Raw genomic sequence first — 57041 nt, forward strand, 5'->3', positions numbered from 1 at the left:
GCCCGGGCTTCCGCTTCCGAAGCCCGGGCCCCGCACCACCGTGCCGCCGCCCGCCGCGGCGGGCGGCGGACGCGTCCTCAGCGCACGCTCACTCCTCGAAGGAGAACGCCTCCGCGTTCTCCGAGGCCGCCGCCTCGCGGTGCACCTTCAGCCCGCCCTTGGTCTTCTCGTCGGGCTTGAGGATGAAGCTCTCCCGCGTCGAGGGCAGCTTCGGGTCGGAGAAGTCGTGCCGGATGCCGAAGCCCCCGTCGTGGTCCTCCATGGACCTCAGCGCCCCGGCCACGCCCTCCCGGGTCAGGTCCTTGTCGTCGCAGGCCTGCTTCAGCGCCGCGCCGAAGGCGGAGGCGGCGCTCCAGCCCGCGGCCACGCCGTTGTCCAGGATGTCGTCGGGGTAGGCCGCGGTGTACTCCCGGGCGAGCCTGGCCGGCTCCGGCTCCTCGGAGCCGATGGGCAGGGTCGAGGCGGCCACGTAGTAGTCCTTCTGCAGGACCGGGCCGGCCTGGGTCTTCAGCAGCTGCGGGGCGAACGCCGAGTTGTTGCCGATGATCGGCACGTTCAGGCCGCCGGCCGCCGCCACGCCGACCAGGGAGGCCGCCTGCCGCGGCCCGGCGCTGATCACGATGGCCTTCACACCGGCCTTCTTGAAGGCCGCGACCTGGGCGGACATGTCCTCGTCGGTCGGCTTGATCTTCTGCTCGACGAGGGTCAGCCCGGCCTTCCCGGCCGCGTACTGCGAGCCCTCCAGGGCGTTCTCGCCGTAGTCGCCCTCGAAGTAGACGTGGCCGAGCTTGTCGCCCTCGGCGATCTTCCCCTCCTTCAGCAGGAAGTCGATCGCGTTGACCGTCTCCACGTCGTACGTGGCGCCGATGACGCGGATGTACTCGCTGCCCAGCAGGTCGGCGGACCATGCCTGCGGCAGCACCAGCACCTTGTGCTGGCCGTCGATCCGCTCCTTGACCGCGCTGACGAACGGCGAGCCGAGGAACTGCACGAAGCCCACCACCTTGGGCTGCAGCTCGGTGTAGGCGGGGATGGCCTTGCCCGCGTCGTAGCCGTGGTCGCGGACGGTCAGCTCCAGCTTCCGCCCGCAGATCCCGCCGTCCTCGTTGATCCGGTCGACGTAGAGCTGCTGCGCCTGGGTGACGCTCTTGCCGAGGGAGGCGTAGACGCCGGTCATGTCGGTGAGGGCGCCGATCCGGATGGTCTTGTCGGTCACGCCCTTGTCGGTCCGCACGCCCTTGGCGTCCGTGCCGCCGGAGTCCTCGCCGCCCGCCTTGGAGCTGCATCCCGTGGCGATGAGGGCCAGGGCGGCGGCGGCGACCACCGCGGCGGTCCGTGTCGTGCGCATCTTCATGTTCTTCATGCCTCGTCTTTCTGGAGAGGGCCGCGGCGGGCGGCGAGCCGCACCAGGCCGCCCGGCAGGAACAGCACGATCGCCACGATCGCGGCGCCGTACAGGTAGCGGGACATCTCGCCCGGCGCGACCCCGCCCGTGCCGGGGGCGGAGACCAGGGGCAGGGCCTCGCTGTAGCGGGTGAGGATCTGGGGCAGCAGGGTGACGAACACGGCCCCGACGACGGCTCCGGAGACCGAGCCGAGACCGCCGATGACGATCATGGCCAGGTACTCCAGGGCCAGGACGATGCCGAAGTACTCGGGCACGGTCTGCTGGAAGACCAGCGCCAGCAGCACCCCGGCCAGGCCCGCGTACATCGAGGACAGGACGAAGACCCCCGCCCGGTAGCGGGCCACCGGCACGCCCATCACCCCGGCCGCGATCCGGTGGTCGCGGATGGCGTTCATCGCCCGGCCGGGGCGGTCGCGCAGCACGCCGTGCGCGAAGAGGGCGCAGACCGCCAGCAGGACCAGTCCGGCGTACCAGAGCTTCTCCATCGACTGGAACGGCACGGCGGCGACCACGGTCTCGGTGTCGTCGAAGGTCACGCCGAACAGCGACAGCGGCGGTACGGGACGGCCGTTGTAACCGCCCGTCAGGTCGTGGGCGTTGAGCAGCACGTGCTGGCCGATGAAGACCAGCGCCAGGGTGGCGATGCCGAGGTACGCGCCCCGCAGCCGCCCGGCGATCGGGCTGAACAGCCCGCCCGCCGCGCCCGCCAGCGCCACCGCGCCCACCACCGCCAGCCAGCCGGGCAGGCCCAGGCCGGTCAGCTCCCCGTCGCGCTCGCCGGCCAGCACGCAGTAGCCGTACGCGCCGACGGCGAGGAAGAAGGAGTGGCCGAGGGAGAGCTGGCCGGTGGCGCCGGTCAGCAGGTTCAGGCCGATCGCGCCGACGGCGGCGGCCATGGCCAGCAGCCCGGCCTGGAGCCAGAAGCGGTCGAGGTAGAAGGGCAGGGCGAGCAGCAGCAGGCCCGCTGCCGCCGCGTACACGGCGGGGCGGCGCGGCGGCCGTACGCGGGCGCGGCGGCGGACGTGCCCGGCCGGAGCGGGACGGGCGTCCCGGGCGGCGGCCCCGGGGGCCGCGGTCTCGGAGACGGTGGGCTCAGACACGGGACAGCTCCCTCGTTCCGAACAGGCCCGCCGGGCGCACCAGCAGGACCAGGAGCATCACCAGGTAGGGCGCCAGGTCGCCGATGCCCCGGCCCAGGAAGGTCAGGTCGCTCTGGTAGCCGGCGGCCATGGACTGGGTGACGCCGATGACCAGCCCGCCGACCAGGGCGCCGGTGGTGGAGTCCAGCCCGCCCAGGATCGCGGCGGGAAAGGCCTTGAGCGCCACCAGCGAGGTGCCGCGCTCCAGGCCGGGGGTGGGGAAGACGGTCAGGAACAGGGCGGCGACCGTGGCCAGTCCGCCCGCCACCGCCCAGGCCGAGGACGACACCCGGCCCAGCCGGATGCCCATCAGCGCCGCGGTCTCGGGGTGCTCGGCCACCGCGCGCATCGCCACGCCCCAGGAGGTGAAGCGGAAGGCGAGCAGGAAGGCGCCGATGATCAGGGCCGCGGTGACGAACGCGGCCACCCGGGTCTGCGGGATGCTGACCGACCCCAGGGTGAGCACCTCGTCGCCCCACGGGTCCCCCATGGGGTAGACGCGGGCGCCGATCTGCCGGGTCAGCTCGGTGACCAGCACGATGTCGACGCCGATGGTGACGATGGCCAGCACGCTGTGGTCGTGGCCGCGGTAGCGGCGGATCACCAGGAACTCGACCAGCGCGCCCACCGCCGCCGCGCCCGCGACGCCCACCAGGAGGGCCGCCCAGAAGCCGATGTCGTCCCTGAGGACGGCGGTCAGGTAGCCGCCGGCCAGCAGCAGGGAGGCGTGGGCGAAGTTCACCACCTCGGTGGCCTTGAAGATGATCACGAAGCCGAGGGCGATCAGCGCGTAGACCGAGCCGATGGACAGCCCGCTCAGCAGCAGTTCGAGGAAGGTCGTCATGCGCTCGCCGCCTCCTGTCCCAGGTAGGCGCGGACGACCGCCGGGTCGCGCTGGACCTCGTCCGGTGTCCCGTCGGCGATCCTGCGGCCGAAGTCGAGCACGGTCACCGCGTCGGCGAGCCGCATCACCATTCCCATGTCGTGCTCCACCAGGACGATCGAGATGCCGAGCCCCTCGCGCACGCCCGCGATGAGCGACGCGGTGCGGCGGCGTTCGTCGGCGGTCATGCCGGCCACGGGCTCGTCGAGCAGCAGCAGCCGGGGCTCCATGCACAGCGCGCGGCCCAGTTCCACGAGCTTCTGCAGCCCGTAGGGGAGCGAGCCGGCCGGCTGCGCCAGGTACTTCTCCAGCCCTGTGAACTCGGCGATCTCCCGCACCCGTTCGCGGTGCCGGGCCGCCTCGCGCGCGGCGCGCGGCAGCCGGAGGCCGGCGGCCGGGAAGCCGGTGCGGGTCAGCCGGTGGCGGCCGAGCATCAGGCTGTCGGCGACCGTGGTGTACGGGGAGAGCGCGATGTTCTGGAAGGTGCGGGCCACGCCGAGGGAGGCGATCGCGTGCGGCGGCAGCCCGGTCAGCTCGTCGTCGCCGAAGCGGACGCTGCCGGAGGTCGCGCGGTAGACGCCGGAGAGCACGTTGAAGGTGGTGGACTTCCCCGCGCCGTTGGGGCCGATGACCGCGTGGACGCTGCCCGGCTCGACGGTGAAGGAGACGCCGTCCAGCGCGGTGAGTCCGGCGAAGCGCACGGTGAGGTCGCGCACCCGCAGCGCGGGCACGTCCGGGGCCGCGGGGGCGGGCGCGTTCCGGGCCGTCACGCCGACCACCTGCGCAGGGTCGCGGCGGGGCGCACGGCCTCGCCGGCCGGGCCGCCGACGCCGGCGCCCTCCGGGGCGCCGGGGTGGTCGGGGTCGTCGGTGATGCCCAGGTAGCGGCGGCGCACCTCGTCGGAGGCGGCGAGTTCGTCCGCGTCCCCGGCCAGGACCACCTCGCCGACCTCCAGGACGACCGCCGCGGAGGCCAGCCGCAGCGCGATGGCCGCGTTCTGCTCGACCAGCAGCACCGAGGTGCCCTGGGCGTTGATCTCCCGCACGGTCTCGGCGATCCGGTCGGCCATCAGGGGGGCCAGGCCGAGCGAGGGCTCGTCCAGGAGCAGCAGCTTCGGACGTGCCATCAGCGCGCGGCCCATGGCGAGCATCTGCTGCTCGCCGCCGGAGAGCAGTCCGGCCCGCTGGTGCGCCCGCTGCGCCAGCACCGGGAACAGCTCGTGGACCCGCGCCTGGGCCCCGGCGGCCGCGCGGCGGCCCCCGGGCGAGCCCAGGGCGCCGGCGCGGAGGTTGTCGGCCACGGTCATCCGGGCGAACACCTGCCGCCCCTCGGGCACCTGCACCACTCCCGCGGCCACCACCTGGGCGGGGGTGAGGCCGTCCAGCCGCCGCCCGGCGAAGGAGATCGTGCCGGAGCCGATCGTCCCGCCGTGGAAGCGCAGGGTACGCGAGACGGCCCGCAGCAGGGTGGTCTTGCCGGCGCCGTTGCCGCCGAGGACGGCGACCACCGCGCCCTCGGGTACATCAACGGAGACCGAGTTCAGGGCCCGTACCGGGCCGTAGCCCACGGACACCCCCCGGACCTCCAGCGAAGCGGCCGTCATCGGCCCTCCTCTTCTTCCGTCCTGCCCCCCGGTGGGCTCCACCGGGATCACGGCGCTCACCCCAGCACCGGCCGTGGCGGCCGTCCACGGCCGCCGGCCGAATCGCTGCCCGTGACCAGAGGTGCGGGGGCCGGGCTGTGCACGGGCACAGCGGATCCGCCGCCTCCGGCCGGGGCCGGTAACGGGGGTGTTACGGGAGGGTTCGGGAGGGTCGTCCCGCCGGGTACGCCGGAGGCCCGGACCGCGCCGTGCGGTCCGGGCCTCCGGGGCCGGTCAGAGGTGTTCGGCCGCCAGCCGCTCGGCCGCCCGCTCCAGCAGCGGCCCGGCCTGCGCCATGCAGACGGCCGGGTCCGGTTCGAGGTCGGTGAGCGCGTACGCCGCCTCGATCCCCGCGGCCCGCAGCTCGTCCTCGCCGATGGCCAGGCGCCCGCACACCGCGACCACGGGCCGGCCCGCCCGGCGGGCGGCGGCGGCCACCCCGGCGGGGGCCTTGCCGCGCAGGGTCTGGGCGTCCAGCGAGCCCTCTCCGGTGATCACCAGGCCGGCGCGCTCCAGGGCGCCGGCGAAGCCCAGCACCTCCAGCAGCACCTCGATGCCGGGCCGGAAGGAGGCGTCCAGCGCGGCCAGGGCTGCGTAGCCGACGCCGCCGGCCGCGCCCGCGCCGGGCCGCTCGGCCAGGAGCGCGGCGCGCGGGCCGAGGGCCGGCTCCAGGGCGCGGACGTAGTGGGCCAGGGCGGCGTCCAGGGCGGCGACGTCCGCCGCGTCGGCGCCCTTCTGGGGCCCGTAGACGGCCGCGGCGCCCTGGGGGCCGGTGAGCGGGTTGTCGACGTCGCTCGCCAGGACGATCCCGACGTCCCCCAGCCGCGGGTCCAGCCCCGACAGGTCCGCCGTCGCCAGGTCGCGCAGCGGGCCGCCGCCCGGCTGGAGGGGCCTGCCGCCCGCGTCGAGGAAGCGGGCGCCGAGCGCGGTGAGCATGCCCGCGCCGCCGTCGGTGGTGGCCGAGCCGCCGACGCCGAGGACGATGGTGCGCGCGCCCGCGTCCAGCGCCGCGAGCAGCAGCTCGCCGGTGCCGTAGGTGGTGGCCGACAGCGGGGCGAGGACGCCCTCCGGCATCTTCTGCAGGCCGGACGCCTGGGCCATCTCCAGCACGGCGGTGTCGCCGCGCAGTGCGTAGGAGGCGGTGACCGCCTTGCCCAGCGGCCCGGTGACCGCCGTCTGGCGGAGGGCGAAGCCGGCGGCGACCGCCGCGTCGACGGTGCCGTCGCCGCCGTCCGCCACGGGCAGCGCCTCGACCGCGACGCCGGGGCGGGCCCGGCGGATCCCGGCCGCGACGTGCTCGGCGACCCGGGCCGCGGTGAGCGAGCCCTTGAACTTGTCCGCGGCGATCAGCACGCGGCCTGTCTCGATGTGTGTGTGGTCCACGAGGTCTCTCTTGTGTCTCGAACAGGCTGTCGCGCCGTCTAGACCCTACCGATGACGGGCAGGTGGGACCACGGCGCGCGGTCGGACGCCCCCGTCCGTACGGCGCGCCCCTGTAACGAACCATGAAGAACCATTCCATAGTTGGGCGATATGAGCACCGATGTGAGTAAGCCGTCCCAGCCGTCCGAGCCGGAGGCGGTCCGCAGGGATCCCCCTCCGGACACCACGATGATCGTCATCGGGGTGGTGGCGGTGCTGGCCGTGGTCGCGTGGGCGGCCATCGGCACGGACCACTTCTCCTCCGTCTCCTCCACCGCGCTGGACTGGGTGCTGAGCAACTTCGGCTGGCTGTTCACGCTGGCCGCCGACCTCTTCCTGGTGCTGTGCGCGGTCATCGCGGTCAGCCGCTTCGGCCGGATCAGGCTCGGGAGGGACACCGACGAGCCGGAGTTCAACAACCTGGCGTGGATCGCGATGATGTTCAGCGCCGGCATGGGCATCGGCCTGATGTTCTACGGCGTGGGCGAGCCGCTGACGTACTACGTGGACCCGCCGCCCTTCGGTGACGTCCAGGGCGGCAGCGGCACGGCCGAGCGCGTCGCGCTGGAGTACTCCTTCTTCCACTGGACGCTGCACCCCTGGGCGATCTACGGCGTGGCCGGCCTCGCCCTGGCGTACGTCACCTTCCGCAAGGGCCGCGGCAACCGCATCAGCTCCGTCTTCGTCCCGCTCCTCGGCGAGCGCCGCGTGAACGGCTGGCCGGGCCGGGTCATCGACCTGCTGGCCGTCTTCGCCACGGTGTTCGGCACGGCCACCAGCCTGGGGCTGGGCGCCCTCCAGGTGGCCAAGGGCCTGAACCTGACGGCCGGGTGGGAGGCCACCCGGGAGCTGGAGCTGCTCATCATCCTGGTGCTGTCGGCCGCGTTCGTGATCTCCGCCTTCACCGGGCTGCACCGGGGCATCAAATGGCTCAGCAGCATGAACGTGGTGCTCGCCGCGCTGCTGATGCTCTTCGTCTTCCTGCTCGGCCCGACCGTGTTCATCCTCGACGCCATCCCGGCCGGGGTCGGCGCCTACCTCCAGGACCTCGTGGTGCTCTCCTCCCGGACCGGCGCGTTCGGCAGCAAGGAGTGGCTGGGCACCTGGACGATCTTCTACTGGGCGTGGTGGCTGTCGTGGGCGCCGTTCGTGGGCACCTTCATCGCCCGCATCTCCCGCGGCCGCACCATCCGCGAGTTCCTGACCGGCGTCCTGCTGGTGCCCAGCGGGGCGACGGTCGTCTGGTTCTGCGTGATGGGCGGCAGCGCCATGCGGCTGGACGCCACCGGCGGTGCGGACCTGGCCGGAAGGCTGGAGGAGGGCGTGGAGGCGTCGCTGTTCGGCCTGCTGGAAGCCCTGCCGCTGGGCACCGTCACCTCGGTGATCGCGATGGTCCTGGTGATGACCTACTTCGTCACCAGCGCCGACTCCGCCTCCCTGGTGATGGGCTCGCTGACCTCCGGCGGCTCGCTCCACCCGCGCGAGTGGCTGGTGGTCACCTGGGGCGTGCTGATGGCGTCGGTGGCCGCCGTCCTGCTGCTGGCGGGCGGCCTGGAAGGCCTCAAGACGGGGACGATCCTGGTGGCGCTGCCCTTCGTCCTGGTGATGCTGACGCTGTGCTGGTCGCTGGTGAAGGAGCTGCGCGAGGACCCGGGCGCCGGCCCGCCCCGCCACCAGCCGCTGCACGGGGCGCGCGACGCCATCCGGGCGATGGTCGGCGAGGCGATCAGCGAGCAGCAGGGCACCCGCCGCCACCCGCGGCTGCGGCGGGCGGCGGAGTCGGCCTCGCGGGACGCGGGGGGCTCGGAGGGCTCGGGAGGCTCGGGAACCTCCTGAACGTCTCCGCGCGGAGGCCGGACGGCGGCTCCGCACCCGGGACTCCGGTCCGGGGTGCGGAGCCGCCGCCGTTCAGCCCTCCTCGATCCTGGGCTTGCCGTCGATCTCCCGCAGCCGGGTGTCCACTCCCCCCGTGCGCGTCTCCGTGCGGTGACCGCGTGCGACGTAGTCGCGCACGACCGCCTCGATCGCGTCGCGGGGGTTGCCGATCCCGCTCAACACCATGACCTCGACGACCAGTTCGGTGTCGAGTGCGATCTCCGTCTTCGCCATGACCGCACCCTACCCCCCACTGCGTCAACTGTGGTTGACATCTCCTCCGCGTCATCCTAGGTTGACAGACATGGCCGGATCGGAGACAGGAGAAGCGGTCGACACCGCGCGGGCCGCCATGGACCGCGACCCCCGGGTGGGGCTGCGGGCGGTGGCCGCGCTGCGGCGGCTGGTGGAGCGCCTGGAGGCACTGCAGGTGGACAGCGCGCGCAGGCAGGGCTGGTCCTGGGAGGAGATCGGGGCCGCCCTCGGCGTGAGCAGGCAGGCCGTGCACAAGAAGCACTCGAGGAGGTAGACGGGGATGTTCGAGAGGTTCACCCGGCAGGCCCGCGCCACGGTGGTGGGGGCGCAGGAGGAGGCCCGCGCGCTCGGGCACGGCTGGATCGGCACCGAGCACCTGCTGATCGCCGTGCTGAGGCGGCCGGACGAACCGGGCGCGGCGACGCTGGTGCGGCTGGGCGCCGACGCGGAGTCGGCGCGCGCGGCCGTGGAGCGGGCGGCCGGACGGGGCGGTGACGGGGTCGGCGAGGAGGACGCGGAGGCGCTGCGGGCGCTGGGCATCGACCTGGAGGAGGTGCGGCGCCGGGCGGAGGACGCCTTCGGGCCCGGCGCGCTGGACCGGGCCCCGCGGCCGCCGGACGAGCGGCGGGGGACGTGGGCGGTCCTGCCGTTCCGGCGGCGCGGCGCGGACCGCGGCCGGCGCGACCGGGGCCACATCCCGTTCACACCGCGCGCCAGGAAGGCGCTGGAGCTGTCGCTGCGCGAGTCGCTCGCGCTGAAGGACCGCCACATCGGCTGCGAGCACCTGGTGCTGGGCCTGCTGCGCTCCGACGACCGGCTCACCGGCGACCTGTTCGCACGGCTGGGCCTGGAGCCGGAGACCGTACGGGCCCGGGTCGTCGCCGACCTGCGCGGCGCGGCGTAGGACCGTGGGACCCCGCCTGCGGGCGCAGCGCGCCGCCCGCGCGCTACGCCCGCAGGCGGCGCCAGACCGCCTTCGCCGCGTTGTGGCCGGGCATGCCGTGGACGCCCGGCCCCGGCCAGGTCGCCGACGAGCACAGGAAGACGGCCGGATGGGCGGTGGCGTACGGGACGCGGGCGAGCTTGGGGCGCAGCAGGGTCTGGAGCCCGGTGAAGGCGCCGCAGGCGATGTCGCCGCCGACGTAGTTGGCGTTGCGGGTGGCCAGCTCCGGCGGGCCCGCCGTGGCGCGGGCCAGCACCCGGTCGCGGAAACCGGGCGCGAAGCGCTCGATCTGCCGCTCGACCGCCTCGGTGGCGTCCCCGCTCCAGCCGCGCGGCACGTGGCCGTACGCCCAGAACACGTGCTTGCCCTCCGGCGCCCGGGAGGGGTCCACCAGGCTGGGCTGGGCGGTGATCAGGAACGGCGTCCGCGGCTGCTCGCCCTCGATGGAGGCGGCGCGCAGCGCGGCGGCCACCTCGGTGCTGGAGGGGCCGATGTGCACGGTCCCGGCCCGGCGGGCGGCCCCGGAGGTCCACGGGACCGGCCCGTCCAGGGCGTAGTCGATCTTGAAGACGCCGGCCCCGTACCGGAAGCGCCGGTAGGCGTCGCCCAGTCCGGCGATCCGCGCCAGCGCGGTGGGCGAGGTGTCGAAGACGTACGCGCGGGCGGGCGGCAGCTCGTCCAGCCGCCTGACCTCCACCCCGGTGTGGATCTCGCCCCCCAGGTCGCGCAGGTAGGCGGCGAGCGCGTCGGAGAGGAACTGGGAGCCGCCGCGCGGCATCGGCCAGCCGACCTCGTGCGCGGCCAGCGCGAAGACCAGGGCGATGCCGCCGGTGGCGGGCGAGGTGGTCGGGCCGATGGCGTGGGCGGCCAGCCCGAACATCAGCGCCCGCGCCCTGTCGTCGCGGAAGCGGCGCGCCAGCCAGTCCACCGGCTGGAGCCCCAGCATCCCGAAGCGGGCCAGGGTGACCGGATCGCGGGGCAGCCCGTCCCAGGGCACCTTGAAGAAGTCGCCGACCAGGGACGCCCAGCGTCCGAGGAACGGCGCCACCAGACGGCGGTACGTCCCCGCGTCGCGCGGCCCGAACGAGGCGGCCGTCTCGGCCGGCGACCTGGCCAGCACCGCGGCCGTGCCGTCGGGGAAGGGGTGGGCCAGGGGCAGCTCGGGGTGGAGCCACTCCAGTCCGTACCGCTCCCGCAGGGGCATGGCGGAGAAGGCCGGCGAGCCGACGCCCAGCGGGTGGACGGCCGAGCACGGGTCGTGCCGGAAGCCGGGGAGGGTCAGCTCCTCGGTGCGCGCGCCTCCCCCGACCGTCCCCATCGCCTCGAACAGCTCCACGGAGAAACCCCGCCGGGCCAGTTCGACGGCGGCGGTCAGCCCGTTCGGACCGGCGCCCACCACGACCACGTCCCGCATCGACGCCACTTCGGCTCCCCTCGGCGTTGAGGTCTGTCCGGCTTCAGGCCAGCAGGGAGAGGATACGACGCACCGTCAGGGCGTCCCGGGCCGCGGTGAAGGGCAGGGCGTTGCCGCCCGCGAGGCGGAACGGTTCGCCCCGGAGCGTGGCGTGGCCGCCGCCCGCCTCGGCCACCAGCAGCAGACCGGCCGCGTGGTCCCAGGCGTTCTCCCAGGTGAAGGCCACCGCGTCCAGGGCGCCGCGGGCCACGTTCAGGTACTCCAGTCCCGCCGAGCCGCACGGCCGGGGCCTGACCCCGTCGGCGTACAGGCCCAGCAGGGAGCGCTTCTGCTCGTCGGTGGTGAAGTCCGGGTGCGAGTGGGCGACCTCCAGGGGCGCGTCCGGCGCGGGGGCGCCGGAGCGGATCGCCTCGCCGTTGAGGCGCGCCCCCTCGCCGCGCACGGCGACGGCCAGCTCCTCGCGGGCGGGCGCGTACGTCCAGGAGGCCAGCAGCTCGTCGCCGCGGGCGAGGGCCACCAGGGTGCAGAAGCCGGGATCGCCGTGGACGAACTGGCGCGTGCCGTCCACCGGGTCCACGATCCACACCGGCGCCTCGCCGCCCAGCGCCCGGTAGACCGCCGGGTTGTCGTGCACCGCCTCCTCGCCGACGACCACCGAACCGGGCAGCAGCGCGGTCAGGGCCCCGGTCAGGTGCTCCTCGGCCCGCCGGTCGGCGATGGTCACCAGGTCGTGGGGGCCGGTCTTCTCGGTCACCTCGTGCTCGGCCAGCTGCCGCCAGCGCGGCATGACCTCGGCGGCGGCGGCCTTGCGCACGGCCTCCTCGACACCCGTCAGCAGTTCGTCATCGATCATCACTCCATGGAAACACGGCACCGGGCGTTCCCGCCGGACGGCGGGTGGCCGCGGGGTGAACGGAGTGCCTCGTCCGGCTCCGGCCGGCGGCCGTCAGCGGCCCACGGCGTAGCCCTGCATCCCGCGCGGGTTGGCCGCCGCCGACAGCACGCCCGTCTCCGGGTCGCGGGCGACCGCGCACAGCCGCCCCTCCGTCCAGGGGCCGCCGACGGTCACCAGGTGCCCGCGCCGCCGCAGCTCGCCGATGACCTCCTCGCCGATGCGGGACTCGACGGTGACGGCGCCCGGCCGCATGGCGCGCGGCCAGAACGAGCCGGGGAAGCCCTCGTGGTGCCAGTTGGGGGCGTCGATCGCGCCCTGGAGGTCCGGTCCGCCGCGCACCGGCTCCCGCAGGGCGACGGCCAGGAGGAAGTGGGCCTGCCACTGGTCCTGCTGGTCGCCGCCGGGCGTGCCGAACGCCAGCACCGGCTCACCGCCGCGCAGGGCCAGCGAGGGAGTGAGGGTGGTGCGCGGGCGGCGGCCGGGGGTGAGGGTGTTCGGCAGGCCCGGCTCCAGCCAGGCCATCTGCAGCCGGGTGCCGAGCGGGAAGCCGAGGGAGGGGATCACGGGACTGGACTGGAGCCAGCCGCCGCTGGGCGTGGCGCTGACCATGTTGCCCCAGCGGTCCACGACGTCCAGGTGGCAGGTGTCGCCGGAGGTCGCGCCGTCGCGGGCCACGGTGGGCTCGCCGGTGCCCGCGGCCGGGCCCCCGGCCCGCGCGGCGGCGCCGGCGGCGTGGGCGGCGAGCCGGGGGACGCGTCCGCCGGGGCTGCCGGGGCGCAGCTCGTGGGAGGCCTCCTCGCCGATGAGGGCCCGGCGCCGCGCGGTGTAGGCCGCGCCGAGCAGGTCCTCCAGCGGTACGGTCCCGGCGCCCTCCGCGTCGCCGTACCAGGCCTCGCGGTCGGCGAAGGCGAGCTTGCTCGCCTCGATCAGGGTGTGGACGTACTCCCCCGTGCCGTACGCCGGGCCGTCCTCGGGCAGGCCCTCCAGCAGGGCGAGCTGCTGGAGCAGCACCGGGCCCTGCGACCAGGGGCCCGCCTTGCAGACCGTCCAGCCGTGCCAGTCGTAGGTGACGGGCTCCTCGTAGCCCGCCGACCAGGAGGCGATGTCGTCGCCGGTGAGGGTGCCGGCGTGGCGCTCTCCGCTGGTGTCCATGGCGGGGCGGGCGGCGAAGTCGGCGAGCGCCTCGGCTATGAAGCCCTCGCGCCACACCTTCCGGGCGGCCTCGATGCGCCCCTCGCGGCCGGACCCGGCCGCCCGCGCCTCGTCGAGCAGCCGCCGCCAGGTGGCGGCGAGGACGGGGTTGCGCAGCAGGGCGCCGGGCGCCGGGGAGCGTCCGCCGGGCAGGTACAGCTCGGCGGAGGTCGTCCACTCGGTCTCGAACAGCCCGCGCACCCGCTCCACCGTCGCCCCGACCTGCGGGACGGCCGGGTGGCCGCGCTCGGCGTAGCCGATGGCGTACCCCAGGACGTCGGCGAGCTCCCGGGTCCCGTGGTCGCGCAGCAGCGTCGCCCAGGCGTCGAACGCGCCCGGGACGGCGGCGGCCAGCGGGCCGGTGCCGGGGACCAGGTCCAGTCCGAGGGAGGTGTAGTGCTCCACGGTCGCGCCCCGCGGCGCGGGCCCCTGCCCGCACAGCACCCGCACCGGGCCCCCGGCGGGCGCCAGGATGACCGGCACCTCCCCGGCGGGCCCGTTGAGGTGCGGCTCGACGACCTGGAGGACGAAGCCCGCCGCGACGGCCGCGTCGAAGGCGTTGCCGCCGTCCTCCAGGACCGCCATCGCGGAGGCGGAGGCCAGCCAGTGGGTGCTGGAGACCATTCCGAAGGTGCCCTGGAGGGTCGGGCGGGTGGTGAACGTCATCGGCTCGGCTCCCGGTGGGGTCTCGGCGTGTGCGGTACGTGCGCGCGTACGGTACGTGCCGCACGGCGCGCGGGGCACGTCCGGGCGCGGTGCGCCGGCGCGCGGGGACGCGGACGTGCGGAAACTCAGGGACGCAGGAACCCGGAAACCCGGAACCCTGGAAACGCGGAAACGCGGAAACGCGGAAACCGGGAAACCCGGAAACGCGGTCGAGGTCCCGGGCCCGGCTGCGTAGGCTCGGCGGCATGAGCACACGGGGCGCGGACGGGACGGGCGGGAAGCCGCTGGTGGCCATCCTCAGCGGCGCGGGGATCTCCACCGACTCCGGGATCCCCGACTACCGCGGGCCCGACGGGGTGTGGCGCAGGGATCCCGAGGCCGAGAAGCTCGTCACCTACGAGTACTACATGGCCGACCCCGAGATCCGCCGCCGCTCCTGGCGGATGCGGCTGGACGGCCCGGTGCTGCGGGCCAGGCCCAACGCCGCGCACGAGGCCGTGGTGCGGCTGGAGCGGTCCGGCGTGCCGGTGCGGGTGATCACCCAGAACGTGGACGGGCTGCACCAGATGGCCGGGATGCCCGGCCGCAAGGTGCTGGAGCTGCACGGCACCGCGCGGGCCGTGGTGTGCACCGGGTGCCGGGCGCGCTCGGGGATGGAGCGGGTGCTGGAACGGGTGCGGGCCGGGGTCGCGGACCCCGAGTGCGACAGGTGCGGCGGCGTCCTGAAGTCGGCCACCGTGATGTTCGGCGAGGCGCTGGACCCGCAGGTGCTGGGCGAGGCGGTGTCCATCGCCCGGGCGTGCGAGGTCTTCGTCGCGGTCGGCACCAGCCTGCAGGTGCAGCCCGCCGCCTCGCTGGCCGGGATCGCGGCCGAGCACGGCGCGCGGCTGGTGATCGTCAACGCCGAGCCCACGCCGTACGACCCGCTGGCCGACCGGGTGGTGCGCGAGCCGATCGGGCGGGCGCTGCCGGCGCTGCTGGAGGAGCTGGCGGCGGGCAGGCGGCCCTGACGGCCCGGCCGGGGCCGCCGGATCCGCCGAGGGCCGCCGGGAGCGTCAGGCCGGCCCCCGCGCGCCGCGCGTGGCCCAGGCGTGCAGGGACTCCTCGTGGCCGGCCTCGTCCAGGTTCATCGCCGCCTCGATGAGCGCGAGGTGGGTGAAGGCCTGCGGGTAGTTCCCGAGCATGGCGCCGTCGGCGGACTGCTCCTCGGCGAACAGCCCGAAGTGCCCCGCGCGGGCGCACAGCGCCTCGAAGCGCTCCCGCGCCTCGTCCAGCCGCCCGGCCAGGACGAGCGCCGAGACCATGTCGAAGGAGCACAGCAGGAAGCCTCCCTCGGGGCCCTCCAGGCCGTCCGCGGTGGCCCGCGGGTCGTAGCGGTGGATCAGCGGACCCTCCCCGAGCCCCGCCGCGATCGCGTCGAGCGTGGACAGCACCCGGGGGTCGCGGCCGTCGAGGAACCCCAGCAGCGGGATCCGCAGCAGGGAGGCGTCCAGGTTCCGGGAGCCGTAGGACTGGACGAACGCGCCGACGGTGTCGTCGTAGCCGTGGGTCAGGATGCTCTCGCGCAGCTCGTCGCGCTGCGCGCGCCACCTCTCCAGCGGCTGCCCCGGGTCGCCGGTCAGTTCGGCCAGGCGGATGCCACGGTCCAGGCAGACCCACAGGTAGAGCTTGGAACTGGTCCAGTGCCGTGGTCCGTCGCGGATCTCCCAGATGCCGTGGTCCGGTTCCCGCCACAGCCGGCACGCGGTCTCCACCACCCCGTAGACGGTGGCGCGCTCGCTCCCGTCCAGCCCGGCGCCGGCCCCGCCGCCCCCGGAGCCGACGGCGACCTGCTGGAAGACGAGGACCGCGTCGAGGACCTGGCCGTAGACGTCCAGCTGCGTCTGCGCGTGGGCGGCGTTGCCCACGCGCACCGGGCGGGAGCCCCGGTAGCCCTCCAGGTGGTCCAGCGTCCGCTCGGTGCTCTCCGTCCGCCCGTCGATGTCCAGCATGGGCGTGAGCACGCCGCGCGAGGCGGTGCAGTGCCGCAGCAGGCCGCGCAGGTACGCCCCGGCCTCCGCCCGGTGACCCAGCCGCATCAGGACCAGGACCACCAGGGCGGCGTCCCGGTGCCACACGTAGCGGTAGTCCCAGTTGCGCTCCCCGCCCGGCCACTCCGGGAGGGAGGTGGTGGGCGCGGCGACGAGGGCGGCGGTGTCGCTGGACATCAGGGCGCGCAGCACCACGGCGCTGCGCCGTACGTGGTCCGCGCCGTAGCCGTTGTACAGGACCGGCGCGGACCAGGCGTGCCAGGCGTCCCGCGTCTCCCGGAGCAGCCGGCGGGCCCGCCCGGTGTCCAGCCGGCCGCGCCACCGCCCGTCGTACCCGAGGACCACCGCCAGGGTCTCCCCGGCGCCGAGTTCGGCGGTGATCTCCGCGTCGCCGTCCGCGGTGGTCCGGGGCCGCGGGTCCTCGCCGGGGAGGGCGCCGGAGCCCGCGGCGGCGAGCCACAGCCCGGCGCCCTCCTCGGCGAGGGCGCCGGTGTCCGGGTCGCCGGTCCACCGGGCGGCGCGGCGCGCGTAGTCGGGCCTGGCCCGCAGCCGGTGCCGTACCTCCACCCGGCCGCGCTCGCACCGCAGGAGCCGGACGAGGAGGCCGGTGGGCACCGGGCCGCGGTGCTCCTCCCCGCCGGGCGGGCGGACCGCCAGGAAGTCGTGGCCCACCGCCGTCCCCGAGGGGGACTCCCAGCGGGTCTCCAGTACCGGCGCCGTGCCGTCGTAGCGCCGCCCGGACGGTCCCGCGTCCGCCACCCGCAGCTCCCAGGCCCCGCCCGCCGCGCGGTCCAGCAGCCGTGCGAAGACGCTGGCGGAGTCCACCCGCGGGGCGCACAGCCACTCCACGGCGGCGTCCGGCCCGACCAGGGCGGCGGTGCGGCAGTCGGAGAGGAAGGCGTACTCGCCGATCGGCGGGTAGGCGCCCGTCCCGGCCCCGTCCCGCCCCGTCACCGGGTCAGCTCCGGAAGGACGCGGGCGCCGAACGCCTCGACGAATCCGGCCTGGTCCCGCCCCACCTGGTGCAGCATGATCTCGTCGAACCCCGCGTCGGCCTGGTCGGCGAGCCAGGCGGTGTGCCGCGCCAGGTCCTCGGAGACGTGCACGGAGGACTCCACCTGGTGGGGTTCGACGAACCGGGCCGCCTGCTCGAAGTGCTCGGGCAGCGGGATCTCCCAGCCGACGTCGCCGCCGAGCGCCGCCTCCCGCCACTGGTCGTGCGCGGCCTCCAGCGCGCTCTCCCGGTCCGGGGCCCAGGACAGGTGTGCCTGGAGCACGGCGGGGCCCCGCCCGCCCGCCTCCCGGTAGGCGCTCAGCGTCTCCCGCTGAGCGCCGCCGGGCTGGTTGACGGTGATCAGGCCGTCCGCCCAGCGCGCCGCCCGCGCCGCGGTGGCGGGACTCACGGCCGCCGCCAGCAGGGCGGGCGGCCGTTCCGGCAGCGACCACAGGCGGGCGCGGTCGACGCGGACCAGCCCGTCGTGCGAGACGGTCTCGCCCGCGAACAGGGCGCGCATGACCTCCACGCACTCCTCCAGGCGGCGGATGCGCTCCTCCTTGCCGGGCCAGCGGGTGCCGGTGATGTGCTCGTTGAGCGCCTGCCCGCTGCCGAGCGCCACCCACAGCCTGCCGGGGTGCATCTGCGTCAGCGTCGCCGCGGCCTGGGCGAGGACGGCGGGGTGGTAGCGCTGGCCGGGGGCGGTGACGACGCCCAGGGGGAGGGAGGTGGCGGCCAGCGCCGACCCCAGCCAGGCCCAGGCGTGTCCGGAGTGCCCCTGCCGCGGGCTCCAGGGCGCGAAGTGGTCGGAGCACATGCCGGAGGAGAACCCGGCCTCCTCGGCCGCTCCCAGCAGCGCGAGCAGTTCCGCCGGCGGGAACTGCTCGTGGGATGCGTGGAAACCGTAACGGGTCGTGCGGGGCGCGCTCCCCTCCCGGCGCGCGGGCGCCGGGCGCACGGCGGTGGTCTGTGCTGCGTCCATGTGCGAACCTCCCGGCATCAGCGTGCCCCGGCCGGGGCACGGCAAGCGGTACCGGTGGGCCGTACGGGTGGCGGCGGCCGGACGCCGCGGCGACCGGCGGCGGACGCCCCGCGGGGTTCAGCGCGGGCAGGGCGAGGTGCCGCGCGGCAGGAAGCGGCCGTTCCCGGCCCGGCCCGTGTACGCGCCGCGGTCCAGGACCGGCTCGCCGCGCACCAGCACGGTCTCGGCCCGGCCGGTGACGCGCACGCCCTCGTAGGCGGAGTAGTCGACGTTCATGTGGTGGGTGGCGGCCGACAGCACGTGCTCGGCGTGCGGGTCGTAGACGACCACGTCGGCGTCCGCGCCGGGGGCGAGGGTGCCCTTCCGCCCGGCCAGGCCGAACATCCGCGCCGGTGCGGCGCAGGCCAGCTCGATCCAGCGGCGGCGGGTCAGACGGCCGTCGGCCACGGCCTGGTGGAGCAGGTCCATGCGGTGCTCGACGCCCGGCAGCCCGGCGGGGATGCGTGAGAAGTCGCCGCGCCCCAGCTCCTTCTGCCCGGCGAAGCCGAACGGGCAGTGGTCGGTGGAGACCACCTGGAGGTCGCCGGTGCGCAGCGCCCGCCACAGGGCGTCCTGGTGCTCGCGGGAGCGCAGCGGGGCGGTGCAGACGTACTTGGCGCCCTCGAAACCCGGCGCGGCGAGGCGTTCGTCGGTCAGGAAGAGGTACTGCGGGCAGGTCTCGCCGAAGACCGGCAGCCCCTCGTCCCGCGCGGCGGCGATCTCGGCCGCGGCCTGGCGGGCCGAGACGTGCACCGCGTACAGCGGCGCCCCGGCGACCCTGGCGAGCTGGATCGCGCGGTGGGTGGCCTCCGCCTCCAGGAGCGGGTCGCGGACCTCGGCGTGGTGGCGCGGCGCGGTGCGCCCGGCGGCGAGGGCCTGGGCGGTCAGGACGTCCACGGCGACGGCGTTCTCGGCGTGCACCATGACCAGCGCCCCGTCGGCGGCGGCGCGCTGCATGACGCGCAGGATCTGCCCGTCGTCGCTGTGGAAGGTGCCCGGGTGGGACATGTACAGCTCGAAGGAGCTGACGCCCTCCTCCACCAGCAGGTCCATCTCCTCCAGCGTCGCGTCGGACACGTCGGAGAGGATCATGTGGAAGGCGTAGTCCACGGCGCACTGCCCGTCGGCCTTGGCGTGCCACAGGTCCAGCCCCTCGCGTAGGGAGCGGCCGCGGCTCTGGACGGCGAAGTCGACGACGGTGGTGGTGCCGCCCCAGGCGGCGGCGCGGGTGCCGGTGGCGAAGGTGTCGGCGGAGAAGGTCCCGTCGAAGGGGAAGTCCAGGTGGGTGTGGACGTCGACCCCGCCGGGGATGACGTACCGGCCGGTGGCGTCGATGACGCGGTCCGCCGTCCAGCCCCCGGCGCAGGAGCTGCCGTGCGCGGCCAGGGCGGCGATCCGCGGACCCTCGATCAGGACATCGGCGTACAGCTCCTCGGCGGCGGTGACGACGAGGCCGCCGCGCACGAGGGTGCGGCCGCTCACGCGCCCGCCCGCCTTCCGGACGGCGCCGGGGACGCCGTCGCGTCGTCGGCCATGGGCTGCTCCTCGGCCGGGTGGTCCGCCGGGTGGTCCCTACGACTGCGACCGTAGGTCCCGCCCCGCGTCCCGGCAAGCCGGGGGCGGGACGGGGCCGGTCACCGGTCCGGGGCGGCCTCGCGGCCCCGGGCCAGCAGCCCCTCGATGTCCCCGCGGCGGCGGTCGGAGACCCGGGCCGCCGCGGCCAGCAGCAGGGGGGTCAGGGCGGCCGGATCGGCCGCCACGACCTCGGCGGCCTCCTCCGGGCGCCGGGCCCGGACCACGGCCGACAGCAGTTCGACCGCCTCGGAACCGCGGCCGGCGCCGTACAGGGCGAGCGCGGTGGCGGCCACCTCGCCGGACGGCCGCGCGGCCCCCTGCCGCAGCAGCCGTCCGCAGTCCTCCGCACGGCCTGCGGCGGCCAGTGCGCCGGCGGCCTCCGCCAGGGGGCCGGGCGGCAGGCCGGCCGCCTCCCACAGCAGGCCGGCCACCTCGGCGGCCATCCCGGCCCGCTCCAGCCGCTCGGCCAGCACCGGCAGACGGGGGGCGGGGCCGCGGGCGGCCTCGCACAGCAGGGCGTGCGCCTCCCCGCCGCGGCCCCGGGCCCGCAGCCCGGCCAGCCGGGCGACGACCGCGTCGCACTCCCGCCGCGTCCTGGCGGCCCGGTCCCGCTCCTCCGTCTCGGGGGGAGCCTCCCGGCGGCCGGTCCCGTCGTCGCGCACCCCGGCGAACCGGGCGCCGCGCGGGGCGGGCACGGCCGGGTCCGCGGTGGCGGGTGCGGGTACGGGTGCGGCGGCCGGTGCGCCCTGGGGGCCGGTCTCCAGACCCGCGAACCGGGCGCCGCGCGGCCGGGGCCGTACGGGGGCGGACGGGGGCGGGGGCCCATGGCCGGCGCCGGAGCCGGGCCGGGGGACGGACCCGGCGGGGGGCACGGAAGCGGACCCGGCGGCGGGCTCGGGCACGCCGCCCGCCCCGGCCTCCAGGGCCGCCAGGCGCTCGCGCAGCTCCCGGCAGCGGGCCGTGGCGCGGGCCCGGTCGTCGCGCGCCCAGGCCAGGTCGGCGGCCAGGCGGTCGGCGCCCGCCGGGTGGCCGCCCGCCACCAGCGCGCGGGCCAGGGCCTGCTCGCGGTGGGCCGCGTGCCGCTGCTCGCGCACGGTCGCCGCAAGCCGGTCCCGCAGTTCGGCGGCCCGCCGCCGGGGATCGCCGGCCGCCCGGTCGTGGGCGGCGACCGACGCCTGGTGCAGCGCCCGCAGCCACGCGGCCCGGGGGCGGGCGCGCCGGGGGCCGTGGCGGGCGGTGAGGTCGTCCAGCAGGGACGCGACCACGTCCCACGGCGGGAGCCTGCGGCCCGCCAGGCAGGCGGCCAGCCCCTCCGGGTCGCGCCGGGCGAAGACCCCGTACCAGCCCGCCGCCGGGTCGAGCACGGCGGTGAGCGCGGTGAGGGCGGCCGCGAACTCGGCGAACTCGGCGAGCTCGGCGACCTCGGGCACGTCCGGACCGCCGGACACGTCGAAGCCGGCGGAAGCCCGGTGGACACCGCCGGCCGGCTGCGGCACTGGCATGGGGTCATGCCACACCCGCCGTGTTTCGTGGGCCGTCACCGCCGTGCTACGAACGGTTTTCACGCGCCCCGCCACCCCTCCTTGTCATGTTTCGAACAGGCGCGTGCGCGGCGCTACGCTTCCGCCCCATGGATGACAACCTGCGCGAGATCGTGCTGGGCGTGTTCGCGGCCGGCGTCACCGCGTCGCTGGGCTGGTTCGGCCGCACCTACCTGTGGCGCCGCGGGCTCCGCCGCCGGCAGCGCTTCTTCGGGCTGCCGGACCACTCCGAGTGCCTGCTGGTGGTCGGCCGCAAGGCCGGCACGGGCGAGGGCGCCGTGGCCCGCGACGACGTCTTCGCCCTGCTGGAGCTGTCCGCGCTGATCAAGGACTGCGGCGCGCACGCGCAGGTGCTGTCGCACGAGACCGCCCGCCAGGGCTTCGGCGAGCGCACCGAGTTCTGCATCGGCGGCCCGGCCTCCAACCACCGCACCGCGGCCCACCTGCACTCGCTGCTGCCGGGGGTCCAGGTCGACACCGGCACCGAGCCCGGCCCGGACCGCGGCGCGTTCACCATCGGGAGCGAGCGGTACCGGATGGAGAAGGGGTCGGTGGAGCACGTCCTGCTGGCCCGGCTCACCGCGGGCGAGGGCTCCCGACCGGTCTTCCTCGCCTGCGGCCAGCGGGCCGTCACCAACCAGGCCGCCGCCCGCTACCTCGCCCGCCACCACACCGGACTGGCCCGCAGGTACGGCCTCGACGGCGACTTCTGCCTGCTGCTGAAGGTGGTCAACTCCCAGGCCTACGGCCCCGACGTCGTCGAACTGGTCGCGGACGTCACCCGGGCCGCCACCACCCGGCTCCCCGCGCCCGCGCCCGCGCCGCCCGGCGGCCGCCGCCAGCACCGGGCGCGGAGCCGGGCGGAGGGCTGACCCGGTCAAGTGCCGTTTCGTGCGAGGAGTTCGTGGAATCGGGTACCGATGTCGCCGAGGAGTTCCCGATGATGTTGCCCACGACGCCTCACGCGGCGGAACCCGTCCTTCTACCCTGTTGACCCGGGTACGGAGATCATTCCCCGCAGGCGGCGGCACGGAAAGGAGTCCCGGATGGGCGACAGCAGACCGGTCTACCAGCGGATCGCCGACGATCTGCGGCAGCAGATCGACGAGGGGGTCCTGGCCGTGGGCGCCCGGATCCCGTCGCGTTCGGAGCTGAAGCGCGCCTACGCCGCCAGCGACCAGACCGTGGACCGGGCGGTGCGCGTGCTGAAGGCCGCCGGCTACGCGGAAGGGCAGTTCGGGCGCGGGGTGTTCGTCACCGACCGCAGTCCCGTCGGCAGCCTGCTGCGCACCGGGGAGGCGGTGGACTCGCCGTTCGCCGCCCGCATCCACACCGGTTCCTCCACCCTCCCGCTGCTGTGGGAGGCCACCTCCACCACCGCCGGGGCCCCGCCGCGGATCGCCGAGCGGCTGGGGATCGACGCGGGCGAGCGCGTGATGTGCACGCAGTACGAGTACCTCGCCGACCGGCGCCCGCTCCAGCTCGCCACCAGCTGGGAGCCGCTGGCGCTCACCGAGGGCACCGAGGTGGTCTTCCCCGAGCGCGGACCGTACGCCCGGCGCGGGGTGCGCGAGCGGTTCGCGGCCATCGGCGTGCCCGTGGTGCGGGCCACCGAACTGGTCGGCTCCCGCCCGGCCACCTCCCTGGAGTCGGAGGCCCTGGGCTGCTCCCCGGGGCAGTGCGTGACGGTCATCGAGCGCACGCACCACGCGGCGGACGGCCGGGCCGTGGAGACCTCCGACATCGTGGTGCGCGCGGACCGCTGGCGGCTGGAGTACCGGATCTCCTTCACCGGCTGACGGCCCGGCTCCCCCGGCGTCGGGCTCCCCCGGCGTCCGGCACCCGTCACGCCTCGGACGCCTCCGCGTACACCTGCGACAGCTCCGGCGCGCCGTTGAGCGCCCAGTCCAGGCCCGCCCCCACCACGTCGAGCTCCCGGCCGGAGGCCAGCCGCACCACCGGCCGGCCGCTCGGCCACACCTGCCACGCCGCGCCCGGCACCGTACGGACGATGACGGTGCCCAGGTACAGGCCCACGTCGTTGCCCAGCCGGGCCAGGGCCTCGGGGTCGTCGTCGCGCCAGCGCGGCAGGAGCTGGTCGAGGGCCGCCAGCGACTCGGGCGTGTCCTCCAGGCCGATCCCCGCCGACTCCGCCTGCCTGCGCAGCAGTTCGCACTCGGAGAGCAGTTGCGCCACTCCCTCGGCGTCATGGGGGACGGCCTCCATCACCGCCGTCCCCCGGGCCCCACCGTGCCTCTTGCGCCAGTTGTCCAGGAAGGGGATGTTCATGCACCTCAGCGTGACATCACCGGCGCGATGAGCACCACAGGCACGCGGAGGCCGGCGGAGGTCACACCTCCAGGTCCACGACGACCGGCGCGTGGTCCGAGGCGCCCTTGCCCTTGCGCTCCTCGCGGTCGACGTAGGCGTCCTTCACCGCCGCCTCGAACGCCGGGTTGCCGTAGACCAGGTCGATGCGCATGCCCTTGTTCTTGGGGAAGCCGAGCTGGCGGTAGTCCCAGTAGGTGTAGGGACGGTCGTACTTCAGCGGGCGCGGTACGACGTCGGCCAGGCCCACCGCGCGCAGCTCGGCCAGCGCCTCGCGCTCGGCCGGGGTGACGTGCGTGGAGCCCTCGAAGACGGCGGGGTCGTAGACGTCCTCGTCGGTCGGCGCGACGTTGTAGTCGCCGAGGATGGCGAAGGGCCGCTCCCCCGACTCCCGCGCCGCCAGCTCCCGCAGCGCGGCGAACCACCGGAGCTTGTACGCGAAGTGCGGGTGGCCCACCTCGCGGCCGTTGGGCACGTACACCGACCACACCCGCACCCCGCCGCAGGTCGCGCCCGCCGCGCGGGGCTCGGTGACGCCCTCGTACTCCGGTCCTCCGGGCAGGCCGACGACCGGGTCCTCCAGGCCCACCCGGGACAGCACCGCCACGCCGTTCCACCGGCCCGAGGCGTTGACCGCGGCCTCGTAGCCCAGCTCGCGCAGCGGTCCGGCCGGGAACGCCTCCGCCGTGCACTTCAGCTCCTGCAGGCACAGCACGTCCGTGCCGCTGCTCTCCAGCCAGGCCAGCAGCCGCTCCAGCCGGGAGGTGATCGAGTTGACGTTCCAGGTGGCGATACGCATGGCAGCGAATCTACCGCCCGGCACCGACAGCCGGCGGGTGGCGGGGCGCTCCCTCCGGCGCCGCTCAGCCCTTCCCCAGCGTGACGCTCTGCCCGGGCTCCAGCCGCACGTGCTCCGCGCCGCCGGTGCCGGGGCCGTTCGGGCCGAGCAGCCGGCCGTAGACGAGGTGCCCGAAGTCCGACAGCAGCCCGTCGTGGACGTCGTACGCCACGCGCGGCCCCACCTCGCGCACGTAGTCGACGACCTCGGCGACCCTGCTCCAGGGGGCGTGGACCGGCAGCAGCAGGGTGTCCACCGGACGGCCGGGGACGGTCAGGGCGTCGCCGGGGTGGAACACGGTGCCGCCCCCGTCACCACCGCCGTCGCCCCCGCCGTCGCCGCCCCCGTCGACGAGGTAGCCGACGTTGGTGACGCGCGGGATGTCCGGGTGGATGACGGCGTGCAGCTCGCCGTGCACCTCCACCTCGAAGCCGGCGGCGGTGAAGGCGTCGCCGTCCCCGACGGTGTGGACGCGTCCGGGGAAGGCGGCCGAGAGCCGCTCGGCGACGCTGCGCAGGGTCCAGATCTGCGCGGCCGGGTCGGCCTCCAGCGCGGCGCGCAGCCGGCCCTCGTCGAAGTGGTCGGGGTGCTCGTGGGTGACCAGGATCGCGTCGGCGCCGACGGCGGCGTCCGCCTCGCTGAAGCCGCCCGGATCGATGACGAGGGTGCGTCCGTCGCGGTGCAGGGCGACGCAGGCGTGGCCCTTCTTGGTGAGCTCCATGGGGCCATTGTGCTATCCGCTGCGCCGTCCGCTGTGCCGTCCGTCTCGCCCCGCGCCGCCCGCGGCGGGCGGGCCCGCTCCCCCGGTGCGGCGCGGGGCGCGGGCGCGCCGCCCGCGGCCGGCGCCGACGCGGCCCGGCGCTAGTCGCGAGGCGCCGTCTCCTCCCGGATGACGCGCCGGGCGACGGCGAACGCGGCGTTCGCGGCGGGCATCCCGCAGTAGACAGCCGTGTGCAGCAGGACCTCCTTGATCTCCTCCGGGGTGAGCCCGTTGCGCAGCGCGGCGCGGGTGTGGGAGGCCAGCTCCTCCAGGTGGCCGCCGGCGGTGAGCGCGGTGAGGGTGACCACCGAGCGGGTGCGGCGGTCGATGCCGGTGCGGGCCCACACCTCGCCCCAGGCGTAGCGGGTGAGGAGGTCCTGGAAGTCGCCGGTGAAGGCGTCGGTCTCCTCGGTGACGCGGTCGACGTGGGCATCGCCGAGCACGTCGCGGCGGATCCGCAGGCCGGTGTCGTACGCGGCGCCGGAGTGGTCCCGGCGGTGCTCGCCGGCGGTCAGGGCCGCGACCGCGGCGCCCCGTGGCGGGGCGTCCGGCGCCCGGCCCGCGGCGGTGGCGGGCGCCGTGTGGGGCCGGGCGGGAACCTGGGCGGGGACCGGTACGGCCGCCGGGGCGTCCAGCCGCCCGGCGGGGAGCGCGGCCGAGAAGTGCCCGGCCAGCAGCTCGGTGACCTCGCCGGGCCGCTCCACGGGGGCCATGTGGCAGGCGTCGGGGACGAGGGCGAGCCGGGCGTCGGGGATGCCCGCGACCAGGGCGCGGGCGTCGGCGGGCGGGGTGACCCGGTCCTCGGCCCCGGCGACCACCAGGGTCGGCACGCCGATGCGGCCCAGCTCCTCGCGTATGTCGAAGGCGACGAGCGCCTCGCAGGCTGCTATGTAGCAGCCGGGGTCGGTGGTGCGGACCATCTGGACGGCCCAGTCGACGATGGCGGGCTGGGCGGCGGCGAAGGCGGGCGTGAACCAGCGCTCGGGGGTGGAGCGGGCGATGGGGTCCAGTCCGTTGGTCCGCACCACGACGCCGCGCTGCCGCCAGGTGTCGGGGGTGGCGTAGCGGGGCGCGGAGGAGATCAGCGCGAGGGAGGTGAGCCGGCCGGGGGCGTCCAGCGCGATCCGGGCTCCCACGGCCCCGCCCAGGGAGCAGCCGGCGTAGGCGAAGCGGTCGGCGCCGACGGCGTCGGCGGTGGCCAGCAGCCGGGCGGCGAGCTCGGGGACGGCGGTGGCGGGGTGGGCGGGGGCGCCGCCGTGGCCGGGGAGGTCGTAGCGGAGCACCCGCCAGTGGCGGCTGAGCTCCGGGACCTGGCGGTCCCACATGTGCCAGGTGGTACCGAGCGCGGGCCCCAGGATGAGGACCGGGGCCTGTTCCGGCCCGTCGACGCGGTATTGCAGGGTGTCGGCGTTCGTCTCACTCACCCGCTCACGCTCCCACATCTCACGCGTGGCCGCGACGGCCGTGCCGCCGCGCACGGCGTACGGGCCCCGCCCCCCGGCGGCGGCGCGGGGCCGGTTCTCAGAGCGCCCAGCGCCAGGTGCCGCCCCGGCAGGACAGGACGACGCCGCCGTCCCGTACGTGCAGGACGTCGTCGTCCTCGTCCCACGTCATGCGCAGGACCTCGTCGTGCGGGTCCCCGCGAAGCACCCTCTTCCACAGCGGGTCGGAGGGCGCCCCCGGCGTGTGCAGCTCGATGGACCGTACGTCGTCGAGCGTCAGCGTCACCGGGCCCAGGGGCCGGTACGGCTCCGTCTCCGACTCGGCGTACGCGGCGGCGAAGGCCAGTTCCACGCGCAGGGTCCCGCCCGTGGGCAGCACGGACAGCCGAAAGCCCTCGGACTCGACGTCGATCTCACCGACGCCGGGGACTCGCCACCCCGATATCTCCCGCCCGGCCGGGCCGGGCTCGTCGTCGAGGGCCGGTGTGCAGTCATGCCACATGGGGACAGCCTTTCACTTCACGGCACTCGGGGAGCGCGGGGCGGGAGGGCCCTGCCCGCCCTGCCCCACGCTCCCCGAGTCTCATGTCAGCTCATGTCAGGTCGCGACAGAGCGTCACAGGGAACGCCAGGCGCGGTAGACGTGCCGGAGACCGGGCCGGTAGGCCCACTTTCCGTACCTCTTACCGCCCCGGTAGTACTGCACGTGCGGGAATCCCATGTGCTTGTTCCTGTAGCGGGCCCGGCGCCAGCTCGCGCCCGGTCCCTTGCCCTTGGGTCGAGCACCCCACTTATTGTAGTGAGGCTTCTTTCCCCGGACGTCGACGCGGTAGCCGCGCTTGGTCTGGATGCTGTTCTTGACCGACCTCTTCGCGAGGTAGCGCGTGCCGGCCTTGATCGCCATGCTGCGGATGAACCCACCGCCCGACACCGCGCTCACCACGCCGGCGATCCGGCGCGTCCGCTTGCCCGGGCACCACTTGGAGCAGGCCCAGGCCGCCGCGCTGACCGCGAGCCAGCCCCACCGACCGTCGAGGTCGTAGCAGTTCAGGGGGTTGGCGGAGCAGTAGTCGTAGGCGTTGGCGTTGCCGCCGTAGATCGGGTCCGTGGACAGGAACCGGCCCGAGGCGGGGTTGTAGAGGCGGACGCCCATGAGCGTGAGACCGGTCAGGGTCTCGGTGGACCGCTGCTTGCCGCCGAGCCAGGCGTAGCGCGTCGCCGGCTGCCCGGCCCGGGGGTTGCCGTACTCGTCCGAGTCCAGGGCGACGGGCGCCTTGCCCGCGTCCAGCGGCAGTTGGAGGGCCACGTCACCGTGCAGGTTGGTGAGCTGGAGGACCACGTCACCGGTCTTGCCGGTGGTGGCGGCCAGGTCACCGCTCGCGGAGTCGACGTTGCGGGTCAGGGCTCCGGTGGCCACGTCCTCGACGATCCAGCGAGGGTTGTCCTCCTCGCCGTCGTAGTGGTTGACCTTGGACTGCTCCAGGGTCCACGTGGTGCCGCTGCCGCGCTCCACCGTCCAGGAACGGAACCGCTGCGCGGAGTCCAGGTTCCAGGTCTGACGCTTGCCGTCGGCGGTCTGCCGGTGGACCAGGTCGTTGACGTGGTAGCTGATCGTGCCGTTGCCCGGAGCCGTGGTGGTCCGGCCGAAGGCGTCGTAGGCGTATCCCGCGTCGACGATGCGGTCGGCGCTGTCGTACGTGTGGGTGCCGGTGGTGCCTCCGCCGGTCGGGCAGTCCGCGCCGGGCGCGCCGGTCGCCGTGGTCAGCGACGTGCGGTTGGTCCGGTCGTCGAAGGCGTAGACACGGCGGGTGCAGATGGTGTCGGCGGTGTCCTCGACAGTGGTGAGGCGTCCGGTCGCGTCGTACCGGAACGTCTGCTCGGACCAGCCGCTGTGGCTGGTGTTCTGGGCGTGGACGGACTGCGTGACGGTGTCCGAGTAGACCAGGGCGCCGTCGCTGTCGCGCGTGTACGTGCGCTCCAGCGTGGCCCCGGCGGTGTCCTCGCGCTGCCGCAGTGTGTAGCCACCGGGCAGCTTCTCACTGCTGACGGAGCCGTCCGCGTCGTACCTGGCCTCGAAGGCGCCGGCGACGGAGTCGGTGGTCCTCGTGGCCAGGCCGCGCGGCTCGACCGTGTGGTCGTAGGTGTAGGTCACCGTGGACGGCGCCGTGTCGGTGACCTTGACCGGGCGGTCCAGCAGGTCGTACTCGGTCGTCGTGGTGCCGCCGTCGGCGTCGGTGTAGGAGATGAGCCGTCCGAGCTTGTCGAACTTCTTGGTGATCGTGCCGCCCGACGCCGACGTGGTCTTCGCCACCTCGCCGTTGGCCGGGTCGTACTCCGTGATCACCTCCGGTACGGCCTTTCCGATGCCGCCGCTGAGCGTGACCTTGGCCTGTCGCCCCGCGGAGTCGTACGTCGTGGTCGTGGTCCGGGTCGTGCTGCCGGAGGTCTCGATGACCTTGGCCTGGTGGCCCCACCAGTCGTACTCGCTGGTCGTGGTGGGCAGGGTGGTCGGGTTGCTGCCGCCTCCGGTGATCGCGCCGGCCGGGCCGGTGCTGCACACCGCGTCGGCCCACTCCGGGCGGCCGGCGCAGGCGCCGGTGCCGGTGGCGGACCAGTACGTCGTCACCCTCGTGGCGGCGTCCGAGCCGGTGGAGCCGGGCGGGATCTGCTTGGTGACCCGTCCCTGGGCGTCGTACTCGGTGGTCGTGGTCAGCGCCAGGCCGCCCGGGTCCTGGATGGACTTGACGGGCAGGCCCTTGGCCCAGTCGTAGACCGTCTGCGTGGCGCGCTTCTCGCCCTGCACCGAGGGGTGCTCACGCACCTGGGCGCCCGCGGTCGCCTTGGTGATCTGGTCCTTGACCGTGGCGGTGCCGTCGGTGGGACGCCCCGCGTCGTACTCGTTCACCGTCCACGTGCGGGCGAGCACCGGGGTGCCGGCCGGTACCAGGACGGTCGTGCCGGACTTCAGGTCGGCGGTGAGGTCGACGCGCCGCAGCGAACCGAACTCCTCCAGTTCCCGTGTGCCGGTCTCGTTGTAGACGGAGCGGGTGGACAGCAGCTCGGCGCGCTCGGCCGAGGAGAGCTGGGCGATGCCCAGATCGGCCTGGACGGCCCGGTCGTCGGCGCCGAGGCCGAGAGCGACGGCCCGGTTGGCTGCCGACAGTTCGCGCACGGTGTTGCCGAACCGGTCGTACTCGGTGGTGGTGATGTGACCGCCGGGGGAGGCGGAGTTGACCTCGCGGCCGGAGACCCCGAGGTAGTGCACCTCGGCGCGCTCGTAGGCGGTCGCGGTCAGTGCGCCGCCCGTGTGGGAGGCCGGAACGGCGTCGGCGGGGAAGACCGCGGTGGCGTCCGTCGGAGCATCGGTCTGCCCCCATGCCTTCACGTCGGCGGCACCCATGGCGTACGGTGCCGCGGCGCCGGTGAGGGGCACCCCGTACACCAGGCTCGTGACGGCCGTGCCCTGCTCCGTGGCGGCCGTCCCCGGCTGGAGGCCGGACCGGCTGGCCTTGAGCAGCATGCCGTCACCGGCGGCGGAACCGGAACCGGCCGTGCCGTAGGTGAAGGTCCACGGGAGTTCACCGGGTTTCGTGAAGCTGGTGACCCGGCCCGCCGCGTCGTAGCCGTACTCGGTCTTCAGCGCCGGGGTGACCAGCGGGTTCCATGCCTGGCGCAGGCGGCCTTCGCTGTCGTACAGGTACGTCTGCACGGTCTTCGACGTCGCCGCGGCCGCGCCGGGCTCGGTGGACCACATGCGGATCTCCTTCACCTGGCCGCTGACGTCGCCGAAGGCGGTGGCGGTGGCGGTGGTGGAGGTCGCGTAGACGAACTCCAGGGCGCGGCAGCCCTTGGTCGTCGGGGACGCGGTGCAGGTGGCGGCGGAAACGGCGGAGGTCGGCGCGATGACCCGCTTGGGGCGGGCCAGCTTCTTGCCGTCGACCGTCACCGCTTCGGACACCACGGTCGTGGACGACTGCGCCAGACCGTTGAGGAGGGTGCTGGACACCTGCCAGGTGGTGGCGGCCGCGTCGGGCTTCGTGAACTCGGTGATGGTGCCCTCGGTGTCCGAGAGCGTGAACGAACCGGTGACGCCGCCGGTGAGGGTCAGGTCCTCGGACCCGGGTTCGGGGATCCAGCCGGTCCTGTTCGCGTTGGCGGTGAAGTGGATGGCATCGCCCTCCAGCAGGACCACGTCGACGGCGGTGTCGGAGATCTTGCGGATGTGGCTGAACTCGGACTCGGTGAGTTCCGAGGCGGTGCCGGTCACCCACTCCTTGCCGAAGATCGGCGCCTGCCCCTCCTGCTTGGCGCCCTGGTCGGGCCGGCGCGAGGAGGCCGTACGGGAGATCTCCAGGTCGAACGCGGAGGCGTCGGTCTCGGAGAGGGTGTAGTCGCCGGTGAGCAGGTTGACCGTGCCGGGGCCGACCTCGTCGGTGGCGGCGCCGGTGGCGTTGCGGTCGACGACGACCGTCAGCGGTTCGGTGGCGCCGGAGGCGCTGCCCGGTCCGGTGAAGTCGGCCTTGATCTGCACCGATCCGTCGGGGTCGACGGTGCCGGCGGCGTTCCACACCAGGACGGGGCTCCTGCCCGAGGCCATGGCGACGGGCCAGGCGGTGAGCGGGTTTCCGCCGGAGGTGACGTCACCGGCCGGGATGCGCGTCCAGGGGTCGGCCTCGGAGCGGCGCCAGGAGAAGGACACCGCGGTGTACTTGGCCCCGTCGGCCTCGACGGCCAGCGGCAGCCGGCGCGCGGTGCGCTCGCCGTCGGAGGGCTGGAGGAAGCCGCCGGGTCCGGCGTGGAAGGTGTACTCGATCGCCTCGGACTTGTTGTCGGCCTTGTCCACCTGCCGCACCTGGAGGGTGTGGGTGCCGTTCCTGGGCGGGGCGACGGAGAGGGCCTTGGCGGCGGTGGAGCCGCCGGTGGCGACCTTGGTCCAGGTCACGCCGTCCAGCGTCCACTCCAGCCAGTTGTGGTCGGTGCCGTTGGGGGTGACGGTGAAGGTGCCGGCCTGACCCGCGCCCTTGACCCAGGAGCCCGACGGGTAGTCGGTGGAGGTGATCCTGGTGGGGGCGGAGGGGTTGGTGGTGTCGACGGTGAAGGTCTTCCACGCCGACCAGCCGAGGTTGTAGTGCGCCCCGTCGTACGGTGACGTACGGAACCTGTAGGTCTTGCCGTTGCTCAGCACCCCGGCGGGGACGGTGACGGAGGCGACCTGGCCGCTGGGCACGTACTTGGAGACGATCACGTCGCCGACCTGGGTGTTGGTGGCGGCGTCGAAGATCTGGAAGGTGCCGTTGACCTTGTCCCCGTCGGCGTCGACGAAGGTGTCGCGCAGGGTGGGGGTGGTGGTGTTGACCGTGTAGGCCCCGCCGTAGGAGAAGAACGGCGGACCGGCCTCCTGCTTGGTGCCGGTGCGCGGCCGGTAGTTGTAGTTCACCACCAGCTTGGGCGGGTTGGACGCGGCGTTGGCGGAGCTGACCTGCTTCCAGTGGGTCGTCGCGTCGGTGGCGGCACGCAGGCCCATGTGGCCGCGGGAGGTCTTCGCCGACGCCCACGTCTGCACCAGACCGGTCACGTCGGCGTTGATCCAGCCCGCCCCGCCGCAGGCCGCGCGGCCCTTGGTCTCGGTGGAGGAGTGGTGCTGGGCGACCCAGGAGGGCTGGCTGTCCCACCGGGTGGCGGTGGAGGGGGCGCCGGTCTCCCAGATCGTCCACTCGTACGGCTTGCAGTCGGAGTTGCCGGAGTGGACGTTCCACAGCGACAGCTTCGCGCTGGAGACCAGCGCGTCGGAGATCGGCGCGGTGTTCCAGGTGATGAACGACCGCGACAGCCGCGTGGTGCCGTCCGGGTTGGTGGTGCCCGGGTTGCCCAGGTGCAGCTCGGTGTTGGTGGACCAGTCGGTGGTCTCACCGCGCTTGACCAGGGTGTCGAAGACGTTGGACAGCGCCGAGGTGGAGGGGTCCACCGTCACCGGGTACTTCGTGTCCGGGTCGGCCAGGAAGTCCGCGTCCGGGGTGATGACCAGGTCGACGCCGTCGCCGGTCTCGACGACCTCCCAGTCGACCTTCGCCCGGTTGGTGTGCTCACCGGAGACCTCGTCCACGGCGGCGTCCCACATCACCGGTGCGGGCATCACCGCCCGCTTCTTCCTGCCCGAGGCCTTGTCGGTGAACAGCAGGCTGCCGTCCTTCTGCTGCTTGACCTTCAGCCCGTCGGTCTTCAGCGGCAGCGTGTAGGAGTAGTCCTTCGCCGCGGGGCGCTTGCCGATCTCGACGAACTGCTCGAAACCGGTCCGGGTGGCCTCCACGATCACATCGGCGTCCGGCAGCGCACCGGTGTAGGTGGCGCGGGTGCCCTCCAGCTTCGGGGCGGGCAGGCCGCCCTTCCACTGCAAGGTGATCCGCTCCTCCCCCTCGCCCAGCGTGACCAGGTCGCGGGCCGGCGCCTTCTCCGCCGCGGCGAGGGAGGTGGGCAGCGCGCCGCCCTTGCCCGCCAGGCTCAGCCCCGCCGGATGCGCGGCGGCCTCGACCGAACCGTCCGACCGCCGCACCAGGTCGACATCGACGGTGACCCACTGTCCGTCGCGCTGGAACCGGACCGGGCCGGCCGACAGCTCGGTCGTCAGGCTGCCGTCCCCGTTCACCCATGTCGTCGAGGTCTCGGTCCGCTCGGACAGCGCCTCGACCCGCTTGCCCGACAGCCGCGCGGCCACCTTCGCCGACGCGATGTCGGCCGCCTGCGTCACCGCGGGCTTCGGCTCCTTCTCCGCCACCGGACGCGACGGCCGCGCCGCGGCCGCCCCTTCCATAAGGGTGACGGACAGAAGCAGGGCGAGCCCGCCGGCGGTCCACCGCAGGCTCCTGCTCTGCAATCCCCACATGCGCCCTCTCTCGTCGGGAGAGGGCGTATCCCCTATGCCTGTCAAAGCAGTTCCTGTCTGCTGTGAATGGATACTGACCGCGATGAAAAATATCCGGTGAGTAAAGGCGTGAAAGAGGGAGGTATCGTCCCCAAGCGGCCGGGCGATCACTTTGTGTGATGGTGATGTGTGTCACATGTGAACAAAGGGTGAAGCGAGGCCTCTGGCCGCGGGAAGGCGCAGGTGACAGCGTGGCGCGCCCCCAATCCCGCGCAAATCGAGTCATCCCGGAATGCCCCCGGGTGCGGGGTTCGCAGGGGACGTGGCTTGTTCTCGCCGCTCCGCCGGCCGATGGCGCGGCAGAACGCCGGGTGCGTGGATGCCCTGACGCCGCATCCGTTACCGTTCCGGTCCGATGGGCTGATGGGTCGCCCTGATCCGGCCAGGACACAAGAAAACAGGGTGCGGTATGAAATCGCGTCGAATATGGGGCACGGCCGCCGCGTCGGCGGTGGGGATCTCGGGGGTGCTGGTGCTCCAGGGGGTGGTCGGCTCTCCCGTCGGGGGCGCCGGTGACGACGGAAAGCCCGCAGGACCGGGAAAACCGGTTCAGGCGGGAATTCACTCCGCCGCGCTGAAGGTGGCCGACGGCGGCCGGGCCGCCGAGCTGGGACGGCGGGACGTGGCGCCGTTCAGCATGCTGGGAGTGACCTGGACCGATCCCGCCACCCGCGTCGACGGCACGGTCGAGGCGCGTACGCGCAGCACGGTGACGGGCACGTGGTCGAACTGGCTGGCACTGGACGGTGACAGCGGGCAGGGCGAGCGGGGGGCCGAGCGCGGCGGTACCGAGCCGGCCTGGGTGGGACCGTCCGACGGGGTCGAGGTCCGGGTGAGGACCGCGGGGAAGTCCTCGGCCGGGCTGCCGAAGGGGCTGCGGCTGGACATGGTCGACCCCGGCGGCGCCACCGGCATGGAACCGGCCGCGTTCACCGAGGACGAGCCCACCGGCGAGCCCTCGGCCACGGAGGCGACCGATCCGGCGCCGAGTCCGTCGGAACCCGCCGCCACCGAGTCGGCGCCGGAGCCCACGAGGACGCCGGGCGAGACGGCCCCGGGCACGCCGTCGCAGACCACCACGCCCACCGCGCCCGCCTCGCCCCCGGCGTCGAGCGCCTCCCCCACGGCGAGCGCGTCCGCCTCGGCGAGCCCGTCGCCCACGGTGAGCGTTCCGCCCGCGCCGCCGTCCACCGCGCCGCGGCCGCCCATCACCGACCGCGCGGGCTGGGGGGCGGACGAGTCGATCAGCCCGGAGGAGCCCGGCTACCTGCCCGGCGGGAAGGTCAGGGCGGTGGTGGTCCACCACACCGCCGAGTCCAACTCCTACACCTGCGACCAGGCCCCGGCGGTGGTGCGCGGCATCTACGCGTACCACGTCAGGACGCTGGGCTGGAAGGACATCGGCTACAACTTCCTGGTCGACAAGTGCGGCAGGATCTACGAGGGCCGCAAGGGGGGCGTGGACCGCCCGGTGATGGGCGCGCACGCCTACGGCTTCAACGCCGAGACCACCGGCATCTCGATCCTGGGCACCTACACCGACACCGCCGCCTCCACCGCCGCGCTCACCTCGGTCGCCCGCGTCGCGGCGTGGAAGCTGGGCCAGTACGGCGTCGCCCCGAACGGCACCGCCACCCTCACCGCCGGCGACGCCGGCCGCAACTACTCCGGCAAGACCTGGGCCAAGGGCGCGCAGCTGTCCTTCCCCGCGATCCACGGGCACCGCGACGGCTACAACACCCAGTGCCCCGGCGACCGGCTCTACGGGCAGCTGGCCACCGTCCGCTCCTACGCCGCGGGCCCGGTGACCGGTCTGGCCATCACCTCGGTCACCGGCGCCGGGCAGTCGGGGGCGACCTACTACACCAAGGCCGCCGTCACCGTGAACTGGAAGGCGGCCACGCCCGCCGCGCTGGTCTCCCGGTACGAGCTGCTGGTCGACGGCAAGGTGGCCGCGACCGCCGCGGGGAGCGCCACCTCGGCCAAGGCGACCCTGGCGGTGGGCACCCACACCGTCGCCGTCCGCGCCGTCCACGTCTCGGGGAAGACCGCCACCACCGCGGCCGCGACCGTGGTCGCCGAGACCACCGCCCCCGCCTTCACCACCAAGCCGAACCTGGCCCTGCGCACCGGCACCGTCAACACCGGCGCCGTCCCCGTCACCCTGCGCTGGAAGGCCACCGACGCCGCGGCCCTGAAGGAGGTCAGGCTGACCGCGCCGGTGGCCGGGACCTACGGGCCCACCACCACCAGCGCCTCCCACACCGCCGCCTCGGGCAAGGCCACCACCTGGTCGATGACCGCCCGCGACCAGGCCGGCAACACCGCCACCGCCTCGGTGGCCGGCACCCCGGTGATCCTCCAGGAGACCTCGGCCACCAGGACCGGCACCTGGACCACCAAGTCCTCCACCAGCTACCTGGGCGGCAAGTCCTACTCCAGCTCCGCCAAGAACGCCTCCCTGAGCTGGACCTTCACCGGCCGCTCGGCCGCCTGGATCGTCTCGCGGGCCGCCGGCTCCGGCCAGGCCCACGTCTACGTCGACGGCGCCAAGGTCACCACGGTGGACCTGAAGTCCTCGGCGACCCAGTACCGCCAGGCGATCTGGACCAGGACCTGGTCCACCAGCGCCAAGCACACCGTCAAGATCGTCGTCGTGGGCACCAGCGGCCGGCCCACCGTCACCACCGACGGCCTCGTCTACCTCAAGTAGACCGGCCGGCGGGCCGGCGAACGGAACGGCACGGAGTCCGGAGTCCTCCGCCGACGCGGGGGGCTCCGGCCCCGGCCCGCGGACACCGGCCGGACCGCACCCGGCGCAGGAGAGGGGCGGGTGCGGCCGGGCCGGCGGCCCTCAGAGCTCGACCGTGGAGACCACGTAGACCCGCGGGCGGTCCTCGCGGGTGAGGTCCACGGTGACCGCCAGGTCGGGCCGTTCGCCGGGCCGGTCGATCCTGGTGCCCGCGTAGCGGTGGCCGGGGACGTCGAGGTCCCAGCCGACCACGTCCGCCTGGCGGTCGCTGACGCCCGGCCGGCCCTCGCGCAGCTCGGCGGGGTCGCCGCCGGCCTCCTCGATGAAGGCGTCCAGCGCCTCGCGGGAGGTGCGGAACTGGACGTAGAAGGAGCTGCGCTCCCAGGCGTTGCGCTCGTAGTGGGCCACGTAGGTGGACCCGCCGGGGATGGGCACCTCGTAGATGCGGCGCTCGACCCTGCTCGGCCACTCCCAGACCAGGCCGGTGGCGGCGGCGGCGCGCTGCTTGTCCTTGCCGCTGTCGCGGCTCTGGTGGGCGGAGAGCACCAGGTAGCCGGCGGGGACGGCGATCAGCAGCACGACCACGATCGCCGCCAGCCAGCGGTGCCTGGGCCGGTGCGGCGGGCGCTCGGGCCGCGGCAGGAGCGTGGCGGTCAACGGCCCGCACCCCATCCGCGCGACGGCAGCAGGCCGACCCCGGCGCGTTCGTACCGCTCCACGCGGCGGCGGTTGGCGCGGCGGAAGCGGCGGGCGACCAGCCGGGCGAGGTCGGCGGCGCCCACCATGCCGGCCTCCGGGCCGAGCTCGGCGCGGGCGATGCGGGCCTCGGGACGGTAGCCGCGGCCGGTGAGGTGACGGCGGAAGGCGTCCCGGGCGGGGCCGATCAGCAGCTCGTCGGCGGCGCTGACCCCGCCGCCGATGACGAAGCAGGACGGGTCCAGCGCGGCGGCCAGGTTGGCGATGCCGACGCCGAGCCACTGGCCGATCTCCTGGAGGAGCTCGGTGCACATCGCGTCGCCCTCGCGGGCCAGCTCGGTGATCAGCGGACCGGTGATGTCGGGGATGCGGCCGCCGACGCGGTCGATGATCCCGTACGCGACCGGCGACTCGGCGGCGGCCAGCTCGCGGGCCTCGCGGACCAGGGCGTTGCCGGAGCTGTACTGCTCCCAGCAGCCGCGGTTGCCGCAGGGGCAGCGGTGGCCGCCGGGCACGACCTGCATGTGGCCGAACTCCCCGGCCACGCCGTAGCGGCCCCTCTTGACCTCGCCGTTCTCGAGTATGGCGCCGCCGATGCCCGTACCGAGGGTGATCATGACGAGGTGGTCCTCGCCGCGGCCGGCGCCGAAGCGCCACTCGCCCCAGGCGGCGGTGTTGGCGTCGTTGTCGACCATGACCGGTACGGCCAGGCGGGCGGTCAGCGCGTCGCGCAGCGGCTCGTCGCGCCAGGCCAGGTGCGGGGCGAACAGCACCCGTGAGCGGTCGGCGTCCACCCAGCCGGCGGCCCCGATGCCGACGGCGTGCACGTCGTGGCGGTCGGAGAGGTCCAGGACCAGTTCGGCGATGGTGTCCTCGACGACCTGGGGGCTCTTGGACTTGTCGGGGGTCTCGGCGCGGACCTTCTCCAGGATGGTGCCGTCGGCGTCGACGACGCCCGCCATCACCTTCGTACCGCCGATGTCGATGCCGACCGTCGGCACGCGCGGCGCGGAGATGTACGAGCGCCGCTCGCGCGTGGCGACGGTCCTCAGCACCGTCGCTCTGGCAGTTCCTCTGGCAGAGCCGCGGTGCGCCCGGTCACGGTACGTACTCATCATCGTCGATTGTGCCCTACGGGGCCTCGCCGCCCGGATCCGAGGGGCGGGTCCGCGCCAGTTCGTGGCTGAGCTGCTCCAGTTCGCTGCCGCCGGCCATCTGGCGGGTCAGCTCGTCCAGGCCGATCGCCTCGCGGGTGTGGCTGCCGGCCATGGCGCCGCGCTTGAGCAGCACGAAGCGGTCGCCGACCAGGTGGGCGTGGTGGGGGTTGTGGGTGATCAGGACGACGCCCAGCCCCTCGTCGCGGGCGGCGGCGACGTACTTGAGGACGACCCCGGCCTGCTTGACGCCGAGCGCGGCGGTCGGCTCGTCCAGGACGACCACCCGGGCGCCGAAGTGGATGGCGCGGGCGATGGCGACCGACTGCCGCTCGCCGCCGGAGAGGGTGCCGATGGGCTGGTCCACGTCGCGCAGGTCGATGCCCATGCGCCGCAGGGCCTCGCGGGTGGTGCGGCGCATGGCGGCGGTGTCCAGGCGGCGGAGGGGGCCGCGGCCGAGGACCGGTTCGGAACCGAGGAAGAAGTTCCGCCACACGGGCATCAGCGGGACGACGGCCAGGTCCTGGTAGACCGTGGCGATGCCGCGGTCGAGGGCCTCGCGGGGCGAGGCGAGGCGGACCTCCACGCCGTCGATGCGGAAGGTGCCGCTGTCGTGCCGGTGCAGCCCGGAGATGATCTTTATGAGGGTGGACTTGCCGGCGCCGTTGTCGCCGAGCACGCAGGTGATCTCGCCGGGGCGGACCGCCAGCGACACGTCGTCGAGGGCGGTCACGTTGCCGTAGCGCTTGCCGACGCCCTCCAGCTCGACCAGCGGCGCCGTGGACGGCTCGTTCACGAGGAGGCCTCCGCCCTCTTGCGGATCCATGCGTTGAGCAGCGTGGCGAGCAGCAGCATCGCCCCGAGGAAGAACTTGAACCAGTTCGGGTCCCACTGGGCGTAGACGATGCCCTTGCTGGTCATGCCGAAGATCAGGGCGCCGACGGCGGCGCCCGCCGCCGAGCCGTAGCCGCCGGTGAGCAGGCAGCCGCCGATGACGGCCGCGGCGATGTAGATCAGCTCGTTGCCCACGCCCTCGCCGGACTGCACGACGTCGTAGTTGAACAGCAGGTGCTGGCCGGAGATCCAGGCGGCCAGGCCCACGCCCATGTACAGGCCGATCCTGGTGCGGTCGACGGGGACGCCGACCGCGCGGGCGGCCTCGGCGTTGCCGCCGACGGCGAAGATCCAGTTGCCGGCCCGGGTCCGCAGCAGGATCCAGGTGGCCACGGCGACCAGCGCGAGCCACCACACGATGGTGACCTGGAGCTGGACGCCGCCGACGGTCAGGTGGGAGGCGAAGACCGCGCGGGCGGAGGGGAAGCCCTCCATGTCGCCGATGCCCTTGGTGGAGACCGTGCCGCTGATCAGCTTGGTGAGGCCGAGGTTGAGGCCGGTGAGCATCAGGAAGGTGCCGAGGGTGATGATGAAGCTCGGCAGCCCGGTGCGGGTGAGCATCCAGCCGTTGAAGAAGCCGACGGCGAGGGTGACCAGCAGGGACACCCCGACGCCGACCCACACGTTCGCCGTCATCTGGTAGCTGAACATCGAGGACACCAGCGCCGAGCCGGTGACCATCACGCCCGCCGACAGGTCGAACTCGCCGCCGATCATCAGCAGCGCCACCGGCACCGCCATGATGCCGATGGTGGAGGAGGCGTACAGGACGGTGCTCAGGCTGGAGGCGCGCAGGAAGCTGTCGGCGGCGACGGCGAAGAAGACGAAGACGGCGGCGGCCCCGACGACCGCGCCCAGCTCGGGCCGGGCCAGCAGGCGCCGCACCACCGGGCCGCGCGCTGCGGCGTCCTCCGTCAGGACGGCGGGGGCGGCGGTCACCGGGTGCCCCGCTCGGTGTACTTCTCCAGCGCGGCCGCGTCGTCGCGCGTCACCAGCTGCGGGCCGGTGAGGACCGGGCGCCCGCCGCCGAGCATGTTGCCGTTGTAGCGGTGCAGCCACAGCAGGTCGACGGCCTCGTAGCCCTGGAGGTAGGGCTGCTGGTCGACGGCGAAGCCGATCGTGCCGTCCTTCAGGCCCGCCGCGACCTGGGCGTTGAGGTCGAAGGTGTCCACCTCCGCGTCGCTGCCCGCCCGCTTCACGGCCTTGGCGGCGGTGGGCGCGAAGGGGGCGCCGAGGGTGACGACGGCGTCCACGTCCCCGTCCGACTGGAGCTCGGCCTCGATGGAGGACTCCACGGAGGGCATGTTGGTGCCGTCCACGTAGAGGTTCTCCACCTCTCCGTCGAAGGCCTTCCGCACCCCGGCGCAGCGCTCCTCGTGGCCGACGTTGCCCTGCTCGTGGACGACGCACAGGGCCTTGGTGCGGCCGCGCTCGTTCAGCTCCTCGCCGACCGCCTCGCCGGCGACGGACTCGTCCTGGCCTATGTGGGCGAGGGCGCCGAGATCGGCGGACCTGTCCTGGCCGGAGTTGACGGTGACCACCGGTATGCCGGCCGCCACGGCCTTGCGCACCACCGCCTCCATGGCCTCGGGCTTGGCGAGGGTGACGATCAGCCCGTCCACCTTCTGGTCGATGGCGGTCTGGACGAGCTGGGCCTGGCGGCCGGCCTCCTTGTCGTGGGAGTAGAGGAACTCCACGTTGTCCTTGACGGCCGCCTGCCGGGCGCCGCTCTGGACGATGTCCCAGTAGGTGTCGCCGTCGCCGGAGTGGGTGACCATCGCGAACGTCCAGCGCGGGGTGTCGACCGCCGCGCGGCCCCCGGCGCGCTCGCGCTCCTCCTCGGCCCGCTTGCCGCCGGTGCTGCTGCACCCGGCCAGGACGAGCGCGAGGACCGCGGCCAGCACCGCGCCCGTCGTCCGTACACCGGTCCGTGGGTTCGTCCGGACCCCTCCTGCCGTGGCCACGCGGTTTCCGCCCTCTCGCTGCGTGAGTGCCGGCCTGACGGCCGGTTTCCGTGCCGCCGGGGCGCGGACGGTGTCCGGCCCCGGCCGCACAAGTATCCGTCACCGCAGCTCGCGCGGGGAGGAGGGGTGCGGGGGGAGGTTCCGCGCAGGCGCGGCCGGGGAGGGCGCCGGGGGTCAGGACCGGACGAGGAGCTGGAAGTCGAAGGCGTAGCGGGAGGCGCGGTAGAGGTGGCGGCCGTGCTCCACGGCCCGCCCGGTGTCGTCGAAGGCCGTGCGCTCCATGGTCAGCAGCGGTGCGCCCTCCGGCTCGCCGAGCAGTTCGCCCTCCTCGGCGGTGGCGGCCTTCGCCCCGATCGTCTGCCGGGCGCTGTGGAGGATGATCCCGGCCGAGCGCATCAGCCGGTACAGGCCGGTGCTCTCCAGCGCGGCGCCGTCGGTCCCGATCAGGCCGACGGGGAGGTGGTTGCACAGGTGGGCCATCGGTTCGCCGTGGGTGGAGCGCAGCCGCTCCACCCGGCGCACCGGCGCTCCCTCGGCGATGCCGAGGGCGGCGGCGACCTCCGCGGTCGCCTCCACGGTCTCCAGCCTCAGGACCCGGGTGCCGGGGGCCCGGCCGGCCGCCTCCAGGTCGTCGTAGAGGCTGCTCGGCTCCGGCGGGCGGCCGGCCCGGCTGTGCACGACCTGGGTGCCGATGCCGCGGCGGCGCACCAGCAGGCCCTTGTCCACCAGGGTCTGGATGGCCTGCCGGACGGTGGGGCGGGACAGACCGAGCCGCCCGGCCAGCTGGATCTCGTTGCCGAGCAGGCTCCCGGGGGCGAGTACGCCCTGCTCGATCGCTCTCTGAAGCTGCTGGGAGAGCTGGAAGTACAGCGGGACGGGGCTGCCGCGGTCCACGCTGAACCCGAGGTCCGCCGGATCGTTCTTCGCCACGGGGGCGAGCCTAGCCGCCGCGCCGCTTTGACAGGAAGTCAGGAAGTCAGGAGGTCAGGTTGTCCGGACAACGGGCGGACGGCCGTCGTCTCCGGCGTCCGGAACCGCTAGAAGCGCACCGGCAGGCGGTGCGGGCCGCGGATGAGCATGCCCTGCCGCCAGGAGACGGCCGCGGGGTGGATGTCGAGGGCCAGGTCCGGGCAGCGGTCCAGTAGCGCGCGGACGGCGACGCGGCCCTCCAGCCGCGCCAGCGGGGCGCCCAGGCAGTGGTGGATGCCGTGTCCGAAGGCGAGGTGGCCCCGGGGCCCGCGGCGGATGTCGAAGCGCTCCGGCTCCGCGAAGCGCTCCGGGTCGCGGTCGGCGTCGGCGATGGCGGCCAGCACCAGTTCGCCGCCGCCGGGGATCACCGTCCCGCCGATCTCGAAGGGCTCGACGGTGAAGCGGTAGGTGGGCGTCTCGACCGGTCCGTCGTAGCGCAGCATCTCCTCGACCGCGCCCTCCGTCAGGGACGGGTCGGAGCGCAGCAGCGCGAGCTGCTCGGGGTGGGTGAGCAGGGCGAGGGTGCCGTTGGCGATCAGGTTGACGGTGGTCTCGTGGCCCGCGACGAGCAGCAGCCAGGCCATGCCGAGCAGTTCGTCGGCGGACAGCCGGTCGCCGTCCTCGTCGGCGGTGTGCAGCAGGGCGCTCAGCAGGTCCTCGCCCGGCTGCCGGCGCTTCTCCGCCAGGAGTCCGGTGAGGTAGCCGGTGATGGCCTCCTTGGCGGCCCGCTTCTCCTCGAGGCCCGCGTTCCCGACGGCGATGCCCGACCAGGCGCGGAAGGAGTCCCGGTCCAGGGACGGCACGCCCAGCAGCTCGCAGATGACCGTGATGGGCAGCGGGAAGGCGTAGGCGTCCACCAGGTCGGCCCGCCGGCCGGGCTCCTTCAGCATGGTGTCCAGCAGCCCGTCGGCGATCTCCCGCACGCGCGGCTCCAGGGCCTCCACGCGCCGTGCGGTGAACTCGCGGGCGACGAGCTTGCGCAGCCGGGTGTGGTCCGGCGGGTCGGTGCTGAGCATGCTGATCCCGGACGCCTGGGGGCCCAGCGGCAGGGCGGGCGAGGCGTTGCCCCAGTCCTTGGACAGGCGCGGGTCGGCGAGGACGGCGCGCGCCTCCTCGTACCCGACGACCAGCCACGCCTCGGCGCCCTCGGGCATCCGCACCCGGTGCACCGGACCGCGGGCGCGCAGTCCGGCGTAGACGGAGTACGGATCGCGGGCGAAGTCCTCGCCCAGGGATGCCAGATCGACCGGTGCCCGCTCGCCCGTCCGCCCGTCCGCGCCCATCCGCCGCGCCTCCCCCTGTCCGGCCCGCCCCTGAGTGTCCGTCACCGATGATGCCAGCCGGGGTGCCGGTGCGACACCGCTATCCGGCCAGGTGACCGGTGTCCGGTTCGCGGTGGCGGGCGGCCGCGCGCCGCGGGCCCTCCCCGGTGGGGGAGCCGTACAGCCGCAGCCGGGCGACGCCGCCGGGGTACTGCCGCAGCCGCAGGTGGGTGAAGCGCCTCCCGCAGGCCACGGGGAAGCCGTTGGCGGCGTGGCCGCCGGCCTCCGTGCGCGGCGCCGGCTCGGTCCACCCGGTCGTCCCGGCGGGCAGGCGGCCTCGACCGGCACCTGCCCGGGGTGGTCGCCGCGGAAGTGGACGGCGTCCACCACCGGGCCGCGCACCGGGCCGGGCGCACCGGGCCGGCCGGCGCCCGGCCGTGGTCGTCGCCCGAGGGGTGGGGCCGGTCCGCGGCGGCGCGCGGGCGGGAGGCGAGGAAGTCGGCGCAGCGGGGGCCGCGCGGGGCGGGGGCGCAGGTGCCGGGGTCCTCGGCGTGCCGGTCAGCGGACCGTCGAAGCCCGCGGTCCCGCGTACGGCCGCCCCCACCCCGCGTCGTCCGGTTCGGGGAACTCCGGGACGCCGGACGGCGACAGGATGCGCTTGAAGCCGAGGACCCCGGCCTCGTGCAGCGGACGCGGCCGCCCGGCGCTGGCGGGGACCGCGCCGCCTCCGGGAGCCGGCGTCGATGTGGACCCGGCCGCGGGCGGCCTCGCGTCCGACGGCCGGGTTCGCGGGGGTGGTGTCGGCGGGACGCCGTTGAGCGGCACGTCCAGCACGGTGGTGACGCCCCCGGCCGCGGCGGCCCGGGTGGCGGTGGCGAAGCCCTCCCGCCCGGCCCGGCCGGGGTCGTCGACGTGGACGTGGGCGCCGGCGAGGCCGGGCAGCAGCGCGTCGCCGCCGACGTCCTCCGGCCGCACCCCGTCCGGCACCCCGGCCGCGTACGGCGGGACGGCCGCGATCGCGCCGCCCGCGACGGCGACGGACGCGGGGCGGACGCCCTCGGGGGTGACGGCGCGGGTGGAGCGCGGCACCGGCTCCGTGCCGGACGGGACGGCGGTCACCCGGCACCCTCCTTCCGCCGCTCCCCGCGTCGGCGCCCGTCAGGCCCGCCTCCCCCGCCCGCCCCTCTGACCGGCCGGAACGCCCCGCCGCGGCCGGGTTCGCGGCCGGAGGGGGCCGGTAGGCTGCGCCTGACCCGACCCGAAAGGATCGCGACGTGCCGCCGTCCGCCGAGCACCGGCCCTCCGCCCCCTCCCCCTCCGCGAGCGGCGGCGTCCAGTCCCTGGAGCGCGCCTTCGACCTGCTGGAGCGGCTGGCCGACGCCGGGGGCGAGCTCGGGCTGAGCGAGCTGGCGGGCAGCAGCGGCCTGCCGCTGCCGACCATCCACCGGCTGATGCGCACGCTGGTGGCCTGCGGCTACGTCCGCCAGCAGCCCAGCCGCCGCTATGCGCTGGGCCCCCGCCTCATCCGGCTGGGCGAGAGCGCCTCGCGGCTGCTGGGCGCCTGGGCCCGGCCCCATCTGGCGCGGCTGGCGGAGGAGACCGGCGAGACCGCGAACATGGCGCTGCTGGACGGGGACGAGGTGGTGTACGTCGCGCAGGCGCCCTCCCGGCACTCGATGCGGATGTTCACCGAGGTCGGCCGCCGGGTGCTGCCGCACTCCACCGGGGTGGGCAAGGCGCTGCTGGCGCACCACGCGGACGAGGAGGTGCGGGAGCTGCTGGCGCGCACCGGCATGCCGGCGGCCACCGAGAAGACCATCACCTCGCCCGACGACTTCCTCAAGGCCCTCCAGCGGGTGCGCGAGAGCGGGTACGCCGTGGACGACAACGAGCAGGAGATCGGGGTGCGCTGCATCGCCGTGCCGGTGCCCGGCGCGCCGACGGACACCGCCGTCTCCGTCTCGGGGCCGGCGGGCCGCCTGACGGACGCCGCCCGGGACGCGTTCGTCCCGCTGCTGAAGGAGGTCGCGCGGGACCTCTCGGAGGCGCTGGCCGGACATCGCCCGGCGCACCCGTAGTCCTCGCCCGGCCGCCGCGCCGTCCGGCGCACGCCTCCGTGCGCTCCCGTGCGCCCCGTACACCCTGACCGCGCCGCCGCGCGGCGGCGTGGTCAGGGCGACGGCCTGCCGAACAGCTCGACGGCGTTGCGCACCTCCGCCAGCGCCTCGGCCAACGCGCTCACCGAACCGATCGCTCCCGCGATCAGGAGCAACGAGTGGCGCAGCCGGACGACCTCGGGAGCGCCCGCGCCCAGCGCGGCGTCCACGGCGGCCAGTTCGTCCTCGGCTATCTGCCGGTCCGCCAACTGCGCACGATAACCGGCGAGTTCCCGGCGTAACCGGGTCACGGACCGGTGCAGCGCGATGACCCTCGGGTCGTCCTGGCCGTGCACGACCGTCCGACGCCCTACCGCTTCCTTTCGCAACGCAGCTCCCCCCACACGGATGCTGTGTTCTTGTCGTTCGTGCCGTTCTTGCCGCTCGTGCCGTTCGTGCTGTTCCGTACTCGTTCGTGCTGTTCGTGCCGCTCGTAGCGCTCGCGTCGTTCCCGGCGGCGGTGCTCCCGGCGCCGTCGTTCCGCTGCCGATCCGGTGGTGCGGGTCCGCCGTCCCGCCGCCGGAGCCCGTCTCCACCGGGTCTCCGCGCCGCGGATCCGCCCTCCCGCACCGTCCGGCCGGAAGGGGTTCGCACAGTAAACGCCACTCTCCGCACATCGCGCTATACGGAGGGCGAAATCCAGGGCGCGATTCAGGCCACCGGATCGGCGTTCCCGCCCCCTTTCCCGGGCAGAGGACACCCATGGCGTCCACCGGCCCGCACCCCGGCCCCGTCGCCGGGCTGCTCCTCGCGGCGGGCGGCGGGCGGCGGCTGGGCGGGCGCCCCAAGGCGCTGCTCCCCCACCGCGGCCGTCCGCTGGTCGAGCACGCCGCCCGGGCGCTGCGGGAGGGCGGCTGCGCCCCGGTCCACGTGGTGCTGGGGGCGGGCGCGGCCGAGGTGCGGGCGCGGGCCGGCCTGCCCGGCTGCGTCCTGCTCGACAACCCCCGCTGGGAGGAGGGCATGGGGTCGTCGCTGCGCACCGGCCTGGCGGCGCTGGCCGGCACCGGCGCCCGGGCGGCGGTGGTCTCGCTCGTCGACCAGCCGGGGATCGGCGCGGCGGCGGTGGCCCGGCTGCGGGCGGCGTACGAGGCGGGCGCGGAGCTGGCCGCGGCGGCGTACGGCGGGCGGCGCGGCCATCCGGTCCTGCTCGGCTCCGGCCACTGGCGGGCGGTCGCCGGGAGTGCGGTGGGCGACCGGGGCGCCCGCTCCCACCTGCGGGAGCACTCCGGCTCCCTGGTGCTCGTCGAGTGCGGCGACATCGCCGACCCGGCCGACATCGACACCCCCGGCGACCTGGCGCTGCTGGAGTGAGCCCCGGCCGCCGCGGGGCGTGGTGGGCATTGAGCTTCCACGATGAGGAAACTACTCTCCACTGACGAGCCGTGCCGGTGGCCGTGGCGGCCGCAGGGGCGGCGGCCCGTGCGCCGCCCCGACGAAGGAGTGACAGCCCGTGTCCGCAGCAGCGCAGCCCCCGCCCGCCGTCGTCACCGGCGTCGATCCCGCCCGGGCGCCGGAGCGCCAGGGGGAGATCCTCACCGAGGCCGCCCTCGCCTTCGTCGCCGAGCTGCACCGGCGGTTCACCCCGCGCCGTGACGAACTGCTGGCCCGCCGCGCCGAGCGCCGTGCCGAACTCGCCCGCACCGCCACCCTGGACTTCCTGCCCGAGACCGCCCACGTCCGCGAGGGCGACTGGCGGGTGGCGCCGGCCCCCGAGGCCCTCCAGGACCGCCGGGTGGAGATCACCGGTCCGACCGACCGCAAGATGACGGTCAACGCCCTCAACTCCGGCGCCCGCGTCTGGCTCGCCGACTTCGAGGACGCCTCCGCTCCCACCTGGGAGAACGTGATCGGCGGTCAGATCAACCTGATCGACGCCTTCGAGCGCCGCATCGACTTCACCTCCCCCGCGGGGAAGACGTACGCGCTGAAGCCCGACGAGGAGCTGGCCACCGTCGTGGTCCGGCCGCGCGGCTGGCACCTGGACGAGCGCCGGCTGCGGGTCGGCGACCGCGCCGTGCCCGGTGCGCTGGTCGACTTCGGCCTGTACTTCTTCCACAACGCCCGCCGGCTGCTGGAGACGGGCAGGGGGCCGTACTTCTACCTGCCCAAACTGGAGTCGCACCTGGAGGCGCGGCTGTGGAACGACGTCTTCGTCTTCGCCCAGGACCACTGCGGCGTCCCGCGGGGCAGCGTCCGCGCCACCGTGCTGATCGAGACGATCACGGCCGCGTACGAGATGGAGGAGATCCTCTACGAACTGCGCGACCACGCCTCCGGGCTCAACGCGGGCCGCTGGGACTACCTGTTCTCCATCGTCAAGAACTTCCGTGACGCCGGCGAGCGGTTCGTGCTGCCCGACCGCAACGCGGTGACCATGACCGCGCCCTTCATGCGCGCCTACACCGAGCTGCTGGTGCGCACCTGCCACCGGCGCGGCGCCCACGCCATCGGCGGCATGGCGGCGTTCATCCCCGACCGCCGCGACCCCGAGGCCAACGAGCGGGCCCTCGCCAGGGTCCGGGCCGACAAGGACCGCGAGGCGAACGACGGCTTCGACGGCTCCTGGGTCGCCCACCCCGACCTGGTGCCCGTCGCCCGGGAGTCCTTCGACGCGGTGCTCGGCGCCCGGCCCCACCAGAAGGACCGGCTGCGCGAGGACGTGCGCGTCACCGCGGCCGACCTGATCGCCGTCGACTCCCTGGAGGCCGGGCCCACCCGCGAGGGGCTGGTGGGCGCCGTCCGGGTGGGCATCCGCTACATCGAGGCGTGGCTGCGCGGCCTGGGCGCCGTGGCGATCTTCGGCCTGATGGAGGACGCCGCCACCGCCGAGATCTCCCGCTCGCAGATCTGGCAGTGGGTCCACGCGGGCGTGGTGCTGGACACCGGGGAGAAGGTGACGCCCGGACTGGTCCGGTCCCTGGCCGCCGAGGACCTGGCGGGCATCCGCGCGGAGCTGGGCGACGAGGCGTACGCGGCGGGCCGGTGGCAGCAGGCCCACGACCTGCTGCTGCGGGTGGCGCTGGACGAGGACTACGTGGAGTTCCTGACCCTGCCGGCGTACGAGCTGCTGGACTGACCGACGAACGGCGGACGGCAGACGGCGGGCATCGGACGGCGGACGGGCCGGGGCGGCCGGGAACGCTCGGGGGAAGATGACCGGAAGTCGATCCTCCGGTCGCCTGCCTCCACCGGCCCTCCACCGGCCCGCCGGCCGTCCTCCGCCGCCGCCCTACCCCTGCCCCTGCGCCGCGGCACGGGCCAGCCGGCGGGCCTGGTCGCGGGCGTCGCGCGCGACGGCTTCCTCGTCGACACCGGTCAGCCGTCCGTCCTCGACGACCGGACGGCCTCCCACCAGCGACAGCGTGACGGGCGCGGGCGCGCCGAGGACGAGCGCGGCCACCGGGTCGGCGATCGTGGAGTGCCCGAGCCCGTCGAGCCGCCACAGCACCAGGTCGGCGAGCTTGCCCGGCTCCAGCGAGCCGATCTCGTCGGCCCGCCCCAGCACCCGTGCGCCGCCGTACGTGCCCAGGCGCAGCGCCTGGCGGACCGTCAGCGCCCTCTCCCTGCCGGGCCCGAGGCGGCTGACGAGCAGGGCGGCCCGCAGTTCGGTGTGGAGTTCGCCGGACTCGTTGGAGGCGGCGCCGTCCACCCCGAGCCCCACCGGCGCCCCGGCGGCGAGCAGGTCGGGGACGCGGGCGATCCCGGCGGCCAGGCGGGCGTTGGAGGACGGGCAGTGGGCCACGCCCGTGCCGGTGCGGGCGAAGGCGGCGATGTCGGCGTCGTCCATGTGGACGCAGTGCGCCATCCACACGTCCTCGCCCAGCCAGCCGGTGGACTCGAAGTAGTCGGTGGGGCTCATGCCGAAGCGCTCGTGGCAGAACTTCTCCTCCTCCACCGTCTCCGAGCCGTGGGTGTGCAGCCGCACCCCCAGGCGGCGGGCCAGGACGGCGGCCTCGCGCATCAGCCCGGTGGTGACGGAGAAGGGCGAGCAGGGGGCGACCGCTATGTGCAGCATCGACCCGAAGGAGGGGTCGTGGTGCTCCTCGACCGCCCGCTCGGTGGCGGCCAGCGCCTCCTCGGTGGACTCCACGGCGAAGTCCGGCGGCAGCCCGCCCTCGGACGTCCCCAGGTCCATCGAGCCGCGCGCGGCGGTGAGGCGCACGCCCGTCTCGCGGGCCGCGCGGATCCCGGCGCCCAGCAGGTCGCCCGCGCCGCGCGGGAAGAGGTAGTGGTGGTCGGCGGCGGTCGTGACCCCGCCGCGGGCCATCATCGCCAGGGACGCGCGGGCGGCGGCGTACACCATGTCCTCGTCGATACGCGCCCAGGTGGGGTAGAGGGCGACCAGCCAGTCGAAGAGGCCGGAGTCCTGGGCGAGCCCGCGGGTGAGCCACTGGTAGAAGTGGTGGTGGGTGTTGACCAGGCCCGGGGTGGCCAGGTGGCCGGTGCCGTCCACCCGGCGGACCACGTCCGCCAGGCCCGCGGGGGCCGGTCCCTCCCCCACCGCCTCGACGGTCTCCCCGGCCACGACGACATGGCCCGAGGCGTACTCGGTGCCGTCCGCGTCCACCGTGGCGATGGCGCAGTTCTCGATGACGGTGCGCTGTGCTGCCATGGGTTCCTCGTACCTTCCCCGGTGGTGTCGCGAACGTCCCCGCGCGGACCTCCGCGGACCGCTCAGGGGCTCGTCAGGTCGGCGGGTATGCGCGCCTCGGCGCCGTCGCGCAGGACGGTGGCCTCGATGAGGCCGTAGGGGCGGTCGGCCGCGAGGTACACCGCGCCCTCCCCGGTGCCGTTCTCCAGCCCGAAGGGCTCCAGGTCCACCAGGAAGTGGTGCCGGTTGGGCAGGGAGAGGCGGATCTCCTCGATCCCGCCGCCCTCGACCGCCCGCTCGCCCATCGCGTAGAGGGTCTGCTGGAGCGAGTACGAGTGCGTCCCGGCGAAGGCCTGGAGCAGGCGCTCCCGGATCCCGGCGTAGGAGCGGTCCCAGTCGGGCGCGCCCCCCGTGCCGGAGTGGCGCCACACGGCGGTCACCGAGGTGGCCAGGACGCGGTCGCGCGTCTCCTCCAGGGTCGTGTAACGGTCCCTGACGAAGCCGTGGAACTCCGAGCCGGTGGAGTTCAGCACGGTCAGCCCCCTCAGCCCGGACAGCACCTCCACTCCCCCTTCCCCGTGGGTGACCTGGGCGGTGCGCGTCTCCTGCCCCCGGCGGACGAAGGAGTGCGCGCCCGCGCCCGGCGCGGCGATCCGGTCCCAGGCGTACTCCTCGACGCGCACGCGGGCCCGGTGGACCGCCTCCTGGCTGGTCACGAAGTGGCGGGCCAGGAGGGCGACGAAGTCCTCGGCCGAGGGGACGCCGTGCTCCTGGGCGAAGGCGTACACGGTGTTCTTCATCGTGTCGGTCGGCAGGAGGCCGGCGTTGGAGCCGGAGCGGTGGACCTCCTCCATGGCGCCGGAGAGGGCCACGGAGACGCAGAGGTCCTTGATGTGGTGGGTGCCGCCGTCGCGGGTGATCCGCACCAGGCGGCTCTCCGCCTTGCCGTACTGGTTCGGGCCGAGCCTGGTGGGCATCGCTAGCTCCCTCGGTACACGGAGTAGCCGAACGGGCTGAGCAGCAGCGGTACGTGGTGGTGCTCGCCCGGCCGGACGGCGAAGACGGTCGCCACCTCGGGGAAGAAGGCCCCGCCGGGGCCCTGCTCGAGGTAGCCCCCCACCGCGAAGCGGAGCCTGGCGTGCGCGGCGTCCTCCGGCAGGTCCGGGAGGTCCCGGCAGCGCCCGTCCGCGTCGGTGACGGACTCCCCGTGCGCCCTCCACGGCGCCCCGTCCCCGCCGGCGGCCCCCCGCACCGACAGTTCGACGGCGACGCCCGCGGCGGGACGGCCGGCGGCGGTGTCGAGGACGTGGGTGGAGACGGTCGCGCGCGAGCGGGGGCGGGGGGTCACCGGTCTCCCCCGGCGAAGCGGGTCGGCCGGACGCGGTCGGTCCCGCCCGGTTCGGCGCGGACGACCTCCCGCCGCCGCGCCTCGCGCACCCCGCCCCGCTCCCGGGCCGAGACGGCGTCGGACGCCGCCGGGCGGCCGGTGGGCGGGTGGGCGGCCGGCGCCTCGGCGGCGGGCCGGTCGTCGGCGGCGTCGGGCCGGGCGAGCCCCGGCGGAGTGAGGGGGGTCACACGAGCACGCTAGGAGCCCTGCCGCACAGCGTCAACAGTTTGTTGAGGAATGCGTGTCACGACCGCTCGTTCGCGGCGTTCTCCCTGTTCAGGTAGTTGTAGACGGTGAAGCGGCTGACCCCGAGCGCGCCGGCCACCGTCTCCACCCCGTGCCGCACCGAGAAGGCGCCGCGCTGCTCCAGCCGGCGCACCACCGCCTGCTTGGTCCTGCGGTCCAGCTCCGACAGGGGCATGCCGTACCGCCGCCGCAGGTCGTCGAGGATGCGGTCCAGGGAGTCGGCCAGGTGCGGCAGCCGCACGGCCACCGCCTCCCGCCCCTCCCAGGAGAGCACCACGTCGCCCTCCCCGGCCCGCCCGGGATCGACCAGCTCGCCGCCGATGGCGTCCACCAGCGGCCTGACCGCCTCGGCGAACCGGCGGTCCGCCCCGCTCCCGGCCGCCCCGGCCGCGGGCGTCCCGCTCACGAGGCGCCCTCCCCGTCCGTGACGTCCGTGCCGTCCGTGACGTTGACCTGGAGGGAGATCCGGCGGGCACCGGCCTCGAGGGACCGGCGCAGTACGGCGTCCACCGCGGCGAGCACCTCCTCGGCGCCGCCCTCGGCGGTGGTGCCGAACGGGCCGACGTCGACGCCGTCCAGCCCGGCGCTCCGGACGGTCTCGCGGGCGGCCACCGCGTGGGGAGGCGTCCGCTCCAGGTCGAAGGGCTCGGTGGTGAACTCCACTCTCAGTCGCACGGTGTCAACCTAACGTGCCGCCGGGACGGCGCGGAGGACACGGACGCCCCGAACCGTTCCCAGCGGCCGTGCGCATCGGGGAGCATGGCACCCGGAAACCTGGTCCCGCGGCCCTCGGGCCCGACTGCCCGTACTGGAGCCGAGATGGCGGAGAGCGTGCCGGTGCGGTGCCCGGTGTGCCGTCGTGAGCACCTCTACATCCCGCCCGCCTACCCGTGCCGCTGCGGCGCCCCGGTGTCGCCCGCGCTGCTGCGCGGCGGCATCCCCGTCCGGATCGCGCACCGCGTCTGGGCGGACTCCTGGCTGACGCTGCGCTGCGCGGCCTGCGGACGGCACGACGAGTGGCCCCGGCCGGAGCTGGGCTGCCCGTGCGGCGCGCTGCTGCGGCTGCCCCTCGCCCATGCCCCCGCCGCCGGCGCCCCTCCGGCCGCGGAGCCCCCGTCCGCCGCCGTGCCGCGGGACGCGGCCTCGCGGGCCGCGGCCCGCGAGCGGCCCGACTTCCAGCCGGTCGCCATCCGCACCGCCCGGGACGCGGTGACGGCCGCCGCGCTCTACCTGGACTGGCTGGGCTTCGAGCGGGTGCGCCCCGTGATCGAGACCCACCCCGCCCCGGGCGTCGACCTGCGCGGGCCCGAGGTCCTGGCCCGGGTGGACCCCACCACCTCGCCGACCGGGCCGGACGCCGTCGAGACGCTGTGGCTGCACGGCCTCAACGAGTCGGCTGTCGCCGTCTGCTTCTCCCTGGCCGGCTACACCCGCGAGGCCCGCCACCGCGCGGACGGCCTCCGGCTCCCCCTGTTCGTCCTGGACCTGACGGGCACTCCGCAGCCGGTCAACGAGGCGGCGGGCGAACTGCTCCGCACCGGCGGGCCGCGCTGACCACCGGCCCGGACGGACGGACGCGCCCGTACGGGCCGGGAGGGGCGGCCGTCAGCGGGTGTTCTCGCGGTACTCGGCGCCCGTGCCGCCCTCGCCGGCGCGCGCCGCGTGGTCGCGCAGTTCCACGCGGCGGATCTTGCCGGAGACGGTCTTGGGCAGCTCGGCGAACTCGATGATCCGCACCCGCTTGTACGGCGCGAGGACGGCGCGCGAGTGCGCGAAGATCGCCTCGGCCGTCTCCGGTCCCGGCTCCCAGCCGTCGGCGAGGACGACGTATGCCTTGGGCACGGCCAGCCGCAGCGGGTCCGGCGAGGGCACGACGGCGGCCTCGGCCACCGCCTCGTGCTCCAGCAGCGCGCTCTCCAGCTCGAACGGGGAGATCTTGTAGTCCGACGCCTTGAAGACGTCGTCGGCGCGCCCCACGTAGGTGATGCGGCCGTCCGCGTCGCGCGCGCCGATGTCGCCGGTGCGGTAGTGGCCGTCCCGCATCGCCTCGGCGGTGCGCTCGGGGTCGCCGTGGTAGCCGGCCATCAGCGCCAGGGGCCGCCTGCTCAGGTCCAGGCAGATCTCGCCCTCGTCGCGGCCGGCCTCCCCCGTCACCGGGTCCACCAGCTCGACGGCGTAGCCGGGGGCGGGGTGGCCCATGGAGCCGGCCTTCAGCGGCTGCCCGGGGAAGTTGCCGATCTGGAGGGTGGTCTCGGTCTGGCCGAAGCCGTCGCGCACGGTCACGCCCCACGCCTCGCGCACCCGCTCGATCACCTCGGGGTTGAGCGGCTCCCCGGCCGCCACGGCCTCGCGCGGCGGGGTGCGCAGCCGGGTCAGGTCGGCCTGGACGAGCATGCGCCACACCGTCGGCGGGGCGCAGAAGGTGTCCACGCCCACCCGGTCCATCTCCGCCATCAGCCGGACGGCGTCGAAGCGGGTGTAGGGGTGCACGAAGACCGTGGCCCCGGCGGACCAGGGCGCGAAGAAGCTGCTCCAGGCGTGCTTGGCCCAGCCCGGCGAGGAGATGTTGAGGTGGACGTCGCCGGGCTTCAGCCCGATCCAGTACATCGTCGACAGGTGCCCGACCGGGTACGAGACGTGGGTGTGCTCGACCAGCTTGGGGCGGGCGGTGGTGCCGGAGGTGAAGTACAGCAGCAGGGTGTCGCCGGCGCGGGTGGGTCCGTCCGGCTCGAAGGAGGCGGGGGCCGCGTACGCCTCGCCGTACGGCAGCCAGCCCGGCGCCGCGCCCCCCTCGCCGACGGCGACGCGGGTGTAGTCGCCGGGCACGCCGTCGAACTTGCCGGTGTCCGCGGCCCGTGCGACCACGTGCGCGGCCCGCCCCCGCCCGACGCGGTCGGCCAGGTCGGCCGGGCCCAGCAGCGGGGTGGCGGGGATGACGACGGCGCGCAGCTTCATCGCGGCCAGCAGGGTCTCCCACAGCTCGACCTGGTTGCCGAGCATCACCACGATCCGGTCCCCCGCCGAGACGCCCACGCCCCGCAGCCAGTTGGCGACCCGGTCGGAGCGCGTGCGCATCTCGTCGAAGGTGACCCTCAGCTCGCTCCCGTCCTCCTCGGCGATGTGCAGGGCGGTGCGCCCGTTGCCGTCGGCCATCGGGTCGAACCAGTCCAGGGCCCAGTTGAAGTGCTCCAGCACCGGCCACCTGAACTCCTCGCGGGCCGCCTCGAGGTCCTCGCGGTGCCGCAGCAGGACCTCGCGTGCCGCGCGGAAGGCCTCGGTGGGGGTGACGGTCGCCGTCATGCGTCCTCCTCGTCCGGGTGAGCGGGCAGCCATCGTCCGTTCCGCGCCCCCTTCCTGGCCACCCCCCGCGCGGCGCGCGGGGGATTCACTCCCGCACGAAGAGGCAGAACACGTGCCCGACCGGGTCGGTGTAGACCCGTACGTCGTCCTGGGGCTGGAAGTCGGCGAGGACGGCGCCGGCCGCGACGGCGTGCTCGTGGGCGGCCTCCAGGTCGTCGACCTCGAAGTCCAGGTGGAGCATCATCTGCTGGCGGTCGCTCCTGCCGGGCCAGGTGGGCGGCCGGTACTCCGGCTCGGTCTGGAAGGAGAGCCCGGTGGCGCCCGGTCCCTTCAGGCTCACCCAGTCGGGTCCGTCCTCGGCCGTCTCCCAGCCCAGGAGCCGCCGGTAGAAGGCGGCGAGGGCCCGGGGGTCGGGCGCGTCGAGGACGACGCCGGCCAGCGCCCTGGGGACGCCGTCGCTCCGGGCCGGTCCGCCGGTTCCCTGCGGCGCCGGGTCCGGTGCCGGGTGCGGTGCCGGGTCGTGCGCGGTCTCGCTCATGCCGCCTCCGTGGGGGACGTGGGGATCCGTCGGGGAAGCGGGTGCCCGCGCCGGCCGCCGTCCATCCGCACCGACTCGTGCGCCGCGTCCGGCGCGCGGAGGACCGGCGGCCCCGGGGTGGCGCGGCGGGCCCCGCGGGCGGACGCGCTCCGCGGGGGACGGTGGACCGGATTCCTCTCATCAAGTTTGACTAGCAGCTCGGCGGGCAGTATCGTCCTCGTCGGTAGTCAAAATTGATGAATGGGGAGCCTTGCTACAGCACACCGAGACCGCCGCGGCCCTGACCGGCTACACCCCGACCGAGGAGGACCTGCGGAGCCTTCAGGAGTGGTTCGCCGCCTACGACGCGCACAGCTCCTCGCCCACCCCGGAGAACGTCGAGCGCATGGCCGACATGGCGGTCTTCCCGCTCAACCTGGTGACCGACGGCTCGGACGGCGACGGCTGGACGGGCCAGTGGGACCGGGAGCGCTACGTCGCGACGATGAACGCGGTGATGGGCGGGGAGGGCGGCGCAGAGGTCCGCTTCGAGTCGGCCCGCACCCCGTTCTTCCTCTCCCCCTCCCTCGTCGTGGTGTTCACCGACTCGGTGATGACGGCGGGCGGCGAGGAGCACCGCATGCGCTACGCCGACATCCTGGTGCGCCGGGGCGGTGTCTGGCGCTTCCAGACGATGGTCCAGAGCGGCTGGGCCGACATGCTCGAGGAGCGGCGGGACTGACGGCCCGCCGGGGCCCGGCGCCGTCGGCGGGCCGGCCCCCGCTCCCCGGCCGCGTCACCGCCCCCCGGAGGGCCGCGCCGGCGCGGTGCGGCGCCGGTCGGCGCCGCCATGAACGCCGTGGTGGACGCCGTGGTGGACGCCGTGGTGGACGTCGTGGTGGATGGGAGAGTCGGTGGCGGCCAGCGGCAGGCCGGAGCCGCCCCGGCGGACGGCGACGATCTCGGCGGCGATGGACAGGGCGGTCTCCTCGGGGGTGCGGGCGCCCAGGTCCAGCCCGATGGGGGAGCGCAGCCGGGCCAGTTCGGCGTCGGTCAGCCCGGCCTCGCGCAGCCGGGCGAGGCGGTCGGCGTGGGTGCGGCGCGAGCCCATGGCGCCGACGTACGCCACCGGCAGGCGCAGGGCGCGCTCCAGCAGCGGCACGTCGAACCTCGGGTCGTGGGTCAGGACGCAGATCGCCGTGCGGGCGTCCGGGCGCTGGGAGTCCAGGTAGCGGTGCGGCCAGTCGGCGACGACCTCGTCCGCCTCCGGGAAGCGGGCGGGGGTGGCGAAGACCGGGCGGGCGTCGCAGACGGTGACGCGGTGGCCGAGGAAGACCCCGGCGCGGACCAGGGCGGACGCGAAGTCGACCGCGCCGAAGACCAGCATGCGCGGCGGCGGCGCGGCGGTCTCCACCAGGAGGGTGACCGGCTCCCCGCAGCGCCCGCCCTCCGCGCCGGTCCCGACCGCGGCGGTGCGGCCGGCCTCCAGCAGGGCGCGCGCCTCGGCCGTCGCGGTGCGGTCCAGCTCCGGCGGGCCGCCGAGGGTTCCCTCGGCCGCGCCGCCGGGGCGGACCAGCAGGGCGCGGCCCAGCATCCCGCGCGGCCCGCGGACGACCCGGACGAGGGCCGCGGCGCCGCCCGCGGCGGCGGCCTCCAGCGCGGCGGCCACCACGGCGCGGCCGGGGGCGCCGGCGGTGACCGGGACGGCCAGGACCTCGATCTCCCCGCCGCAGGTCAGGCCGGGCGCGAAGGGGTCGCCGTCACCGTCCCGGCCGCCGTCCCCGGCCGCGGGGCCGAAGCGCCCGGTGACGGGTTCCCCGGTCTCCAGCGCGGTGCGGCACAGTTCGTAGACCGCGCCCTCCACGCAGCCGCCGGAGACGCTGCCGAGCGCGGCGCCGGAGGCGTCCACGGCCAGCGCGGCGCCCGGCTGCCTCGGTGCGCTCCCGCTCACCGCCGTCACCGTGGCGACGGC

General features: G+C 75.0%; 51 protein-coding genes (1 of these 51 running past the window's edge). 12 read left to right on the top strand and 39 right to left on the bottom strand.

Features of this window, described 5'->3' with window-relative positions:
• Positions 1–88 precede the first annotated feature (88 nt).
• The 6 genes from QC029_RS08500 to QC029_RS08525 all read right to left on the bottom strand — a co-directional run bounded on the left by QC029_RS08500 (position 89) and on the right by QC029_RS08525 (position 6440).
• Complete coding sequence (locus QC029_RS08500) at positions 89–1354, bottom strand: ABC transporter substrate-binding protein (RefSeq protein ID WP_279554990.1); 1266 nt, start codon at positions 1352–1354, stop codon at positions 89–91.
• 5 nt (positions 1355–1359) lie between these two features.
• On the bottom strand, positions 1360–2388 hold the full coding sequence (locus QC029_RS08505) for a branched-chain amino acid ABC transporter permease (protein WP_279554991.1): 1029 nt from the start codon (positions 2386–2388) through the stop codon (positions 1360–1362).
• A 112-nt stretch (positions 2389–2500) separates the two neighbouring features.
• Positions 2501–3391: a branched-chain amino acid ABC transporter permease gene (locus QC029_RS08510; RefSeq protein ID WP_279554880.1), complete on the bottom strand. Its 891-nt coding sequence runs from the start codon at positions 3389–3391 to the stop codon at positions 2501–2503.
• Positions 3388–4200 carry an ABC transporter ATP-binding protein gene (locus tag QC029_RS08515; RefSeq protein WP_279554881.1) on the bottom strand — a complete coding sequence of 271 codons (813 nt, stop codon included), beginning with the start codon at positions 4198–4200 and terminating at the stop codon, positions 3388–3390. Before QC029_RS08515 ends, QC029_RS08510 begins: the two co-directional genes overlap by 4 nt.
• Complete coding sequence (locus tag QC029_RS08520) at positions 4197–5033, bottom strand: ABC transporter ATP-binding protein (protein WP_279554882.1); 837 nt, start codon at positions 5031–5033, stop codon at positions 4197–4199. Before QC029_RS08520 ends, QC029_RS08515 begins: the two co-directional genes overlap by 4 nt.
• Before the next feature lie 273 nt (positions 5034–5306).
• Positions 5307–6440 carry a glycerate kinase gene (locus QC029_RS08525; protein WP_279554992.1) on the bottom strand — a complete coding sequence of 378 codons (1134 nt, stop codon included), beginning with the start codon at positions 6438–6440 and terminating at the stop codon, positions 5307–5309.
• 165 nt (positions 6441–6605) lie between these two features.
• Between QC029_RS08525 and QC029_RS08530 the strand changes: the two genes are divergently transcribed.
• Positions 6606–8330, top strand: coding sequence for a BCCT family transporter (locus QC029_RS08530; protein WP_279554883.1), 1725 nt, complete (start codon positions 6606–6608; stop codon positions 8328–8330).
• A gap of 72 nt (positions 8331–8402) precedes the next feature.
• Here the strand turns inward: QC029_RS08530 and QC029_RS08535 are convergent, their stop codons facing one another.
• A complete protein-coding gene (locus QC029_RS08535) occupies positions 8403–8603 on the bottom strand; it encodes a type II toxin-antitoxin system VapB family antitoxin (protein ID WP_279554885.1) in 201 nt (66 codons plus the stop codon).
• A gap of 70 nt (positions 8604–8673) precedes the next feature.
• Here QC029_RS08535 and QC029_RS08540 point away from each other — a divergent pair, with 70 nt between their 5' ends.
• Positions 8674–8898, top strand: coding sequence for a hypothetical protein (locus tag QC029_RS08540; RefSeq protein WP_279554887.1), 225 nt, complete (start codon positions 8674–8676; stop codon positions 8896–8898).
• A gap of 6 nt (positions 8899–8904) precedes the next feature.
• Positions 8905–9528 (top strand): Clp protease N-terminal domain-containing protein, encoded by a 624-nt coding sequence (locus tag QC029_RS08545; RefSeq protein WP_279554889.1) that lies wholly within the window; start codon positions 8905–8907, stop codon positions 9526–9528.
• A gap of 43 nt (positions 9529–9571) precedes the next feature.
• On the opposite strand, the gene QC029_RS08550 is transcribed toward QC029_RS08545, so the two are convergent.
• The 3 genes from QC029_RS08550 to QC029_RS08560 all read right to left on the bottom strand — a co-directional run bounded on the left by QC029_RS08550 (position 9572) and on the right by QC029_RS08560 (position 13733).
• Positions 9572–10990, bottom strand: a complete 1419-nt coding sequence (locus QC029_RS08550) for an NAD(P)/FAD-dependent oxidoreductase (RefSeq protein ID WP_279554890.1) — start codon at positions 10988–10990, stop codon at positions 9572–9574.
• A 34-nt stretch (positions 10991–11024) separates the two neighbouring features.
• Positions 11025–11834, bottom strand: coding sequence for an inositol monophosphatase family protein (locus tag QC029_RS08555; protein WP_279554891.1), 810 nt, complete (start codon positions 11832–11834; stop codon positions 11025–11027).
• Between the two features lie 93 nt (positions 11835–11927).
• Positions 11928–13733 carry a gamma-glutamyltransferase family protein gene (locus QC029_RS08560; RefSeq protein WP_279554892.1) on the bottom strand — a complete coding sequence of 602 codons (1806 nt, stop codon included), beginning with the start codon at positions 13731–13733 and terminating at the stop codon, positions 11928–11930.
• 245 nt (positions 13734–13978) lie between these two features.
• On the opposite strand from QC029_RS08560, the gene QC029_RS08565 reads away from it, so the two are divergent.
• Positions 13979–14743, top strand: a complete 765-nt coding sequence (locus QC029_RS08565; RefSeq protein WP_279554893.1) for a Sir2 family NAD-dependent protein deacetylase — start codon at positions 13979–13981, stop codon at positions 14741–14743.
• Between the two features lie 45 nt (positions 14744–14788).
• Here QC029_RS08565 and QC029_RS08570 read toward each other — a convergent pair whose 3' ends face one another.
• From QC029_RS08570 to QC029_RS08585, 4 genes are all read right to left on the bottom strand, one after another.
• Positions 14789–16717 carry a glycoside hydrolase family 15 protein gene (locus QC029_RS08570; RefSeq protein WP_279554894.1) on the bottom strand — a complete coding sequence of 643 codons (1929 nt, stop codon included), beginning with the start codon at positions 16715–16717 and terminating at the stop codon, positions 14789–14791.
• Positions 16714–17739 carry a TIGR03885 family FMN-dependent LLM class oxidoreductase gene (locus QC029_RS08575; RefSeq protein WP_279554895.1) on the bottom strand — a complete coding sequence of 342 codons (1026 nt, stop codon included), beginning with the start codon at positions 17737–17739 and terminating at the stop codon, positions 16714–16716. The genes QC029_RS08570 and QC029_RS08575 overlap by 4 nt, the downstream gene beginning before the upstream one ends.
• Positions 17740–17856: 117 nt before the next feature.
• Positions 17857–19260: a dihydropyrimidinase gene (gene hydA, locus QC029_RS08580; RefSeq protein ID WP_279554896.1), complete on the bottom strand. Its 1404-nt coding sequence runs from the start codon at positions 19258–19260 to the stop codon at positions 17857–17859.
• 152 nt (positions 19261–19412) lie between these two features.
• Positions 19413–20855, bottom strand: coding sequence for a hypothetical protein (locus QC029_RS08585; RefSeq protein WP_279554897.1), 1443 nt, complete (start codon positions 20853–20855; stop codon positions 19413–19415).
• A 128-nt stretch (positions 20856–20983) separates the two neighbouring features.
• Between QC029_RS08585 and QC029_RS08590 the strand changes: the two genes are divergently transcribed.
• Entirely contained in the window at positions 20984–21766 is a 783-nt protein-coding gene (locus QC029_RS08590; RefSeq protein WP_279554898.1) for a hypothetical protein, read from the top strand.
• A 174-nt stretch (positions 21767–21940) separates the two neighbouring features.
• Positions 21941–22693: a GntR family transcriptional regulator gene (locus QC029_RS08595; protein WP_279554899.1), complete on the top strand. Its 753-nt coding sequence runs from the start codon at positions 21941–21943 to the stop codon at positions 22691–22693.
• A 46-nt stretch (positions 22694–22739) separates the two neighbouring features.
• On the opposite strand, the gene QC029_RS08600 is transcribed toward QC029_RS08595, so the two are convergent.
• The 6 genes from QC029_RS08600 to QC029_RS08625 all read right to left on the bottom strand — a co-directional run bounded on the left by QC029_RS08600 (position 22740) and on the right by QC029_RS08625 (position 33085).
• Positions 22740–23183, bottom strand: coding sequence for a DUF6278 family protein (locus QC029_RS08600; RefSeq protein ID WP_279554900.1), 444 nt, complete (start codon positions 23181–23183; stop codon positions 22740–22742).
• A gap of 61 nt (positions 23184–23244) precedes the next feature.
• A complete protein-coding gene (locus QC029_RS08605) occupies positions 23245–24021 on the bottom strand; it encodes an exodeoxyribonuclease III (protein ID WP_279554901.1) in 777 nt (258 codons plus the stop codon).
• A gap of 64 nt (positions 24022–24085) precedes the next feature.
• Complete coding sequence (locus QC029_RS08610) at positions 24086–24781, bottom strand: MBL fold metallo-hydrolase (protein ID WP_279554902.1); 696 nt, start codon at positions 24779–24781, stop codon at positions 24086–24088.
• 140 nt (positions 24782–24921) lie between these two features.
• Positions 24922–26244, bottom strand: coding sequence for a 4-carboxymuconolactone decarboxylase (gene pcaC, locus QC029_RS08615; RefSeq protein WP_279554903.1), 1323 nt, complete (start codon positions 26242–26244; stop codon positions 24922–24924).
• 97 nt (positions 26245–26341) lie between these two features.
• Positions 26342–26764, bottom strand: a complete 423-nt coding sequence (locus QC029_RS08620) for a hypothetical protein (RefSeq protein ID WP_279554904.1) — start codon at positions 26762–26764, stop codon at positions 26342–26344.
• Positions 26765–26878: 114 nt separating this feature from the next.
• On the bottom strand, positions 26879–33085 hold the full coding sequence (locus tag QC029_RS08625; RefSeq protein WP_279554993.1) for a DNRLRE domain-containing protein: 6207 nt from the start codon (positions 33083–33085) through the stop codon (positions 26879–26881).
• A gap of 505 nt (positions 33086–33590) precedes the next feature.
• Between QC029_RS08625 and QC029_RS08630 the strand changes: the two genes are divergently transcribed.
• Complete coding sequence (locus QC029_RS08630; protein ID WP_279554905.1) at positions 33591–35894, top strand: peptidoglycan recognition protein; 2304 nt, start codon at positions 33591–33593, stop codon at positions 35892–35894.
• A 141-nt stretch (positions 35895–36035) separates the two neighbouring features.
• On the opposite strand, the gene QC029_RS08635 is transcribed toward QC029_RS08630, so the two are convergent.
• From QC029_RS08635 to QC029_RS08675, 9 genes are all read right to left on the bottom strand, one after another.
• Positions 36036–36590 (bottom strand): hypothetical protein, encoded by a 555-nt coding sequence (locus QC029_RS08635; protein ID WP_279554906.1) that lies wholly within the window; start codon positions 36588–36590, stop codon positions 36036–36038.
• A complete protein-coding gene (locus QC029_RS08640; protein WP_279554907.1) occupies positions 36587–37744 on the bottom strand; it encodes an ROK family glucokinase in 1158 nt (385 codons plus the stop codon). Before QC029_RS08640 ends, QC029_RS08635 begins: the two co-directional genes overlap by 4 nt.
• 16 nt (positions 37745–37760) lie before the next feature.
• Positions 37761–38609, bottom strand: a complete 849-nt coding sequence (locus QC029_RS08645) for an ATP-binding cassette domain-containing protein (RefSeq protein ID WP_279554908.1) — start codon at positions 38607–38609, stop codon at positions 37761–37763.
• Complete coding sequence (locus QC029_RS08650) at positions 38576–39616, bottom strand: ABC transporter permease (protein WP_279554909.1); 1041 nt, start codon at positions 39614–39616, stop codon at positions 38576–38578. The genes QC029_RS08645 and QC029_RS08650 overlap by 34 nt, the downstream gene beginning before the upstream one ends.
• Entirely contained in the window at positions 39613–40581 is a 969-nt protein-coding gene (locus tag QC029_RS08655) for a sugar ABC transporter substrate-binding protein (protein WP_279554910.1), read from the bottom strand. Before QC029_RS08655 ends, QC029_RS08650 begins: the two co-directional genes overlap by 4 nt.
• A gap of 234 nt (positions 40582–40815) precedes the next feature.
• Positions 40816–41571: a GntR family transcriptional regulator gene (locus QC029_RS08660; RefSeq protein ID WP_279554911.1), complete on the bottom strand. Its 756-nt coding sequence runs from the start codon at positions 41569–41571 to the stop codon at positions 40816–40818.
• A 107-nt stretch (positions 41572–41678) separates the two neighbouring features.
• Positions 41679–42893 carry a cytochrome P450 gene (locus QC029_RS08665; RefSeq protein ID WP_279554994.1) on the bottom strand — a complete coding sequence of 405 codons (1215 nt, stop codon included), beginning with the start codon at positions 42891–42893 and terminating at the stop codon, positions 41679–41681.
• 79 nt (positions 42894–42972) lie between these two features.
• Complete coding sequence (locus QC029_RS31080) at positions 42973–43476, bottom strand: hypothetical protein (protein ID WP_336621568.1); 504 nt, start codon at positions 43474–43476, stop codon at positions 42973–42975.
• A complete protein-coding gene (locus QC029_RS08675; RefSeq protein WP_279554912.1) occupies positions 43431–43991 on the bottom strand; it encodes an amidohydrolase family protein in 561 nt (186 codons plus the stop codon). The genes QC029_RS31080 and QC029_RS08675 overlap by 46 nt, the downstream gene beginning before the upstream one ends.
• Before the next feature lie 155 nt (positions 43992–44146).
• On the opposite strand from QC029_RS08675, the gene QC029_RS08680 reads away from it, so the two are divergent.
• Positions 44147–44950 (top strand): IclR family transcriptional regulator, encoded by an 804-nt coding sequence (locus QC029_RS08680; protein ID WP_279554913.1) that lies wholly within the window; start codon positions 44147–44149, stop codon positions 44948–44950.
• A gap of 92 nt (positions 44951–45042) precedes the next feature.
• Here QC029_RS08680 and QC029_RS08685 read toward each other — a convergent pair whose 3' ends face one another.
• Complete coding sequence (locus tag QC029_RS08685; protein WP_279554914.1) at positions 45043–45324, bottom strand: DUF5955 family protein; 282 nt, start codon at positions 45322–45324, stop codon at positions 45043–45045.
• Between the two features lie 406 nt (positions 45325–45730).
• On the opposite strand from QC029_RS08685, the gene QC029_RS08690 reads away from it, so the two are divergent.
• Both QC029_RS08690 and aceB read left to right on the top strand, forming a co-directional pair.
• Positions 45731–46339, top strand: a complete 609-nt coding sequence (locus QC029_RS08690; protein WP_279554915.1) for a nucleotidyltransferase family protein — start codon at positions 45731–45733, stop codon at positions 46337–46339.
• Positions 46340–46478: 139 nt separating this feature from the next.
• The gene (gene aceB / locus QC029_RS08695; protein ID WP_279554916.1) at positions 46479–48104 is read left to right on the top strand and encodes a malate synthase A; all 1626 of its coding nucleotides are present in this window, start codon (positions 46479–46481) and stop codon (positions 48102–48104) included.
• Between the two features lie 153 nt (positions 48105–48257).
• Here the strand turns inward: aceB and QC029_RS08700 are convergent, their stop codons facing one another.
• From QC029_RS08700 to QC029_RS08725, 6 genes are all read right to left on the bottom strand, one after another.
• On the bottom strand, positions 48258–49640 hold the full coding sequence (locus QC029_RS08700) for an 8-oxoguanine deaminase (protein ID WP_279554917.1): 1383 nt from the start codon (positions 49638–49640) through the stop codon (positions 48258–48260).
• A 62-nt stretch (positions 49641–49702) separates the two neighbouring features.
• Positions 49703–50596 (bottom strand): factor-independent urate hydroxylase, encoded by an 894-nt coding sequence (gene pucL, locus QC029_RS08705; RefSeq protein ID WP_279554918.1) that lies wholly within the window; start codon positions 50594–50596, stop codon positions 49703–49705.
• 2 nt (positions 50597–50598) lie between these two features.
• The gene (gene uraH / locus QC029_RS08710) at positions 50599–50967 is read right to left on the bottom strand and encodes a hydroxyisourate hydrolase (protein WP_279554919.1); all 369 of its coding nucleotides are present in this window, start codon (positions 50965–50967) and stop codon (positions 50599–50601) included.
• The gene (locus QC029_RS08715) at positions 50964–51194 is read right to left on the bottom strand and encodes a hypothetical protein (RefSeq protein WP_279554920.1); all 231 of its coding nucleotides are present in this window, start codon (positions 51192–51194) and stop codon (positions 50964–50966) included. Before QC029_RS08715 ends, uraH begins: the two co-directional genes overlap by 4 nt.
• Before the next feature lie 56 nt (positions 51195–51250).
• Positions 51251–51658, bottom strand: a complete 408-nt coding sequence (locus QC029_RS08720) for a helix-turn-helix domain-containing protein (protein ID WP_279554921.1) — start codon at positions 51656–51658, stop codon at positions 51251–51253.
• Positions 51655–51927: a thiamine-binding protein gene (locus QC029_RS08725; protein WP_279554922.1), complete on the bottom strand. Its 273-nt coding sequence runs from the start codon at positions 51925–51927 to the stop codon at positions 51655–51657. The genes QC029_RS08720 and QC029_RS08725 overlap by 4 nt, the downstream gene beginning before the upstream one ends.
• Positions 51928–52071: 144 nt before the next feature.
• Between QC029_RS08725 and QC029_RS08730 the strand changes: the two genes are divergently transcribed.
• Positions 52072–52806, top strand: a complete 735-nt coding sequence (locus QC029_RS08730; protein ID WP_279554923.1) for a hypothetical protein — start codon at positions 52072–52074, stop codon at positions 52804–52806.
• A gap of 51 nt (positions 52807–52857) precedes the next feature.
• Here QC029_RS08730 and QC029_RS08735 read toward each other — a convergent pair whose 3' ends face one another.
• Positions 52858–54552, bottom strand: coding sequence for an AMP-binding protein (locus tag QC029_RS08735; RefSeq protein WP_279554924.1), 1695 nt, complete (start codon positions 54550–54552; stop codon positions 52858–52860).
• A gap of 85 nt (positions 54553–54637) precedes the next feature.
• Positions 54638–55090, bottom strand: coding sequence for a VOC family protein (locus QC029_RS08740; RefSeq protein WP_279554925.1), 453 nt, complete (start codon positions 55088–55090; stop codon positions 54638–54640).
• A 250-nt stretch (positions 55091–55340) separates the two neighbouring features.
• Between QC029_RS08740 and QC029_RS08745 the strand changes: the two genes are divergently transcribed.
• Complete coding sequence (locus tag QC029_RS08745; RefSeq protein WP_279554926.1) at positions 55341–55811, top strand: nuclear transport factor 2 family protein; 471 nt, start codon at positions 55341–55343, stop codon at positions 55809–55811.
• Positions 55812–55865: 54 nt separating this feature from the next.
• Here the strand turns inward: QC029_RS08745 and QC029_RS08750 are convergent, their stop codons facing one another.
• Positions 55866–57041: the 3' portion of an XdhC family protein gene (locus QC029_RS08750; RefSeq protein ID WP_279554927.1), read on the bottom strand. The gene runs 54 nt beyond the window's last position; 1176 of the gene's 1230 nt are visible here — the last part of the coding sequence; its start codon lies beyond the right edge, outside the window; it ends in the stop codon at positions 55866–55868.

Origin of the sequence: Streptomyces sp. DH37 (assembly GCF_029813835.1) — a bacterium.
Taxonomy (GTDB): Bacteria; Actinomycetota; Actinomycetes; order Streptomycetales; family Streptomycetaceae; genus Streptomyces.

Coding starts and splice junctions, on each gene's coding strand:
- QC029_RS08500 (WP_279554990.1), bottom strand. CDS start 1,354: ATGAAGATGCGCACGACACGGACCGCCGCGGTGGTCGCCGCCGCCGCC.
- QC029_RS08510 (WP_279554880.1), bottom strand. CDS start 3,391: ATGACGACCTTCCTCGAACTGCTGCTGAGCGGGCTGTCCATCGGCTCG.
- QC029_RS08520 (WP_279554882.1), bottom strand. CDS start 5,033: ATGACGGCCGCTTCGCTGGAGGTCCGGGGGGTGTCCGTGGGCTACGGC.
- QC029_RS08530 (WP_279554883.1), top strand. CDS start 6,606: ATGAGCACCGATGTGAGTAAGCCGTCCCAGCCGTCCGAGCCGGAGGCG.
- QC029_RS08535 (WP_279554885.1), bottom strand. CDS start 8,603: ATGGCGAAGACGGAGATCGCACTCGACACCGAACTGGTCGTCGAGGTC.
- QC029_RS08540 (WP_279554887.1), top strand. CDS start 8,674: ATGGCCGGATCGGAGACAGGAGAAGCGGTCGACACCGCGCGGGCCGCC.
- QC029_RS08545 (WP_279554889.1), top strand. CDS start 8,905: ATGTTCGAGAGGTTCACCCGGCAGGCCCGCGCCACGGTGGTGGGGGCG.
- QC029_RS08555 (WP_279554891.1), bottom strand. CDS start 11,834: ATGATCGATGACGAACTGCTGACGGGTGTCGAGGAGGCCGTGCGCAAG.
- QC029_RS08560 (WP_279554892.1), bottom strand. CDS start 13,733: ATGACGTTCACCACCCGCCCGACCCTCCAGGGCACCTTCGGAATGGTC.
- QC029_RS08565 (WP_279554893.1), top strand. CDS start 13,979: ATGAGCACACGGGGCGCGGACGGGACGGGCGGGAAGCCGCTGGTGGCC.
- QC029_RS08575 (WP_279554895.1), bottom strand. CDS start 17,739: ATGGACGCAGCACAGACCACCGCCGTGCGCCCGGCGCCCGCGCGCCGG.
- QC029_RS08585 (WP_279554897.1), bottom strand. CDS start 20,855: ATGCCAGTGCCGCAGCCGGCCGGCGGTGTCCACCGGGCTTCCGCCGGC.
- QC029_RS08590 (WP_279554898.1), top strand. CDS start 20,984: ATGGATGACAACCTGCGCGAGATCGTGCTGGGCGTGTTCGCGGCCGGC.
- QC029_RS08595 (WP_279554899.1), top strand. CDS start 21,941: ATGGGCGACAGCAGACCGGTCTACCAGCGGATCGCCGACGATCTGCGG.
- QC029_RS08600 (WP_279554900.1), bottom strand. CDS start 23,183: ATGAACATCCCCTTCCTGGACAACTGGCGCAAGAGGCACGGTGGGGCC.
- QC029_RS08605 (WP_279554901.1), bottom strand. CDS start 24,021: ATGCGTATCGCCACCTGGAACGTCAACTCGATCACCTCCCGGCTGGAG.
- QC029_RS08610 (WP_279554902.1), bottom strand. CDS start 24,781: ATGGAGCTCACCAAGAAGGGCCACGCCTGCGTCGCCCTGCACCGCGAC.
- QC029_RS08620 (WP_279554904.1), bottom strand. CDS start 26,764: ATGTGGCATGACTGCACACCGGCCCTCGACGACGAGCCCGGCCCGGCC.
- QC029_RS08630 (WP_279554905.1), top strand. CDS start 33,591: ATGAAATCGCGTCGAATATGGGGCACGGCCGCCGCGTCGGCGGTGGGG.
- QC029_RS08640 (WP_279554907.1), bottom strand. CDS start 37,744: ATGAGTACGTACCGTGACCGGGCGCACCGCGGCTCTGCCAGAGGAACT.
- QC029_RS08645 (WP_279554908.1), bottom strand. CDS start 38,609: ATGGATCCGCAAGAGGGCGGAGGCCTCCTCGTGAACGAGCCGTCCACG.
- QC029_RS08665 (WP_279554994.1), bottom strand. CDS start 42,893: ATGGGCGCGGACGGGCGGACGGGCGAGCGGGCACCGGTCGATCTGGCA.
- QC029_RS08690 (WP_279554915.1), top strand. CDS start 45,731: ATGGCGTCCACCGGCCCGCACCCCGGCCCCGTCGCCGGGCTGCTCCTC.
- QC029_RS08700 (WP_279554917.1), bottom strand. CDS start 49,640: ATGGCAGCACAGCGCACCGTCATCGAGAACTGCGCCATCGCCACGGTG.
- pucL (WP_279554918.1), bottom strand. CDS start 50,596: ATGCCCACCAGGCTCGGCCCGAACCAGTACGGCAAGGCGGAGAGCCGC.
- QC029_RS08730 (WP_279554923.1), top strand. CDS start 52,072: ATGGCGGAGAGCGTGCCGGTGCGGTGCCCGGTGTGCCGTCGTGAGCAC.
- QC029_RS08735 (WP_279554924.1), bottom strand. CDS start 54,552: ATGACGGCGACCGTCACCCCCACCGAGGCCTTCCGCGCGGCACGCGAG.
- QC029_RS08740 (WP_279554925.1), bottom strand. CDS start 55,090: ATGAGCGAGACCGCGCACGACCCGGCACCGCACCCGGCACCGGACCCG.